Annotated in this window: 48 protein-coding genes and 3 tRNA genes (1 of these 51 running past the window's edge); 26 read left to right on the top strand and 25 right to left on the bottom strand. The window is 66.1% G+C overall.

Going from position 1 to position 57,671, the window contains the following annotated elements; genetic code table 11:
• Positions 1-597: 597 nt before the first annotated feature.
• From LOC60_RS00005 to LOC60_RS00015, 3 genes are all read right to left on the bottom strand, one after another.
• Complete coding sequence (locus tag LOC60_RS00005; RefSeq protein WP_230020603.1) at positions 598-1,380, bottom strand: MBL fold metallo-hydrolase; 783 nt, start codon at positions 1,378-1,380, stop codon at positions 598-600.
• A gap of 13 nt (positions 1,381-1,393) precedes the next feature.
• Positions 1,394-2,500, bottom strand: a complete 1,107-nt coding sequence (locus LOC60_RS00010; protein WP_230020604.1) for a branched-chain amino acid aminotransferase — start codon at positions 2,498-2,500, stop codon at positions 1,394-1,396.
• Between the two features lie 61 nt (positions 2,501-2,561).
• On the bottom strand, positions 2,562-3,626 hold the full coding sequence (locus tag LOC60_RS00015; RefSeq protein ID WP_230020605.1) for a 3-isopropylmalate dehydrogenase: 1,065 nt from the start codon (positions 3,624-3,626) through the stop codon (positions 2,562-2,564).
• A 63-nt stretch (positions 3,627-3,689) separates the two neighbouring features.
• On the opposite strand from LOC60_RS00015, the gene LOC60_RS00020 reads away from it, so the two are divergent.
• From LOC60_RS00020 to LOC60_RS00045, 6 genes are all read left to right on the top strand, one after another.
• Complete coding sequence (locus LOC60_RS00020; RefSeq protein WP_331460751.1) at positions 3,690-4,973, top strand: sensor histidine kinase; 1,284 nt, start codon at positions 3,690-3,692, stop codon at positions 4,971-4,973.
• Between the two features lie 5 nt (positions 4,974-4,978).
• Positions 4,979-5,701, top strand: a complete 723-nt coding sequence (locus LOC60_RS00025) for a response regulator transcription factor (RefSeq protein WP_230020606.1) — start codon at positions 4,979-4,981, stop codon at positions 5,699-5,701.
• Positions 5,702-5,705: 4 nt separating this feature from the next.
• The gene (locus LOC60_RS00030; protein WP_230020607.1) at positions 5,706-6,020 is read left to right on the top strand and encodes an MmcQ/YjbR family DNA-binding protein; all 315 of its coding nucleotides are present in this window, start codon (positions 5,706-5,708) and stop codon (positions 6,018-6,020) included.
• A 67-nt stretch (positions 6,021-6,087) separates the two neighbouring features.
• Positions 6,088-6,858, top strand: a complete 771-nt coding sequence (locus LOC60_RS00035; RefSeq protein WP_230020609.1) for an ABC transporter ATP-binding protein — start codon at positions 6,088-6,090, stop codon at positions 6,856-6,858.
• Positions 6,859-6,860: 2 nt separating this feature from the next.
• The gene (locus LOC60_RS00040) at positions 6,861-9,368 is read left to right on the top strand and encodes an ABC transporter permease (protein WP_230020610.1); all 2,508 of its coding nucleotides are present in this window, start codon (positions 6,861-6,863) and stop codon (positions 9,366-9,368) included.
• 111 nt (positions 9,369-9,479) lie between these two features.
• Complete coding sequence (locus LOC60_RS00045) at positions 9,480-9,992, top strand: hypothetical protein (RefSeq protein ID WP_230020611.1); 513 nt, start codon at positions 9,480-9,482, stop codon at positions 9,990-9,992.
• 61 nt (positions 9,993-10,053) lie between these two features.
• Here LOC60_RS00045 and metG read toward each other — a convergent pair whose 3' ends face one another.
• The 6 genes from metG to ilvD all read right to left on the bottom strand — a co-directional run bounded on the left by metG (position 10,054) and on the right by ilvD (position 19,044).
• On the bottom strand, positions 10,054-11,613 hold the full coding sequence (metG, locus tag LOC60_RS00050; RefSeq protein WP_230020613.1) for a methionine--tRNA ligase: 1,560 nt from the start codon (positions 11,611-11,613) through the stop codon (positions 10,054-10,056).
• A gap of 97 nt (positions 11,614-11,710) precedes the next feature.
• Complete coding sequence (serA, locus tag LOC60_RS00055) at positions 11,711-13,342, bottom strand: phosphoglycerate dehydrogenase (RefSeq protein ID WP_442860350.1); 1,632 nt, start codon at positions 13,340-13,342, stop codon at positions 11,711-11,713.
• Positions 13,343-13,438: 96 nt separating this feature from the next.
• The gene (ilvC, locus tag LOC60_RS00060) at positions 13,439-14,464 is read right to left on the bottom strand and encodes a ketol-acid reductoisomerase (protein ID WP_230020617.1); all 1,026 of its coding nucleotides are present in this window, start codon (positions 14,462-14,464) and stop codon (positions 13,439-13,441) included.
• 48 nt (positions 14,465-14,512) lie between these two features.
• A complete protein-coding gene (gene ilvN, locus LOC60_RS00065) occupies positions 14,513-15,025 on the bottom strand; it encodes an acetolactate synthase small subunit (protein WP_227918205.1) in 513 nt (170 codons plus the stop codon).
• 3 nt (positions 15,026-15,028) lie between these two features.
• The gene (locus tag LOC60_RS00070) at positions 15,029-16,936 is read right to left on the bottom strand and encodes an acetolactate synthase large subunit (protein ID WP_230020618.1); all 1,908 of its coding nucleotides are present in this window, start codon (positions 16,934-16,936) and stop codon (positions 15,029-15,031) included.
• Positions 16,937-17,340: 404 nt separating this feature from the next.
• Complete coding sequence (ilvD, locus tag LOC60_RS00075) at positions 17,341-19,044, bottom strand: dihydroxy-acid dehydratase (protein ID WP_230020620.1); 1,704 nt, start codon at positions 19,042-19,044, stop codon at positions 17,341-17,343.
• A 149-nt stretch (positions 19,045-19,193) separates the two neighbouring features.
• Between ilvD and LOC60_RS00080 the strand changes: the two genes are divergently transcribed.
• Positions 19,194-19,697, top strand: a complete 504-nt coding sequence (locus tag LOC60_RS00080; protein ID WP_230020621.1) for a hypothetical protein — start codon at positions 19,194-19,196, stop codon at positions 19,695-19,697.
• A 15-nt stretch (positions 19,698-19,712) separates the two neighbouring features.
• On the opposite strand, the gene LOC60_RS00085 is transcribed toward LOC60_RS00080, so the two are convergent.
• On the bottom strand, positions 19,713-20,678 hold the full coding sequence (locus LOC60_RS00085) for a 2-hydroxyacid dehydrogenase (protein ID WP_230020622.1): 966 nt from the start codon (positions 20,676-20,678) through the stop codon (positions 19,713-19,715).
• Between the two features lie 124 nt (positions 20,679-20,802).
• Here LOC60_RS00085 and LOC60_RS00090 point away from each other — a divergent pair, with 124 nt between their 5' ends.
• From LOC60_RS00090 to LOC60_RS00100, 3 genes are all read left to right on the top strand, one after another.
• The gene (locus tag LOC60_RS00090) at positions 20,803-21,126 is read left to right on the top strand and encodes a hypothetical protein (protein ID WP_230020623.1); all 324 of its coding nucleotides are present in this window, start codon (positions 20,803-20,805) and stop codon (positions 21,124-21,126) included.
• A 116-nt stretch (positions 21,127-21,242) separates the two neighbouring features.
• Positions 21,243-21,318: transfer RNA gene (locus tag LOC60_RS00095), tRNA-Lys, on the top strand.
• Positions 21,319-21,501: 183 nt separating this feature from the next.
• Positions 21,502-21,577: transfer RNA gene (locus LOC60_RS00100), tRNA-Lys, on the top strand.
• A gap of 75 nt (positions 21,578-21,652) precedes the next feature.
• Here LOC60_RS00100 and LOC60_RS00105 read toward each other — a convergent pair.
• From LOC60_RS00105 to LOC60_RS00115, 3 genes are all read right to left on the bottom strand, one after another.
• Positions 21,653-22,447: a GNAT family N-acetyltransferase gene (locus LOC60_RS00105; RefSeq protein ID WP_230020624.1), complete on the bottom strand. Its 795-nt coding sequence runs from the start codon at positions 22,445-22,447 to the stop codon at positions 21,653-21,655.
• 35 nt (positions 22,448-22,482) lie between these two features.
• Positions 22,483-23,700: an RtcB family protein gene (locus LOC60_RS00110; RefSeq protein WP_230020625.1), complete on the bottom strand. Its 1,218-nt coding sequence runs from the start codon at positions 23,698-23,700 to the stop codon at positions 22,483-22,485.
• A 61-nt stretch (positions 23,701-23,761) separates the two neighbouring features.
• A complete protein-coding gene (locus LOC60_RS00115) occupies positions 23,762-24,268 on the bottom strand; it encodes a MarR family winged helix-turn-helix transcriptional regulator (protein WP_442860351.1) in 507 nt (168 codons plus the stop codon).
• Positions 24,269-24,426: 158 nt separating this feature from the next.
• Between LOC60_RS00115 and bcp the strand changes: the two genes are divergently transcribed.
• The 5 genes from bcp (at position 24,427) to LOC60_RS00140 (ending at position 29,017) form a co-directional block, all read left to right on the top strand.
• Complete coding sequence (gene bcp, locus LOC60_RS00120) at positions 24,427-24,894, top strand: thioredoxin-dependent thiol peroxidase (RefSeq protein WP_230020628.1); 468 nt, start codon at positions 24,427-24,429, stop codon at positions 24,892-24,894.
• Positions 24,895-24,954: 60 nt separating this feature from the next.
• A tRNA-Leu gene (locus LOC60_RS00125) sits at positions 24,955-25,036 on the top strand.
• A gap of 237 nt (positions 25,037-25,273) precedes the next feature.
• Positions 25,274-26,968: an ABC transporter substrate-binding protein gene (locus LOC60_RS00130; RefSeq protein WP_230020629.1), complete on the top strand. Its 1,695-nt coding sequence runs from the start codon at positions 25,274-25,276 to the stop codon at positions 26,966-26,968.
• Positions 26,969-27,071: 103 nt separating this feature from the next.
• Positions 27,072-28,076 (top strand): ABC transporter permease, encoded by a 1,005-nt coding sequence (locus LOC60_RS00135; protein WP_230020630.1) that lies wholly within the window; start codon positions 27,072-27,074, stop codon positions 28,074-28,076.
• Positions 28,073-29,017 (top strand): ABC transporter permease, encoded by a 945-nt coding sequence (locus LOC60_RS00140; RefSeq protein ID WP_442860352.1) that lies wholly within the window; start codon positions 28,073-28,075, stop codon positions 29,015-29,017. Before LOC60_RS00135 ends, LOC60_RS00140 begins: the two co-directional genes overlap by 4 nt.
• A 73-nt stretch (positions 29,018-29,090) precedes the next feature.
• Here LOC60_RS00140 and LOC60_RS00145 read toward each other — a convergent pair whose 3' ends face one another.
• Both LOC60_RS00145 and LOC60_RS00150 read right to left on the bottom strand, forming a co-directional pair.
• Entirely contained in the window at positions 29,091-29,645 is a 555-nt protein-coding gene (locus LOC60_RS00145) for a tetratricopeptide repeat protein (protein ID WP_230020631.1), read from the bottom strand.
• Between the two features lie 2 nt (positions 29,646-29,647).
• A complete protein-coding gene (locus tag LOC60_RS00150; protein WP_230020633.1) occupies positions 29,648-31,369 on the bottom strand; it encodes an ABC transporter ATP-binding protein in 1,722 nt (573 codons plus the stop codon).
• 125 nt (positions 31,370-31,494) lie between these two features.
• On the opposite strand from LOC60_RS00150, the gene LOC60_RS00155 reads away from it, so the two are divergent.
• The 3 genes from LOC60_RS00155 (at position 31,495) to LOC60_RS00165 (ending at position 38,099) form a co-directional block, all read left to right on the top strand.
• Positions 31,495-33,222, top strand: a complete 1,728-nt coding sequence (locus tag LOC60_RS00155; RefSeq protein WP_331460752.1) for an ABC transporter substrate-binding protein — start codon at positions 31,495-31,497, stop codon at positions 33,220-33,222.
• Positions 33,223-33,354: 132 nt separating this feature from the next.
• Complete coding sequence (locus LOC60_RS00160) at positions 33,355-34,845, top strand: malate:quinone oxidoreductase (protein ID WP_230020635.1); 1,491 nt, start codon at positions 33,355-33,357, stop codon at positions 34,843-34,845.
• 119 nt (positions 34,846-34,964) lie between these two features.
• A complete protein-coding gene (locus tag LOC60_RS00165) occupies positions 34,965-38,099 on the top strand; it encodes an efflux RND transporter permease subunit (RefSeq protein WP_230020636.1) in 3,135 nt (1,044 codons plus the stop codon).
• Between the two features lie 55 nt (positions 38,100-38,154).
• Here LOC60_RS00165 and LOC60_RS00170 read toward each other — a convergent pair whose 3' ends face one another.
• Both LOC60_RS00170 and LOC60_RS00175 read right to left on the bottom strand, forming a co-directional pair.
• Positions 38,155-39,324, bottom strand: a complete 1,170-nt coding sequence (locus LOC60_RS00170) for an HNH endonuclease (protein WP_230020637.1) — start codon at positions 39,322-39,324, stop codon at positions 38,155-38,157.
• Positions 39,321-39,944, bottom strand: a complete 624-nt coding sequence (locus tag LOC60_RS00175; protein ID WP_230020639.1) for a hypothetical protein — start codon at positions 39,942-39,944, stop codon at positions 39,321-39,323. Before LOC60_RS00175 ends, LOC60_RS00170 begins: the two co-directional genes overlap by 4 nt.
• Before the next feature lie 309 nt (positions 39,945-40,253).
• Between LOC60_RS00175 and LOC60_RS00180 the strand changes: the two genes are divergently transcribed.
• Together LOC60_RS00180 and LOC60_RS00185 are read left to right on the top strand one after the other, a co-directional pair.
• Entirely contained in the window at positions 40,254-41,372 is a 1,119-nt protein-coding gene (locus LOC60_RS00180; protein ID WP_230020640.1) for a CE1758 family FMN-dependent luciferase-like monooxygenase, read from the top strand.
• 9 nt (positions 41,373-41,381) lie between these two features.
• Entirely contained in the window at positions 41,382-41,837 is a 456-nt protein-coding gene (locus LOC60_RS00185) for a MarR family winged helix-turn-helix transcriptional regulator (RefSeq protein ID WP_230020641.1), read from the top strand.
• 7 nt (positions 41,838-41,844) lie between these two features.
• Here LOC60_RS00185 and LOC60_RS00190 read toward each other — a convergent pair whose 3' ends face one another.
• From LOC60_RS00190 to LOC60_RS00200, 3 genes are read right to left on the bottom strand one after another with little or no spacing between them, the layout of a single operon-like run.
• Complete coding sequence (locus LOC60_RS00190) at positions 41,845-43,326, bottom strand: MFS transporter (RefSeq protein ID WP_230020643.1); 1,482 nt, start codon at positions 43,324-43,326, stop codon at positions 41,845-41,847.
• On the bottom strand, positions 43,326-44,696 hold the full coding sequence (locus LOC60_RS00195; RefSeq protein ID WP_230020646.1) for a M20/M25/M40 family metallo-hydrolase: 1,371 nt from the start codon (positions 44,694-44,696) through the stop codon (positions 43,326-43,328). The genes LOC60_RS00190 and LOC60_RS00195 overlap by 1 nt, the downstream gene beginning before the upstream one ends.
• 28 nt (positions 44,697-44,724) lie before the next feature.
• Entirely contained in the window at positions 44,725-45,201 is a 477-nt protein-coding gene (locus LOC60_RS00200; RefSeq protein ID WP_230020647.1) for an Lrp/AsnC family transcriptional regulator, read from the bottom strand.
• 281 nt (positions 45,202-45,482) lie between these two features.
• Between LOC60_RS00200 and LOC60_RS00205 the strand changes: the two genes are divergently transcribed.
• From LOC60_RS00205 to LOC60_RS00230, 6 genes are all read left to right on the top strand, one after another.
• On the top strand, positions 45,483-46,814 hold the full coding sequence (locus LOC60_RS00205; RefSeq protein WP_331460753.1) for an amino acid permease: 1,332 nt from the start codon (positions 45,483-45,485) through the stop codon (positions 46,812-46,814).
• 143 nt (positions 46,815-46,957) lie between these two features.
• Complete coding sequence (locus LOC60_RS00210; protein WP_230020649.1) at positions 46,958-47,977, top strand: thiamine pyrophosphate-dependent enzyme; 1,020 nt, start codon at positions 46,958-46,960, stop codon at positions 47,975-47,977.
• Between the two features lie 118 nt (positions 47,978-48,095).
• Positions 48,096-49,076, top strand: a complete 981-nt coding sequence (locus tag LOC60_RS00215; RefSeq protein ID WP_230020690.1) for an alpha-ketoacid dehydrogenase subunit beta — start codon at positions 48,096-48,098, stop codon at positions 49,074-49,076.
• A complete protein-coding gene (locus tag LOC60_RS00220) occupies positions 49,069-49,398 on the top strand; it encodes a biotin/lipoyl-containing protein (RefSeq protein ID WP_230020651.1) in 330 nt (109 codons plus the stop codon). The genes LOC60_RS00215 and LOC60_RS00220 overlap by 8 nt, the downstream gene beginning before the upstream one ends.
• Before the next feature lie 3 nt (positions 49,399-49,401).
• Positions 49,402-50,211, top strand: a complete 810-nt coding sequence (locus tag LOC60_RS00225) for an alpha/beta fold hydrolase (RefSeq protein ID WP_230020652.1) — start codon at positions 49,402-49,404, stop codon at positions 50,209-50,211.
• A 162-nt stretch (positions 50,212-50,373) separates the two neighbouring features.
• Complete coding sequence (locus LOC60_RS00230) at positions 50,374-51,345, top strand: serine/threonine-protein kinase (RefSeq protein ID WP_230020654.1); 972 nt, start codon at positions 50,374-50,376, stop codon at positions 51,343-51,345.
• A gap of 69 nt (positions 51,346-51,414) precedes the next feature.
• Here the strand turns inward: LOC60_RS00230 and LOC60_RS00235 are convergent, their stop codons facing one another.
• The 5 genes from LOC60_RS00235 to LOC60_RS00255 all read right to left on the bottom strand — a co-directional run.
• The gene (locus LOC60_RS00235) at positions 51,415-51,579 is read right to left on the bottom strand and encodes a hypothetical protein (RefSeq protein WP_230020655.1); all 165 of its coding nucleotides are present in this window, start codon (positions 51,577-51,579) and stop codon (positions 51,415-51,417) included.
• 79 nt (positions 51,580-51,658) lie between these two features.
• On the bottom strand, positions 51,659-52,993 hold the full coding sequence (locus LOC60_RS00240; RefSeq protein ID WP_230020657.1) for an MFS transporter: 1,335 nt from the start codon (positions 52,991-52,993) through the stop codon (positions 51,659-51,661).
• 124 nt (positions 52,994-53,117) lie between these two features.
• Positions 53,118-56,171 carry an AAA family ATPase gene (locus LOC60_RS00245; RefSeq protein ID WP_442860353.1) on the bottom strand — a complete coding sequence of 1,018 codons (3,054 nt, stop codon included), beginning with the start codon at positions 56,169-56,171 and terminating at the stop codon, positions 53,118-53,120.
• Complete coding sequence (locus LOC60_RS00250) at positions 56,168-57,331, bottom strand: exonuclease SbcCD subunit D (protein WP_230020659.1); 1,164 nt, start codon at positions 57,329-57,331, stop codon at positions 56,168-56,170. The genes LOC60_RS00245 and LOC60_RS00250 overlap by 4 nt, the downstream gene beginning before the upstream one ends.
• 92 nt (positions 57,332-57,423) lie before the next feature.
• Positions 57,424-57,671, bottom strand: the 3' portion of a protein-coding gene (locus tag LOC60_RS00255; RefSeq protein ID WP_230020660.1) for an aquaporin. Its footprint extends 757 nt past the window's final position; the window shows 248 of its 1,005 coding nt (coding positions 758-1,005); its start codon lies off the right edge, out of view; the stop codon is at positions 57,424-57,426.

Here is a 57,671-nt window from a genome sequence, read left to right on the forward strand (position 1 = left end):
CTAAATTCGAAACCGGCTAAAAAAACCGTCCCATACCCACGGGGTGGGCGGTAACGGCCTGTTCAACCAATCAAAATAAATTGGTATCAATAAACTTGGCACACTATTGAGTTCTCAAACAACAGACGCAATCCGAAAATACTCGGGAAAACAATGTTTTCCCTTTCTTCTTCGCTGCAATATTTTATATCTTATTCCATTCCGGCGTTTTCCGCAATTCGTGGTTTTCCTTATCGGAACCCCGTGAAAAGCGTCTCCGCCGTTCCGGACCCAGCATCAAACAAGGAGTCTTTTCCACCGGCCCTGCAAAGGGCGCGCACTGGTTGGACTCTTGATTTTTGTTGGGGTTTGGCCGCCATGCTCGGGCGCTTTTCCAGCGTCCCGGCCGCGGCGACTCATGCAACTTTACACATCGCTTCCGGTCCTTGCAAACCGGATCGAAGTGATCCGCCGCACTGCCTCCGGAACCGGTTTTCGGTTCCCTCAGCCCTTGGCGGATACATCTATTCTAGGACTCCGTAACGGGCTCCGCGCAAGCTCGCAGCCGGTTTTCCGCGTCACATCCGTGGCCGGTGCGGCCGGGCAGGGAAACCTCCCTCAGCTTCCGTTCCGCAGATAAGCCAGCTGCGCGGCCACCGACAGTTCCGCGGCCCGGCGGACATTCGCCGGCACATCGGCGTAGACCAGGTCGGCTATAGCCGGTGCCCCGGCATCCGGTCCGGCCTCGTGCAGTGCGGCCCGGATCTGTTCGAGCCGCTCTTCCCGGTGGTCGCGGTAGGTCAGGACCAGGGAACTGAGGTCAGGCTGCACCGGTCCGTGTCCGGGAAGGACCGTAGCCGGACCGAGGTCGGACAGCATGTCCAGCGTGTCCAGGTAATCGCCGAGGGTGCCGTCCGGGAAATCCAGCACAGTAGTCCCCCGGCCCAGGATGGTGTCCCCCGTCAGGACGGAACCATTGGCGCCGTCGCCGGGTAACCAGAAACAGACCGAATCCGAAGTATGGCCCGGTGCTGCCAGCACCCGGATGTCCACACCGGCTGCGGAAATCTCCTCATTCGCCGTCAGCGGTTTTCCGGCCACGCAGAAAGCGGGATCGAACGCCCGCACGGGAGCGCCGGTCAGCTCGGCGAACCGCCTGCTGGCCTCAGTGTGGTCGGGGTGGCGGTGGGTAATAAGCACCAGCTCGACGGTTCCGGCGTTCGCCAGAACCTGCAGGTGCCCTTCATCCTCGGGACCCGGGTCCACCACCACCGTGCTTCCGGATCCGGAGGCAGCCACAACGTAGCTGTTGGTTCCGTCCAGCGACATCGGACCCGGGTTCGGCGCGAGCCGTACGCGGGTCAGGTCGCTGCTGCGGACCAATCCGGATTCCGGAAGCATGTGCATGTCCTGCCTAGGCCAGGCGGGTCAGCCAGCCGTGGGTATCCTCCACGGTGCCGGTCTGGATGCCGAGCAGCTGCTCGCGGATGGACATGGTCACTTCGCCGGGCTTGGCGTCGGTGGAGCCGATGATTTCATCCTCGGACTTCAGCTGGCCGATCGGCGTGATGACGGCGGCCGTACCGCATGCGAACACCTCGGTGATGTCGCCGGAGGCAATGCCCTCGCGCCATTCGTCCAGGGTGATCTTGCGTTCCTGGACGTCCATGCCGCGGTCACGGCCCAGCTGCAGCACCGAGGAGCGGGTGATGCCGTGCAGGATGGTGCCGGACAGGGCGGGGGTGACCAGGCGGCCGTCCTTGAAGACGAAGAAGACGTTCATTCCGCCGAGTTCTTCAACGGCGTTGTCATTGAATTCGTCCAGGAACAGCACCTGCTTGCAGCCGTTCGCCTCGCCTTCCATCTGGGCAATGAGCGACGCCGCGTAGTTGCCGCCGCACTTGGCTTCGCCGGTGCCGCCGCGGCCTGCACGGGCGTACTTGGTGGAGAGCCAGATGGACACGGGCTTCAGTTCCCCGCCGAAGTAGTTTCCGGCCGGGGACGCAATGACGCGGTAGGAGACTTCCCGGGCGGGACGCACGCCGAGGAAAGGCTCGGTGGCGATCATAAACGGACGCAGGTACAGCGCGGCTCCTTCGCCGTCCGGGATCCAGTCCTTGTCCAGGGCCACCAGCCGGCGGATGGACTCCATGAAGAGTTCCTCCGGGAGCTCGGGCAGGGCAAGCCGGCGGGCGGAAAGGTTCAGGCGGGCCGAGTTGGCCTCGGGCCGGAAACTGACCACCGATCCATCTGCGTGACGGTAGACCTTCAGGCCCTCGAAAATCTCCTGGCCGTAGTGCAGTACGCCGGCGGCCGGATCAATGGAGATGGGCCCGTAGGGCTCGATGCGGGCATTCTGCCACTCCTGCTCCCCGGACTCCCCCGCCTTCCAGTCAATGACTGCGGTGTGGTCGGTGAAGTAGTCGCCGAAACCGGGGTTGGCCAGGATGGCTGCACGCTCGGCGGCGGGCTTGGGACTGGTGGAAAGCTCCTGGGAAAATTCCAGTGCGCTGACGGTCATGATTCCTCCACTTTGAACGGCAAAAACCCGTTCTATGACTACTTATTGGCTACCAATGAGCTTATGACACCGCGGCCGCAATGGCATTGCCCACCTCCGCGGTGGAACGCCGGTTTCCGCCCCGCCCGGCAAGGTCCTTTTCCACAGCCCGCTCCACCCTGGCTGCTTCATTGTCGAAGCCCAGGTGCTGCAGCAGCAGCGCCGCCGACAGGATGGCTGCGGTGGGATCGGCCTTCTGCTGCCCGGCAATATCGGGAGCGGACCCGTGTACCGGCTCGAACATGGACGGGAAGGTGCGGTCCATGTTGATGTTCCCGGAAGCGGCCAGGCCGATGCCGCCGGTGATTGCCGCCGCGAGGTCCGTGATGATGTCCCCGAAGAGGTTGTCGGTGACGATCACGTCGAAGCGTGACGGATCGCTCACCATAAAAATGGTGGCGGCATCGACATGCAGGTAGTCATGGCTAACATCGGGGAACTCCTGCGCCACCTTCTCCACTGTTCGCTTCCAGAGCCGGCCGGCGTTAACCAGGACATTGTGCTTATGGACCAGGGTCACGTGGCGGCGCGGCCGGGCGGCGGCACGGCCGAACGCGTCGCGCACCACCCGTTCCACGCCGTAGGCAGTGTTCAGGGATACCTCGGTGGCAATCTCCTGCGGAGTGCCTTCCCGCAGCACTCCCCCGTTGCCGGCGTAGGGACCCTCCGTTCCCTCCCGGACCACGACGAAGTCCACGTTGCCCGGTGCAGCAAGCGGGCTGTCAACGCCCGGATAAAGACGGGACGGCCGCAGGTTCACGAAGTGATCCAGGCTGAAGCGCAGCTTCAGCAGCAGTTCGCGTTCGATCAGGCCGGAAGGGACCAGTGTGTCCCCCGGCGCGGCCCCTACCGCACCGAAGAGGATGGCGTCGTGTCCCTTGAGTGCTTCCAAAGTTTTTTCCGGAAGCGTCTCTCCGGTTTCCAGCCAGTGCTCGGCTCCCAGCGGATACTCGGTCAGGTCAAACCGGACGGGGCTGCCGCCGGTGACTGCCAGCAGCACCTTTACTGCTTCGGCAGTGACCTCGGGGCCGATCCCGTCTCCGGGGATGACGGCCAGGGAAATGGTTCGGGGTGTTTCTTCGCTCATGCTGCCCATCCTAGGAAGTCCGCCCGGATACCGGGCAACCCGTCCCGCATCGTGGACGCAATCGTGGACGCAGCGGCCCCCTCGGGGTTCAGCCCGCAGTATGACGCGCAGCCGCCCGCCGGCCCCCTACAGTTGGTGTCCATGCTCGTGCATCGAAGACTCTATGCCTGGATACAGGCGAACCCCGGGAAAGTGGACTTCTGGCTTGCCGTGGCTGCCACACTCCTCTTCGTCGTTCCCTTCCTGATCCGCAGCGGTGGGTATCCGGCTGAGTTTTTCCTCTCCACGGCAATTTGCATGGCCTTGGCCTGGCGTCGACGCCGTCCCGTGGCCGGTGCCGCCGTCCAGGCCGCGGCCTGCGTCCTCCAGCTGTTCCTTGTACCGGTCACTGCCCTGCCTGCGGATCTCTTTGTGCTTGGCACCGTGTACTCCCTGGCCGCCTTTGCCCCGCGCTGGGCCAGCGTGGGCGGTCTCATCCTCGCTTCGATCGGCGGGGTCCTCTTCATGGCGCAGTACTCGGTTATACCGTTCATGGATTCCGGATATCCGCTGAAGACCGCCTTGGAAAATGACGCGCCTGTATGGGTCGCCCTGGAAGCTGTGCTGCTGATGGCGTGGATGTTCGGCGACCTGACCCGCACCCGGCGCCTCGCCCTGCAGGCGCTGCAGGACCGGGCACGCAGGCTGGAGGTCGAACGCCAGCAGGAACGCGAACTCGCCGCCGCCGATGAACGCAGCCACATTGCCCGGGAAATGCATGACATCGTGGCGCACTCACTCTCCGTAATCATCACCCAGGCCGACGGCGCCCGGTATGCGAGCGCCCAGGACCCGGAAATCGCACCGAAGACCCTGGGCGTCATTGCAGAAACCGGCCGCAGTTCCCTGCGGGAGATGCGCCGCCTGCTTGGCGTACTGCGCGGCGACGAAGCCGCCTCCACCCGTCCCCTGCCGTCCCTGGCCGACATCGATGAACTGTTGGGGACGGTCAAGCGCAGCGGACTGGAAACCGCCCTCAGCATCACGGGAACGCCCCGCCGCCCCCTGCCGCCCGGCGCGGAGCTGAGCGCCTACCGCGTGATCCAGGAATCCCTCACGAACGTCCTCAAACACGCAGGACCGAAGGCGGGCGCGCAGATAGCCCTGCACTGGACTCCCGCCGGACTGAAAATGGGCGTCCTCGACGACGGGCTGGGCGCGGCATCGGCCCTGCACGACGACGGCGCCGGGCAGGGCATCAAGGGCATGGCCGAGCGGCTGTCCCTCTACGATGGAACGTTGAAGGCCGCCCCTGCGGCCGGCGGAGGATTCCGCGTTGAAGCATTCATTCCCTACACGGAGGCCTAGCACCAGTGCCGGATTCCCCCTGGACTGCAGCGTCCGACCCGTCCGCCCAGCCCGCAGCCCCCATCCGGGTACTCCTCGTTGATGACCAGCAGCTGGTGCGCGGCGGTTTCCGGATGCTGATCGATTCCCAGCCGGACCTCAAGGTTGTTGCCGAAGCCGGTAACGGACGCGAGGCGCTGGCCGCGCTGGCAGCCGTGTCCGCCGACGTCGTACTGATGGACGTGCGTATGCCCGGGATGGACGGCATCGAAGCCACCTCCCGGATTCTGGACTCGGACAACGGCGGCGGACCGAAGGTGGTGGTCCTGACCACCTTCGACCTGGACGAATACGCGCTCACCGCCATCCACGCAGGGGCCAGCGGTTTCCTGCTCAAGGACGCACCGCCCGAGGAACTCCTGGAAGCCATCCGGACCGTGTACCGCGGGGACGCCGTGATTGCACCGTCCACCACGCGCCGCCTGCTGGACCACGTCGCTCCCCTGCTGCGCACGGCCGGCGCCCCGGGCAGCCGGCATGCCGCCGCCGTCGCCTCCCTGACCCCGCGTGAACACGAGGTGTTCACCCTGATTGCGCAGGGCCTGTCCAATCCGGAAATCGCAGCGAAGCTGTACCTGTCCGAAGCCACCGTGAAAACCCACGTGGGGCACATCCTGGCCAAGCTGGAGGCCAGGGACCGGGTCCAGGCCGTGGTCATTGCCTACGAGACGGGGATTGTCGCACCCTAGGGGCATGGTCACCGTCGACGACGTTCGCTCCATCTGCCTTTCCCTTCCCGGCGTGACGGAGCGCCTGAGCTGGAAGCAGCCGGCCTGGTTCGCCCGTACCCTGATGGCGAGGATGTGGGACGAGGACACCCTGACGGTGAAAACCACGGAACGTGAGGCGCTGGCCGCGCTGCAGCCGGACCTGTTCTATTGGACGCCGCACCACGACCGGTCCCCCTTGCTCCTCCTGGCCCGGATGGAACTTCTGCCTCCGGATGAGTTGACCGAACTGCTCCAGGAGTCCTACCGGCTGGCCGGGCGGCTTCCACCCACGGTATGAGACACGGAGGAAAAGGACCCCCTGCCCTCCGATGTAACCGCATCCACCCCGGCAATACTGTGGCGGTATGACCTCACTTGCACAGCATTCCCCTGCGGCCGGCGCCGGAAAACCGCATCTCGCCGCCGCCGCCCAGCTCCTGAACAAGACCTACGGCACCGGCGACACCCGCGTCCACGCCCTGAAGGACGTGGACGTAAGCTTCGAATCCGGTACCTTCACCGCCATCATGGGTCCCTCCGGCTCCGGGAAGTCCACCCTGATGCATTGCCTGGCGGGCCTGGACACTGCGGACTCGGGCCGCATCTGGGTCGGCGGCACCGAAATCACCGGGCTGAAGGACGCAGAGCTCACCCGCCTGCGCCGCGACAACGTGGGATTCGTTTTCCAGTCCTTCAACCTGGTGCCCACGCTGACCGCGGAGCAGAACATTACGCTGCCGGTGTCCCTGGCAAACGGCACCGTGGACCGCGAATGGCTCGACTTCATCACGGAGACCCTGGGGCTCCGTGACCGGCTCCGGCACCGCCCCCATGAGCTCTCCGGCGGACAGCAGCAGCGCGTGGCAGTGGCCCGTGCCCTGCTGACCCGCCCGCATGTGCTCTTCGGCGATGAGCCCACCGGCAACCTGGACTCCAAGTCCGGTGCCGAAGTGCTCTCACTCCTCCGTCGTTCCACGAAGGATTTCGGCCAGAGCATCATCATGGTGACGCACGACCCCGTGGCTGCTTCCTATGCGGACCGTGTGGTCCTGATGAACGACGGCGAGCTGGTCGGGGAACTGGCGCAGCCGACCCCCGAATCCGTGCTTGCCGCCCTCACCCAGCTGGGGGCATAAGCATGCTGCAGGTAGCCCTGGCGCAGGTGCGCCTGAATGCCCGCCGGTTCATTGCCGTTTCCCTGGCGGTGCTGATTGCCGTCGGCTTCCTCACCGCCACCCTCATCATCAATTCCTCGTCCAAGGCCTCACTGACGCAGAGCGTCGGCGAGGCCTACCGGAACGCCGACCTGCTCGTCACCCCCGATATGTACAGCGCGGATCCGGCCGTATTGGATGAAGACACCGCGGCCCGCATCCGGGATACTCCCGGCGTGGACGGCGTCTACGCCGCCCAGCAGGCCTTCGTCACCTTCGGCGAGGACGGGGACAGCAATTTTGCCCAGCTAAGCAACACCTCCGACTACGCGGACCTCTTCCCCGTGGACGTGCTGCAGGGCACGCTGCCGGCCGCCGACAACGAGGTGGCCGTGGACAACGACACCGCCGAGCGCCAGGGGTTGTCCGAGGGCTCGGTACTCCCCGTCACCGCCTTTATCGATGACCCGACAGGTGAGCAGCAAACGGCCGAGCTCACAGTCACGGCAGTGGTGTCCGCATCGAAGGATCCTCAGGCCATGGGAACTGCGCAGCTGTATTCGACCTCTGCCACGGTGGCGGGGTTCGCCGGACCGGAGGCGGGTTTCAGGAGTATCCAGGTGGCACTGGCAGACGGGGCCGCGCTGGAGGACGTCCGCGCAGCACTGCAGCAGGACGTGAGCGGCATGGAAGGTGCCTCTGTCCGGACTGCGCAGGAGCAGACGGACGAAATGGTTGCTTCCTACACCGGCGGGAACGATATCCTCACCACCATCCTGCTGGCCTTCGCTGCCGTGGCACTGCTGGTCTGCGCCCTGGTGGTCTCCAATACCTTCTCGGTGCTGGTGGCCCAGCGTACCCGCGAACTCGCGCTTCTCCGGTGCATCGGCGCCGCCCGTTCACAGATCCGACGCTCCGTCATCGTGGAGGCACTGATCGTGGGCATCGTGGCCTCAGTTGCCGGTGTCCTGGCGGCCATTGCACTCGTTGGCGGGATTGTCGCCTACCTGAAGAACATCCCGGAAAGCGGCTTTGCAACACTGGCGGTCTCCCCGCTGTCCGTCGTCGCCGGACTGGGTGTCGGCGTCGCGCTGACGGTGCTGGCCTCGCTCGTTCCGGCCCGAGCGGCGACGGCCGTCGCACCCCTGGCAGCCCTGCGTCCGGCCGACGACGTCCGCGCGGGAACGCGACGCGGCCGGGTCCGCCTGGGCATCGGTTCGGTCCTGCTGGCCGGCGGCGCCGTGTTGCTGGCCGTCGGAGCGGTGAAAGGCAACCTCCTTGTTGCCCTGCCGGGCGGCATGCTCAGCTTCGTAGGCGTGCTGATGTGCGCCACCCTCTTTGTTCCGTCCCTGGTACGTACTGTCGGCAGGATCGCTGCGCCGCTGGGTGTGCCGGGCAAACTGGCGGCGCTGAATGCCGTCCGGAACCCGCAGCGCACCTCCTCCACCTCCGCTGCCCTGCTGATCGGCGTCACCCTGGTCACCATGATGATGACCGGCGCTGCAACCGTCCGGACTTCCCTGGACGATGTACTGGCCGCCGGGTATCCGGTGGATGTGAGCATCGTCGGTGCCGGCGACGGGTTGCCGTTCACCTCGGCCGATGCCGACGCGGCCCGCGCCGTTGAAGGCGTGAGGGAAGCTGTGCTGGTACCTCCGGCCGGCATGACCGAGACGGACACCAGGCTCTTCGGTGTCTATGCCCTGACTCCTGCCGACGCCGCGAAGGTGGTACGGGACTCCGGCCTGGCTCTGGAGGACGGCATCATCCTGATGCCGTCGGGAACCACAGCCGGGACGGTTACGGTCCAGGGTGCGTCCCGGAGCGTCGAGTTGAAGGTAGTGGTTTCAGAAAGCAGCCAGTTGCAGCCGCTGATCAGTGCCGGGACTGCCGAAACCCTCGGCGGCCTGCCCGCCGCAACCGCGGACACCTTCACTCCGCAGGCGGAGATCTGGCTGTCCGTTGTGGACGGCCTGAACACCAACGAGCTGATGGACCTGCGCACCGACGTCGCCGCGGCGGTGGAGGTGGAGGACTACGCCGTCTCGGGCGCGGCCATCGAGCGGGGTGCTTTCGAACAGGTCATCAACGTCCTCCTGATGGTGGTCACCGGGCTGCTGGGAGTGGCGGTGGTCATTGCCCTGGTGGGTGTGGCCAACACCCTCTCCCTTTCCGTACTGGAACGCACGCGGGAATCCTCGCTGCTGCGCGCCTTGGGCCTGACCCGCGGACAGCTGCGCGGCATGCTCGCACTGGAAGCCGTGCTGATCGCAGGCGTGGCTGCCCTGATGGGCATTGTGCTGGGCGCACTCTACGGCTGGCTGGGAGCGGAATCTGCGCTGGGTTCATTCACCACCGTGGCGCCGTCGCTGCCCTGGCTGCAGCTGCTTGCGGTCCTGGCCGTGGCGCTCCTGGCCGGACTCGCCGCCTCGGTGCTTCCGGCCCGCCGTGCGGCCCGGCTCTCCCCCGTAGCCGGGCTGGCAGCGGATTAGCTCCTCGCGGTCCGGGCGCCGATCTGCAAGGATACTGAACAGGATGAATTACTAAGCAGGCTGATTTCAGCCGGCACCACGAGATGCATCCGAACGACGTGAGGAGAGCACATGCAGCAGTCCCAGACGGAACACGAATCACTGGCCGCCTACCTGGACGACCATCTGGTCGGAGCAGAGACGGGTGTCCGCCTTTTCACCGCCGCGCAGCGCACCTGGGAGGGATCCCCCTATGAGGAGACCTTCGCGCGGCTCGTGGAAGAGATTTCCGATGAACGCGACGAGTTGGAATCCCTGATCCATGCGCTGGGCTACACGCGCAGCAAGGTGAAGGCGGCTGCTGCCATGGTGGGGGCCGCAGCAGGCAAGCTGGGTCCGCTGAATCCGCTCAGCACCGGCGGCGGTGCCACGGGACAGCTGGAGCTGGAATCCCTGCAGTCGCTGGTGCGGATGAAGGAATCCCTGTGGCGGACCCTGCTGGTGCTGTCCGCCACGGATCACCGGTTCAACACGGCCCGCCTGCAGGAACTCACGGAAACCGCCCGCCGCCAGCAGGAAGACGTGGCCGGCGTGATGGAACGGACAGCCGCGCAGCGGTTCCTCGGCTCCGCCGAATCCGTCTGACCTCCGCAGCATCCAAAAACACCCCCGGCAGCCTGCCGGGGGTGTTTTTTGCTGCCGGGGCCTATTCGGCCGGTTCTTCGTACTTCGGGAAGATCGGTGTCGGGGCCGGCAGTTCGGTGCCCGGCACCAGCGGGGTGGCGATCGCACTGAACTGCCGGGCGGCGCCGTCGGGCTGGCCCAGGACGGTGAGCAGCTTGGCCGCGCTCTGCGGCATGACCGGCTGGATCAGGATCGCCACGGTGCGCAGCACCTCCAGCGTCACGTAGAGCACGGTGTTCATGCGCTCGACGTCGGTCTTCCGCAGCACCCACGGCGCCTGGTCGGCGAAGTAGGCGTTGGTGTCGCCAAGGACCTTCCACGTCGCTTCCAGGGCGCCGTGGAAATCCTGGACGTCGTACGCCTCGCGGGAAACCTGCAGCAGGTTCCCGGCCGCTTCCAGCAGCGCGGTGTCCTCGGGGGTGAACTCGCCGGGCTGGGGTACCGCCGCGCCGCAGTTCTTGGCCACCATGGACAGCGAACGCTGGGCCAGGTTGCCCAGGTTATTGGCGAGGTCGGAGTTCATCCGGCCGACGACGGCGTCGTGGTTGTAGGAGCCGTCCGCACCGAAGGGCACTTCGCGCAGTAGGAAGAACCGGACCGAGTCCAGGCCGTACTGCTCGGCCCACTGCTTCGGTGCCACCACGTTGCCCAGGGACTTGGACATCTTGACGCCCTTGTTGTGCAGGAAGCCGTGGATCATGATGCGCTTGGGCAGCTCCAGCTTCGCGGACATCAGGAATGCCGGCCAGAAGATGGCGTGGAAGCGGGAGATGTCCTTGCCGATCACGTGCACATCGGCGGGCCAGTACTTCTTGAAGGCTTCACTTTCGGTATCCGGGAAGCCGACGCCGGTGAGGTAGTTGGTCAGCGCGTCCACCCAGACGTACATCACGTGGTCCGGGTTGCCCGGCACCGGGACACCCCAGTCGAAGGTGGTGCGGGAGATGGAGAGGTCGTCCAGGCCACCCTTGACGAAGCTGATGACTTCGTTGAAGCGCGAGCGCGGCGCGGCGAACTCCGGCTGGGACTCGTACAGGTCCAGCAGCCGGTCCTGGTAGGCGGAGAGCCGGAAGAAGTAGCTCTCCTCCTCGGTCCAGGTCACCTCGGTGTCCGTCTCCTTGGAGTAGCGGACGCCGTCCTCGCGGACTTCGGTTTCGTCTTCGTTGTAGTAGGCCTCGTCGCGGACGGAGTACCAGCCGGAGTACTTGGAGAGGTAGATGTCTCCGTTGTCCTCCATCCGCTTCCAGATGGCCTGGGCCGCCGCGTAATGGTCGGCGTCGGTGGTCCGGATGAAGCGGTCATAGGAGGTGCCCATGTCCGCTTCCATCTGCTTAAAGGCGGCGGAGTTGCGGTCCGCGAGTTCCTTGGCGGTAACGCCTTCCTTATCCGCGGACTGCTGCATCTTCAGGCCGTGTTCGTCAGTACCCGTCATAAAGAACACGTCGTAGCCGTCCAGCCGCTTGAAGCGGGCCATGGCGTCGGTGGCGATGTGCTCGTAGGCGTGCCCGATGTGCGGTTCGCCGTTGGGGTAGGAGATGGCCGTAGTGATGTAGAACGGGGTCTTGGAATCGGAAGAAGTCACATAAGAAAATTACCCTGTTTTACCCGCCGGTGTCGCACTGCGGCGGCGCCGGCCCCGCTGATGCGGAACCGGCGCCGGATCGGACGGAGTGTTCCTGCTAGTCCTGCAGGTCGACTTCCCGTGCCACAGTGGCGCCGATCTCGAGCTTCAGTGCCTCGAGCACGTCCTGCGGCACGGAGGAGTCCACGGTCAGCAGCGACAGGGCCTGGCCGCCCTCGGAGTTCCGGGCCACCTGCATGCCGGCAATGTTGATGTCCTTTTCGCCCAGGACCCGGCCCAGGGCGCCGATGACGCCGGGACGGTCCTGGTAAATCAGCACAATGAGATGCTCGCTAATGGGGATTTCCAGGTCGTACCCGTTCACGCCCACCAGCTTCTGGATCTGCTTCGGGCCGGTGAGGGTGCCGGAGACCTCCAGCCGGGTGCCGTCGGACAGGGCGCCGCGGATGGTGAGCAGGTTGCGGTAGTCATCCACGTCCGGGGTGGTCAGCAGCCGGACCTCGATGCCGCGCTGTTCGGCCAGGACCGGAGCATTCACGTAGGAGACCTGCTCGGACACGATGTCGGTGAAGATGCCCTTCAATGCCGCCAGTTCCAGGGCCTTCACATCCAGGGCGGCAATTTCCCCCGCCACCTCGATGTCGATGGCGGTCACGGAGTCGGAGGCCAGCGCGGTGAAGATCCGGCCCAGCTTTTCGATCAGCGGGATGCCCGGGCGGACATCTTCGGCGATGACGCCGCCGGCCACGTTCACGGCGTCCGGCACCAGTTCCCCGGCGAGGGCGAGGCGGACGGACTTCGCCACCGAGATGCCGGCCTTTTCCTGGGCCTCGGCAGTGGAGGCGCCCAGGTGCGGGGTGACCACCACGTTGTCCAGCGCGAAGAACGGCAGGTCGGTGCTGGGTTCCTTCACGAACACGTCGACGCCGGCGCCGGCAATCTTTCCTGCCTGCAGCGCCTCGAACAGGGCTGCTTCATCCACGAGGCCGCCGCGGGCCACGTTCACCACGTAGGCGGTGTCCTTCATCTTCTCGAATGCCTCGGCGCCGAGCATCCCCACCGTTTCGGGGGTCTTCGGCATATGGATGGTGACGAAGTCGGACTCCGCCAGCAGCTCATCCAGGGACACCAGCTTCACGTTCAGCTGCGCGGCCCGGGCGGAGGTGACGTACGGGTCATAGGCGAGGATCTCGGTGCCGAAGCCCTGCATCCGGGCCGCCACCAGCGCACCGATGCGGCCCAGGCCGATGATGCCGATCTTCTTTTCGTACAGTTCGGTGCCGCTGTACCTGGAGCGCTTCCATTCGCCGTCCTTCAGGGCGGCGCTGGCCTGCGGGATGTTCCGGGCCAGGGACAGGATGTGCCCCACCGTCAGTTCCGCCGCGGAGATGATGTTCGACGTCGGCGCGTTGACCACCATCACGCCGGCCTGAGTGGCGGCCTTGATGTCCACGTTGTCCAGGCCCACGCCCGCCCGGGCAATAACCTTGAGGTTCTTGGCGGCGGCGATCGCCTCCGCGTCCACCTGCGTGGCGGACCGCACGAGGATGGCGTCGACGTCGGCAATCGCGGAGAGAAGCTGGGAGCGGTCGGCGCCGTCGGTGGTCCGGATGTCGAAATCGGGGCCCAGGGCCTCGACGGTGGCGGGCGAGAGTTCCTCCGCAAGGAGTACGACTGGTTTGGTGGCAGACACCGATGACCTCTTTACACTTGGAAGATTTCTTTGCATTGGGAGAATGTGTTGGGGTTTTCACGCAGGAGGCCGGACCCGTGGGGCCCGGCCTCCTTGCCGATCAGGCTTGCTTTTCGAGCTTAGCGCGCAGGACTAGCGGGCTACCGAGCCCTCGGTGTAATCGTCGTCGTTCTTGATCCAGGAGAAGAGCCTGCGCAGTTCGCGGCCGGTGGCCTCGATGGGGTGGTCCTCGCCCTTTTTGCGCAGTGCCTTGAACTCGGGGGCGCCGGCGTCCTGGTCATCGATGAAGCGCTTGGCGAAGGCACCGTTCTGGATGTCGGCCAGGACGGCCTTCATGTTCTCCTTCACGTGCTCGTCAATGACGCGCGGGCCGGAGACGTAGTCGCCGTATTCCGCGGTGTCCGAGACGCTCCAGCGCTGCTTGGCGATGCCGCCTTCGACCATCAGGTCCACAATCAGCTTCAGTTCGTGCAGCACCTCGAAGTACGCGACCTCCGGCTGGTAGCCGGCCTCGGTCAGGGTTTCGAAGCCGTACTGGATCAGCTGCGACGCGCCGCCGCAGAGCACTGCCTGCTCGCCGAAGAGGTCCGTTTCGGTCTCTTCGGTGAAGGTGGTTTCGATAACGCCGGCGCGGGTGCCGCCAATGGCCTTGGCGTAGGACAGTGCCAGTTCCTTGGCGGTTCCGGAGGGGTTCTGCTCGACGGCGATCAGGTCCGGCACGCCGCGGCCGGCTTCGAACTCGCGGCGCACAATGTGGCCCGGGCCCTTGGGTGCCACGAGCGCGACGTCGACGTCGGCCGGCGGCTGGATGTAGCCGTAGCGGATGTTGAAGCCGTGGCCGAAGAACAGGGCGTCGCCGGCCTGCAGGTTCGGGGCGATTTCCTCCGCGTAGACGAAGCGCTGGACCTGGTCCGGGGTAAGCACCATGATCAGGTCCGCTTCGGCGACGGCGTCGGCCACGTTGAGCACGCGCAGGCCCTCGGCCTCGGCCTTTGCGCGGGAGGCGGAACCTTCCTTCAGGCCAACGCGGACGTCCACGCCGGAATCACGCAGGCTGAGGGCGTGGGCGTGGCCCTGGCTTCCGTAGCCGATGACGGCGACGGTACGGCCCTGGATGATCGACAGATCTGCGTCGTCGTCGTAATACATGTCAGTCACTTTGGTTATCTCCTACTGGTTTTGAAGGCTAAGGATCGGTGGTGGAACTCAGGCGCTGCGCAGGGCGCGGTCGCTCATGGATTTTGAGCCGCGGGCAACGGCCAGGGTTCCGGATTGGACTATTTCGCGGATGCCGAAGGGCTCAAGCACCGAGAGCAGTGCGTTGAGCTTGTCGGCGGTGCCGGTTGCCTCGACGATGAGCGAGTCGGTGGAGACATCCACTATCGAGGCGCGGAACAGCTCGGCTGCCTGGGTTACCTGCAGCCGGGTTGCGGCATCCGCACGAACCTTGACCAGGATGTGGTCGCGCTGCACGGAGGAATCGGGAACCAGCTCGACAATCTTGATGACGTTGATGAGCTTGTTCAGCTGTTTGGTGACCTGCTCGAGCAGGTCACCCTCGGCGTCGACCACCACGGTGATCCGGGACATGCCCGGAACCTCCGAGGGACCCACGGCCAGGGAATTGATGTTGAATGCCCGGCGCGCAAACAGCGAGGCAACCCGGGTCAGCACGCCGGGAACGTCTTCTACCAGCACGGAAAGGGTGTGGCGGGCCATGTCCTAGTCCTCCTCTTCCCAGGTGGGGGTCATGTTGCGGGCAATCTGGATGAGGTCATTGCTCACTCCGGTGGGAACCATCGGCCACACCATGGAGTCGCGGCTGACCACGAAGTCGATGACCACGGGGCGGTCATTGATCTCCAGCGCCTGCGCGATGGTCGCGTCAATATCCTCGTCGCGTTCGCAGCGCAGGCCCACGCAGCCGTACGCCTCGGCCAGCTTGACGAAGTCCGGGATCCGCACGGTGTCGTGCCCGGTGTTCAGGTCCGTGTTGGAGTAGCGGGACTCGTAGAAGAGTGTCTGCCACTGCCGGACCATGCCCAGCGAGGAGTTGTTGATGATGGCGACCTTGATCGGGATGTTGTTGATCAGGCAGGTGGCCAGTTCCTGGTTGGTCATCTGGAAACAGCCGTCTCCGTCAATCGCCCAGACCACCCGGTCCGGTGCGCCTACCTTGGCGCCCATGGCTGCCGGCACGGAATAGCCCATGGTGCCCAGGCCGCCGGAGTTCAGCCACGCCCGGGGGCGTTCGTACTTGATGAACTGGGCGGACCACATCTGGTGCTGGCCCACGCCCGCCACATAGACGCCTTCGGGGCCGGTCATCGCGCCGATGCGCTCGATGACCTTCTGCGGGGCAATCAGTCCGTCTTCGGGTGTGGCGTAACCGATCGGGTAGGTTTCGCGCAGCCGCTCCAGCACGGCCCACCAGGCCGAGATGTCCGGTTTCGCGGTTTCGAACTGTCCGCGCACGGCGTCGGCCAGTTCGGGGATGATTTCCTTCACCGAGCCGACAATCGGCACATCCGCCGGCCGGTTCTTGGAGATCTCCGCAGGGTCGATGTCCGCATGGATAACCTTGGCGCCGGGTGCGAAGGAGCTCAGCACACCGGTCACCCGGTCATCGAAGCGGGCGCCGAGGGTGATCAGCAGGTCCGACTGCTGCAGGGCGGTCACGGCCGAAACCGACCCGTGCATCCCGGGCATGCCGACGTGCAGTTCGTGCGAATCCGGGAACACGCCGCGGGCCATCAAGGTGGTGACCACCGGGGCACCCACCAGTTCGGCCAGTTCGAGCAGCTCCGCCGAGGCGTTGGCCTTGAGCACACCGCCGCCCACGTAGAACACGGGCCGCTGCGAGGCGGCAATCAGGCGGGCGGCCTCGCGCACCTGCTTGGAGTGTCCGCGGACCACGGTGCGGTAGCCCTGCAGATCGATCTTCGGCGGCCAGGAGAAGGTGGTTTTCGCCTGCTGCGCGTCCTTGGCAATGTCGACGAGGACCGGACCGGGACGGCCCGACGTCGCAATGTGGAAGGCCTCGGCGAGCACGCGGGGAATATCGGCCGCATCCGTCACCAGGTAGGAGTGCTTGGTGATGGGCATGGTGATGCCCACGATGTCGGCTTCCTGGAAGGCGTCGGAGCCGATGAACGCGCTGGAGACCTGGCCGGTGATGGCGACCATCGGGACCGAGTCCATATGGGCGTCGGCAATGGCGGTCACGAGGTTGGTGGCCCCGGGGCCGGACGTCACGATACAGACTCCGGCGCGTCCGGTCACCATGGCATAGCCCTCGGCGGCGTGGCCGGCGCCCTGCTCATGCCGGACCAGGATGTGCCGTATTTTCGTGGAATCCATAAGCGGGTCATAGGTGGGCAGGATGGCGCCGCCGGGCAGCCCGAAGACTTCGTCGACGCCGAGTTCCTCGAGCGAACGGACGATGGCCTGCGAGCCGGTCATCTCGGTGGGCGGAACAGTGTTGTTGGGCCCCTGGATGCGCTCATCCGCGGTTTCCGGATGCGCAGACACGGAACTGGCTACGTCTTTGGTCCTGGCTGCCGCAGCGCGTGCAGCGGCATTTGCCTTCGAGGCCATCAGCGAAGGGCTGATTGGCGATCCCTTACTCATCGGAACTTCCTTTGCGGATGCTAATCCATGGTCAATGCGGTCATGCGACGGCCGTCCCGGGTTGTGCCCGGTACGGCTTCCGTGTTCGGCGAAGCCAAAACTGACGATGCCAATAAAAAAACCCCTCGTGCCTGTTGGCTCCGTAGGGGTTCGCGCGTGACGTCTTAGACAAGTCGGGCTGTTACGCCACGCGCTTGATAAGGACGACGGGTACGATCTGCATACCGTTCAGTCTTGCGTTCCCCTACGGGGGTGTCAATCTTATGAGACGCCCGTCTCATTATGTGAGACCTACCATCCAGGGTTTGGATCCCATCCCCTCGTGGCGGCAGGGCTTAATAAGGTTGAAAAGCCTTAGGGGCCCCACGGGTATCCGCGCCAGCGGATGCCCGTGGGGAGGCTTTTCAACCGCAGTAAGCCCCCGTGGACGCGGAGTTGACCATCTTGGCGTACTTGGCCAGCACGCCCTTCGTGAATTTCCCCGGCAGCGGCTGCCAGCCGACCCTGCGCGCTTCCAGTTCCTCGGGCTCCACCAGCAGATCGAAGCTGCGGGCGGCAATGTCCACCCGGATCCGGTCGCCGTCCCGCACGAAGGCGATGGGGCCGCCGTCGACCGCTTCCGGTGCCACGTGGCCGATGCATAGTCCCGTGGTGCCGCCGGAGAAGCGGCCGTCGGTGAGCAGCAGGACGTCCTTGCCCAGGCCCGCACCCTTGATGGCACCGGTAATGGCGAGCATTTCCCGCATTCCCGGACCGCCCTTGGGGCCTTCATAACGGATGACGACGACGTCGCCTGCGGAGATTTCCCCGGCGTCCAGTGCGTCCAACGCACCCTGTTCGCGCTCGAAGACGCGGGCAGTGCCTTCGAAAATGTCGGCGTCGAACCCTGCACTCTTCACGACGGCGCCTTCCGGGGCCATGGTGCCCTTGAGGATGGTGATGCCGCCGGTCTTGTGGATGGGGTTGTCCATGGCCCGCAGGACCTTCCCGTCCGGATCCGGCGGGTTGATCGCGGCGAGGTTCTCCGCGACGGTCCTGCCGGTGACGGTGAGGCAGTCGCCGTGGATCAGGCCGGCGTCGAGCAGTGCCTTCATGATGACCGGCACGCCGCCGATCTTGTCTACGTCGAACATGACGTACCGGCCGAACGGCTTCAGGTCGCCCAGGTGCGGAATGGTGTCGCCGATCCGGTTGAAGTCCTCGAGGGTGAGGTCCACTTCGGCTTCGCGGGCGATGGCCAGCAGGTGCAGCACGGCGTTGGTGGACCCGCCGAAGGCCATGGTGACGGCGATGGCGTTTTCGAAGGCCTTCTTGGTCATGATGTCGCGGGCGGTAATGCCCTTGCGCAGCAGGTTGACCACTGCTTCCCCGGACTTGCGGGCAAACTCGTCGCGGCGCCGGTCCGCGGAGGGCGGAGCGGCCGAACCCGGCAGGGACATGCCCAGGGCCTCGCCGATGCACGCCATCGTATTGGCGGTATACATGCCGCCGCAGGCACCTTCTCCCGGGCAGATGGCCCGTTCAATGGAATCCAGGTCCTTCAGGCTCATCTTGCCTGCGGCACAGGCACCCACTGCCTCGAAGGCATCGATCAGGGTGACTTCCCGTTCGCTGCCGTCCTCCATCTTGGCGAAGCCGGGCATGATCGAGCCGGCGTAGAGAAAGACGCTGGCGAGGTCCAGGCGGGCCGCCGCCATCAGCATGCCGGGCAGGGACTTGTCGCAGCCGGCCAGCAGTACGGAACCGTCCAGGCGTTCGGCCATCATCACCGTCTCCACCGAGTCCGCAATGACTTCACGGGACACCAGGGAGAAGTGCATGCCTTCGTGGCCCATGGAAATACCGTCGGAGACGGAAATGGTGCCGAACTGCATGGGGAAGCCGCCGCCGGCGTGGATGCCTTCCTTGGCACCCGTCGCGAGGCGGTTCAGGGAAAGGTTGCAGGGAGTGATCTCGTTCCAGGAACTGGCGACGCCGATCTGCGGTTTGGCGAAGTCGTCGTCGCCCATACCGATGGCGCGGAACATACCGCGGGCAGGTGCCGCGTGTATGCCGTCCGTGACGACTCTGCTGCGGGGTTTGATGTCCGGTGTGTTGTCTCCGCTCATGGGTAGATCGTAGGACTTAAGCCGGCAGGGTTCGCCTCTGTGACGGAGATGGGCAGCTGTTGTTACGGCCTGTGAACGGCAGATGACGATCTCGGGCAGGGGCGGGAAGGACTTCCCGAATGGGGGGACCGTGTTCATAGACTGGGGTTATGACATCGGATACAGGATCCCCTGGCGCAGCCACTGAACCGAGCGCAGCCACTGAACCGAGCGCAGCTACTGAACCAGGCGCGGGAACAGGAACCCCTGACAGCGACCAGCTGAAGCGGGTGCTGCGACGCGTCTTCGAATCGCAGATCCCCAACTACGGCGACTACAACCTGGTCCTGGCCACACCGGGGCTCGACGGGGAAACCGGTTTCTATGTGCTGGGCTACCGCTGGCGTCCGGCCGAAGTCGTATTCGCTCCGTTCGACGTCGAGACCCTCGCCGGGCTGGAATCACCCACGTCGGTGAACACCACCAACCTCAGCCACACGGAGGAGCTGGATACAGACGCGTATGAAGTGGGTACCAGCACCGGGCGCGTTTTCCAGTTCGCCGTCGAAGCGCAGGCCTTCCTGCCCGCCACGGCGGGAGAGCTGCTGCTGGAGCAGGCAGCGGACTGGGAGGATTTCCGCTCCTTCGTGGACTCCTACCTGGAACTGGCCTAGGTTCCGGGGCCCCGCTTATGCCCAGGGGCCGGGGCGGACCAGGTTCAGCGGTTCTTTTCCTTCAGCCAGCCGCAGCACCTGACGGCGGAGCAGGGCCTTGATCCGGGGTTCGAACGCGGCGGTGTTGCCGCCCCAGTGCGGGGTAATGATTGCGCCGGGTGCCTGCCGCAGAGGATGATCGGCGGGCATCGGTTCCGGGTCGAAGACGTCGACAGCGGCGCGCAGCCGGCCGGACACCACTTCCTTGGTCAGGGCCTCGCTGTCCACCACCGCGCCGCGTGCAACATTGACCACCAGCGCTCCATCCGGCAGGGCGGCGAGTATGCGGGCATCGATCAAATGGCGGGTCTGTGCGTCCAGCGGCGTGATAACCACCAGGATCTCGGCCCGGGCCGCCAGTTCGGCCAGTTCGTGCGTTCCGTGCACGGCACCATCGTCGTCCGTCCGGGCAGAACTGCCCACCCGGGTGAGCTCGACGTCGAACGGGCGCAGCCGTGCGGCAATCTCGCGGCCGATTCCCCCCACACCCACGAGGAGCACGCGGCGGTCTGCCAGCCCCGGATACCGGATCGATTCCCACCGGCCCTCGTGCTGGGCGCTCAAGGCATCGTCGAGGCCCCGCTGCGCCGCAAGGATCAGGGTGAGGGCCATTTCAGCGGTGGCGGCAGCATGGACCCCGGCGGCGCTGGCAATAGCTGTCTGCTCCCCCACCAGTTCGGGCAGTCCGTCATAGCCGGTGGACTGCGCCTGCAGGAGCAAAAGGCTCGGCACCCGGTCCAGCGCGTCGCCGTAGTCGGCTCCGTTGGCGTAGGGAAGCACCACCGCATCGATCTCTGCGTACGCAACACCTTCGGGCTCGCCAACCAGGTCCCAGAGGGCCGCATGCATTCCTTCGGGCAGCGGCTGCAGGGCTTCAAGGAGCTCGGGGGTGGGCACGGTGAGGGTGCGTACCGGAACCTTCGGGAATTCAATGTCGGCCATGCCAGCCAGCGTAACGGGTGTCACTGCGCGAGCGGGACAGTGCCCGGGGTCCGCAGCTATGGACAGCGGCAGGTGCCCGCCGTAACGTGAAAAACGTGCCTTCCGCCGACCGAAGGATGCCGCCGTGACCCGCAAATCCGTTCTTCTCACAGCCCTCGGGGTTGGGTCCGTGGCCACGGTCTGGGCAGTCCGGATGATGGAGCGGATGCTGGCCCACGGTGCCGTACGGACGGCGGCGGGGATCGACACTGCCGGTGTGCCGGATCCGGACCTCCCGGTTACTCCGGTTCCCCGCGATGCCGTCACGACCGTGACCACCGGGGACCCGGCGTCGAACCTGCCCGCCCGGACCTGGGTGGTGGACAGCAGCGGCGACTGGGACGGGAGTCCGGGTGAATTAGTGATCCTCCCTCGCCCCGGCGCTGCCCCGGAACGGAACGCGACGTGAGACCGGACACAAAACCCCGCCGGATTTCATTCTCCGGCGGAACTGCTGGTAGTGTTTCATGTCGTTGCTGATGCCAACTGCGGAAGAAATGCCGCCGGTTTCATCACCTCGAATACGCACCTCTAGCTCAATTGGCAGAGCAATTGACTCTTAATCAATGGGTTCCGGGTTCAAGTCCCGGGGGGTGCACCACTGAAAACCCCGTTCGATCAGGCTCTTCGCCTGGCCGGGCGGGGTTTTTTGCTGCCCGTAGCCGGGATGCTGATCCGTACTGCCGGAGGATTTCGTGCACCCCGCGCCCACGTGGTAATGTTTCATGTCGTTGCGGAGAACAAACCGCGCCTCACGGCGTAGGTCTTCCTTCCAGCAAAGTGCGCACCTCTAGCTCAATTGGCAGAGCAATTGACTCTTAATCAATGGGTTCCGGGTTCAAGTCCCGGGGGGTGCACCACTGAAAACCCCGTTCGACCAGGCCTTGCGCCGGGTTGGACGGGGTTTTTCTTTTGCCGGCGTCCGGCTCCTGGAGCTACGCTTCCGCACGCCAGAGATACGGCGTTGTGGTAGAGACCTTTCGGAAGCCGGAGCGCTCCAGGATGGGGCGGGAGAATTCCGTCGAGTCACTGTGGATCAGCGTCCTGCCCCCGGCCAGCGCTGAACGTGCGCGGGCTGCGGTGACGGCGCGGTAGATGCCCCGGCCGCGCCATGACGGAAGGGTCGCTCCGCCCCAGATGCCGGCGAACTCCGTGCCCGGGACCGGCTCGAGGCGGCCGGTGCTGATGATCGTTCCACCGCTTTCGGCCACCCAGAGTTCCATGCCGTCGCCGCGGGACAGCCGGTGTAGAAGGGAATCCGCCGTCGCCGGGGACACCGGGTCGCCGAACACCTCATCCGCCATTGCACTCATGGCGCGGACATCCTCTTCCTCCGTCACCCGGCGAAGGGTGACCCCGTCCGGCAGCGGGACATCAACCGCGAGGTCTGCAGCACGCCCGATCATGATGGATTCGGGTTCCTCCGGTTCGAATCCGTTACGCAGCAGGGCTTCGCGGAGACCCGGCGCCCGGTCATGGCCGCGGGTCTTCCACTCCACCTGCCTGGTCTCCGGGCTGCTCCTGTAGTGGGCCAGGGCGGCAGCCACCCAGCCCTCGATTGTTGCGGCGTCCGCCCCGTCCAGGTCCGCGTAGGTGATGAAGCCCCTGCCGCCCTCGAACGTCGCCAGGCGCAGCGGTCCCAGCCGTTCGACGGATGCCGCGCCCGGAGTTTCCGCGTCGGTGCGCAGCTGTCGGTCGTAGGCGGCAAGGAGTTCCGTCGATGTGGTCATGGGTCCACACCCTACCGCCGGTGACGGGCCTGCCCTTAGTTCCCCTTGACGTTCACGATCTGCCGGAGCACGTGCTTCACGGTCACCAGGTCCTTCGCGTCCGCCATCACGGCGTCGATGTCCTTATAGGCTGCCGGGATCTCGTCAATAAAGGCCGGGGTATCCCGGAACTCGATCCCCTTCATGGCCCTCCGCAGCTGCTCCTGGCTGAATGTCTTTCGCGCCTTCGTCCTGGAATACTCGCGGCCGGCTCCGTGCGGTGCGGAATTCATCGACGGCGCGTAGCCCTTGCCTTCCACCACGTACGACGCCGTGCCCATGGACCCGGGGATCAGCCCCGGGCGTCCCGGCGAGGCATCAATGGCGCCCTTGCGGGAGAGCCAGACGTCCCTGCCGTAGTGGTGCTCCACCTCGGTGTAGTTGTGGTGGCAGTTGATCCGTTCCCGTTCCTGCACAGCCTCCCCCGTCCACGCACTGAAACAGGCAACCACCCGGTCCATCATCTCCTCGCGGTTGAGCAGGGCGAATTTCTGGGCCCACATCAATTCCGCAATGTACCGGTCGAACTCCTCGGTCCCCTCTTCCAAATAAGCCAGGTCCCGGTCCGGCAGCTCGACGGAGCGCTTGCCGCAGTAATTCTGTGCGGCCCAGATGTGCTGCTGCGCAATCTTGTTGCCGACGCCGCGCGAGCCCGAATGCAGGAACAGCCAGACAGCATCCTCCTCGTCCAGGGAGACTTCGATGAAGTGGTTTCCCGAGCCGAGCGTGCCCAGCTGAAGCCGCCAGCCCTTGAGGTAGGACGCCGGGTCAAAGCCGGCGGCAGCGGCGTCGTCGGCCAGTTCTTCGACCCGCCGACGCGCGGAGTCCGTGAGGCTGCGGTTGTTGTTGCCGGCCGAAAGCGGAACGGCACGCTCAATAGATTCGCGGAGGACGCGGCGGTTCAACCCGTCGATGTCCGGGGCGGAATGCCGGGTGCGGACGGCGATCATCCCGCAGCCGATATCGACGCCGACCGCCGCGGGAATGATGGCCCCCTGGGTGGGAATCACGGATCCGACAGCGGCCCCTTTACCCAGGTGTGCGTCCGGCATGGAAGCCAGGTGCGGATAGATGAACGGCATCCGGGACGTCCTGGTGTTCTGCTCCAGGGTTACGTCGTCAATCACGCTGGCGAAGTTGATGTACTTGTCGTTGACCTTCTGCTCCACAGCCGCCCTTTCGTCAGTGCGCTTACCTTCGAGGCTAGCGGGCATAACGCAAAGGAGGCACATCCGGTGGATGTGCCTCCTTTAGGGTTTGCCTGACGCGCTGCGGTCAGCGGCTGTCGGCTGTTGCTTCCGCAGTCTCCGGCAGAATCACCAGGCCGCTTTCGGCGGGTATCGGCAGGCCGGGTACGTCGACGGCTACCTGCCACCGCGGGCTCCCCAGCTCGCTGATGACCTTTCGCAGCTGGCTGCGCAGTGCTTCGGACAGCAGGTCACCGCCGTCAAGCAGCGTGCGCTCGATGTTCTGTGCCTCGCGAAGTGCCTCGGTGCCCTGGGCCGTAATGGTCACCATGTGGCTGCGCTTGTCGAGGTCATTGCGGACGCGGCTCACGTGGCCGTGGGTTTCCAGGCGGGCCAGGGTCTTGCCCATGGTCTGGGCCTGGACGCGCACCAGCTGCGCAAGGCGGGCCTGTGTCATTGGTCCCTGTGCATCAAGAACACCCAACGCTATGACGCCTGCATGGGTCAGCCCAATGCTGACCAGCCGCTCGTTCCAGGCGTGCTCTACAAGGCGGGCTGCTGTTGACAGCAGGCGACCGGTGGGCCAACGCTCCATATCCGGCATAAAATAAAACTCTTCCTCTCGGGGACGGATCCGCACGTAACAGTCAATTTGCTGATTACGTCCCGATCCACAGTCTAGGATAGCCACCGCACGTTGGAATGTCGCCTTTTGACGCGCCAACGGCGAAATCGACATCAAGGAGAGACCTAATGCCCCGTCTGAGCCCGGACGAGACCGCACCGGAATTCGCGCTTCCCGCCGCCGATGGGACAACCGTGTCGCTGGCGGACCAGCGCGGCAGCAGCACCATTGTCTACTTTTATCCGGCCGCGGCAACGCCCGGCTGCACCAAGGAGGCCTGCGATTTCAGGGATAACCTGAACAGCCTCAAAGGCGCCGGTTACCACGTCCTGGGCATCTCCCCCGACCCGGTGGAGAAGCTGGAAAAGTTCGCAGCAACCGAAAACCTGAACTTTCCGCTGCTCTCCGACGCGGACCACGCCGTGGCCGAAGCCTACGGTGCCTGGGGTGAGAAGAAGAACTACGGCCGCACCTATGAAGGGCTCATCAGGTCGACAGTGGTGGTGAACCCCGAGGGCACGGTTGCCCTGGCCCAGTACAACGTCAAAGCCACCGGGCATGTCGCGAAGCTCCGGCGCGATCTGGGGCTCGACTAACCTCGGGTAGACTAAAACCGGTTTCCCGCACCCGGCATGTAACAGCCGGCGGGGAAATCGGCGCGAGTGGCGGAATTGGTAGACGCGCTGGATTTAGGTTCCAGTGTCTTCGGACGTGTGGGTTCAAGTCCCTCCTCGCGCACTGAATATCAAAGCCCCGGTCTTCGGACCGGGGCTTTTTCGTGCCCGGATAAACCGTCTCCGGCTCCGGCGTGACCGAATCGTGACCACGCCGACGGTGACGAATGTCACGTAACAGAAACACTTCCCCATTAGGCTCTGTCCATACGTGTGCGCCCAACGGGCGCATACGGGCTGGTTTTCCGGCCGCAGGCAACACTCGCTTAGCGTTCATCCGCCCTTGAGGAGTACCCAAAACATGTTCCCAGCAGACAGTGTCAGGAAAGGCCGGTCCGCGAAGAAGCGCGCGTCCGCCCTTACCGCCGGCCTTGCCCTGAGCGCGCTTGTGCTTTCGGGCTGTGCCCAAAGCAACCGCGAGGAAGGGGCCGACGGCGGCTCCAGCGACGTGAACGGCACCTTCGTCTTCGCCGCCTCGTCCGACCCCAAGTCCCTGGACCCCGCCTTCGCTTCCGACGGCGAATCCTTCCGTGTCAGCCGCCAGATCTTCGAAGGCCTTGTGGGGGTCAAGGCCGGCACCGCAGACCCGGCGCCGCTGCTGGCGAAGTCGTGGGAATCTTCCGACGACGGCATGACCTACACCTTCGCCCTTGAAGAGGGCGTCAAGTTCCATGACGGCACGGACTTCAATGCCGAAGCGGTCTGCGCCAACTTTGACCGCTGGTACAACTTCACCGGCATCCAGCAGGCCGAAAGCCAGGCCTATTACTACGGCATGCTGTTCAAGGGCTTCTCGGATACCCCCGATACCGCAACCTACAAGTCCTGCGAGGCATCCTCGGACTCCGAGGCAGTGATCACGCTGAACAAGCCGTTCGCCGGCTTCGTGGCAGCCCTCTCCCTGCCGGCATTCAGCATGCAGAGCCCGGCCGCCCTGGAGGAGTTCGGCGCCAACGAGTCCTCCGGAACGGCCGAGGCCCCCGAGCTGACCGAATACGCCAAGGGCCACCCCACGGGCACCGGCCCCTACAAGTTCGACGGCTGGGACGTGGGTAACCAGCTCACCCTGTCATTGAACGAGGACTACTGGGGCGGCGCCGACGCCCAGGTCACCGATATCATCTTCCGCGTCATCGATGATCCGCAGGCACGCCGCCAGTCCCTGGAGTCCGGCGACATCGACGGCTACGACCTCGTCGCCCCCGCCGACACGCAGGCACTGGCCGATGCCGGATTCAACGTAGTCCAGCGCGATCCCTTCACCATCCTGTACCTCGGCATTAACCAGAAGGTCCCCGAGCTGGCCGATCCCAAGGTCCGCCAGGCCATCGCGCACGCCATCGACAAGGAAGCACTGGTCAGCCAGACCTTGCCCGAGGGCACCAAGGTTGCCACCCAGTTCATCCCCGACGTCGTCAACGGCTACAACGAAGACGTCACCACGTACGAGTACGACCCCGAGAAGGCCAAGGCGCTGCTGGCGGAAGCCGGCTACCCGGACGGCTTCACCGTGGACTTCAACTACCCCACGGGCGTCTCCCGGCCGTACATGCCCACACCCGAGCAGGTCTTCACCAACCTGAGCGCCCAGCTGGCCGAAGTGGGCATCACGGTCAACGACCAGGCGAACAAGTGGTCCCCTGACTACCTCGACCGCGTCCAGGCAGGTTCGGACCACGGCCTGCACCTGCTGGGCTGGACGGGCGACTACAACGACACCGACAACTTCGTGGGCGTGTTCTTCGGCCAGGAAAAGCCGGAGTTCGGCTTCAACAACCCGGAGATCTTCAACGCCTTGGAAGAGGCACGCCAGGTTTCCACCCTCGAGGAGCAGACACCGCTCTACGAGCAGATCAATGAAGACATTGCCCAGTTTGTGCCGGCGATCCCGCTGGCCCACCCGGCGCCGTCGCTCGCGTTCTCCGAGCGCGTGGAATCCTACCCGGCCAGCCCGGTGAACGACGAGGTCTTCAGCGAGATCAAGCTCAGCAAGTAACACCCCGCCGGAGGCCGGGGACCCTGCGGGGTCCCCGGCCTCCTACGCGCCTCGTCTTTTCCTCTCCAGATCCTCCAGCTCCCGCGGCTGGGAAAGGACACTCGTGCTACGAGTCATCGGCAAACGCCTTCTTATGCTGATCCCCACCCTGATCGGCCTTTCCATCCTGCTTTTCCTGTGGGTGCGCAACCTACCGGGCGGTCCGGCAACCGCGCTGCTCGGAGACAAGGCCTCCCCGGAGGCCATTGCCAACATCAATAAGGCCTACGGATTCGACCGGCCCCTGATCGAGCAGTACTTCACCTATGTCGGCAAGCTGCTTCAGGGCGACTTCGGCACTTCCATTACTACGGGACGCCCCGTACTGGAGGAGTTCGCCACCCGTTTCCCCGCCACGCTGGAACTGGCTGTCGTCGCGCTCATCTTCGCCATCGGTATCGGCATCCCGCTGGGCTACCTTGCCGCCACCCATTACGGGCGTTTCTGGGACCACTCCTCCGTGGTCCTGTCCCTGATCGGCGTCACCGTCCCGGTCTTCTTCCTGGCCTTCATCCTCAAGTGGGTGCTGGCCATCCAGCTGGGATGGTTCCCCACCGACGGACGCCAGGATCCCCGTATCGACGCGACGCACGTCACGGACTTCTACGTCCTGGACGGACTGCTCACGCGGGAGTGGGACGCGTCCTGGGACGCCGTCCTGCACCTGGTGCTGCCCGCCATCGCGCTGGGCACCATTCCGCTGGCGATCATCGTGCGCATCACCCGCGCGTCGGTCCTGGAAGTCCAGGGAGCGGACTACGTGCGCACTGCCCGGGCCAAGGGCCTGATGGAGAAAACCATCCGCGGCCGGTTTGTGCTGCGCAACGCCATGCTGCCCGTGACCACCACCATCGGCCTGCAGACCGGCCTGCTGATCTCGGGAGCGGTGCTCACCGAGACGGTCTTTGCCTTCAGCGGTATCGGCAGGTTCCTGAGGGACGCCATTTTCGCCCTCGATTATCCGGTCCTGCAAGGATTCATTGTCTTCATCGCCGTGGCGTATTCACTGATCAACCTGCTGGTTGACGTGTCCTACGGCTTCATCGATCCAAGGGTGCGTGTCCAGTGAGTACTACTCTGCCCCCCGCGACCGGCGGGTCCGTCCTTCCCGAAGGAGCCCCCACCGCCAAGCCGGCCACCGGAAGCGGAATGTGGAAAGACGCTTTCCGCCGGCTGCGCCGCAACCCCTCGGCGATTGCCGGCGCCGTCATCGTTGGGCTGTTCATCCTGGTGGCCATCCTGGCCCCGCTGCTCGCCCCCTTCGGCGGCGACGACCTGCCCGGCCGCACCGACATCACCCCCACCAGCATTCCCGGGCCGGGAGATATTGACGGCTATCCCCTGGGCCTGGACCGGTTCGGCGGCGATGTCCTGTCCAAGCTGATCTGGGGCGCACGGGCGTCACTGATCATCGGCGTGGTGTCCACGGCGCTGGGTCTCGCGGGCGGTGTGCTGCTCGGTGTCATCGCCGGCGGCCTGGGCGGCTGGGTGGACAGCGTGATCATGCGCTTTGTCGACATCCTGCTCTCGGTGCCGAACCTGCTGCTCGCCGTCAGCGTCGCTGCCCTGCTCGGACAGAATGCCGCAGCAATCATGATTGCCATCGGCGTCTCCCAGGTGCCCATCTTTGCCCGGCTGCTGCGCTCCTCGATGATCTCCCAGCGCAGCGCGGACTACATCCTGTCTGCGCAGACACTGGGGTTGAGCCGGCGCACCATCACCATGAGCCACCTGCTGCCCAACAGCATGGGCCCGGTGATCGTCCAAGCGACCCTGACCCTGGCAACGGCGGTCATCGACGCCGCTGCGCTGTCCTTCCTGGGACTGGGCGGAGGCCTGCCGCAGACCGCCGAATGGGGCCGGATGCTCACCTACGCCCAGGCTGAACTCGGAGTGGCTCCGCAGCTGGCCTTCCTGCCCGGTATCTGCATCGCCGTGACGGCCCTTGGCTTCACCCTGCTGGGCGAGTCCCTGCGCGAAGCGCTGGATCCCAGGACCCGGCGAAAGTAGCCGCCCGGAACGCCGGCATAAACAAAGGAAGGGCTCTCCATCCGGAGGGCCCTTCCTTTGCATCCGAACCGGTTCAGGCGCCGTCGAGCGCGCCATCCCCGCTGCCGTCCCCGGCGTCGAGCGAAGCGAGGTAGCCGGCGTTGCCGAGCACGGCCGGGACATACCGCTCCAGGTCCTCCGAGGAGACATTCTGGGCGAGCAGGACCAAAACGGCGGCGAGCGCCGCGTTTACCTTGCCCGCAGCATGCAGGGTCAGGGCCTCGAAGACGCCCAGGGACACCGAATCGGGAAAGGCCTGCCGGGCGCGGGCAAAGACCGCCAGTGATTCGGCGGAACGGCCGAGGATGCGGAGGGTGCTGCCGTACTGGAGGTAGCAGCGCCGCAGCACGTCCCCTTCCAGGCCCAGTGCCAGTGCCTGCTCGTAGAATCCTGCGGCCGTTTCCTCTTCGCCTGCCGTGTCGTAGGCGCCCGCCACCTCGTACAGGACGCCGGCATTGTCCGGATGGCGGCGAAGGACCTCCAGCAGCGCTGCGATGGTCGGTGCCATGTCCTCCCGGTCCCGGGCGGCAAACACCTGCTGGAGTTCGGTCTCGAGGTCCGCTGCGGGACCCGCCTGCAGTCCGGCCATCGTTACGAAGCCAGCTCGCCGTCAATGTTGAGCTCGTTGCCGGGAATCGACGCCAGGAGTTTCCGCGTGTAGGGATGGCGGGGATTGGAGAAGACTTCCTCCGAGGTGGCCGCCTCCACGAGCTCGCCGTCCTTCATCACGCACACGTAGTCGGAGATCAGCCGGACAACCGCCAGGTCATGGGAAATGAAGAGGTAGCTGAGGCCGAACTCGCGCTGCAGGTCCCCCAGCAGCTGCAGGATCTGCGCCTGCACCAGGACGTCCAGTGCCGAAACCGGCTCATCGCAGACAATCAGCTCGGGCTTCAACGCCAGGGCACGCGCGATGGCCACGCGCTGGCGCTGCCCCCCGGAGAGCTCGGCCGGGTAGCGGTGCAGCATCTCCGGAGGCAGTGCCACCTGCTCCATCAGTTCCAGCACGCGCCGGCGGCGCTCCGCCTTGTCGCCGCGGCGGTACGTCTTGAGCGGCTCCTCCAGGATCCGTTCGATGGTGTACATGGGATCAAGGGAGGAATACGGGTCCTGGAAGATCGGCTGCACCCGCTGCCGGAATTCGCGCAGCTGGACCTTGTCCAGCGTGGCAACGTCCAGGCCGTCAAAGGTCATGGTTCCGCTGGTGGGTTCAATCAGCTTCAACAGCATCCGCGCCGTGGTGGTCTTGCCGGACCCGGACTCCCCCACAATGGCAACGGTGCGGCCGCGCGGTATGTCCAGGGTGACGTTCCTGGCGGCATAGAAATCCTCGGAACGTCCGCGGATCTTGAACACCTTGGTGAGGTCGCGGAATTCCACGATGTTATCCGGCGCGGTCTCCGTCCCGGCGGGTGCGGCTGCCAGTTCGCCGGCGGCCGGCGACGCGGCAGCGGTTCCGCTCTTCGGCCGGGCATGCCCGGCAAAGGCGCCGGGGCTCAGCCGGACAGCTGCCACGCTGGGGGCTGCACGGACCAGCGACTGGGTGTACGGGTGCTGAGGGTCTTCCAGGAGCTGGCGGGCGGGGCCGGTTTCCACTACCTCGCCGCGGTGCATAACCACCAGTTCGGAGGCACGTTCGGCAGCCAGTCCCAGGTCATGGGTAATCAACAGGACGGAGGAGCCCAGCTCCTCGGTCATGCGGTCGATCTGGTCCAGGATGGTCCGCTGGACCGTGACGTCCAGGGCACTGGTGGGTTCGTCTGCAATCAGCAGCCGGGGACGGCAGGCCAGGCCGATGGCAATCAGGGCACGCTGGCGCATGCCGCCGGAAAACTCATGCGGGTACTGCTTGGCCCGCTCGGCGGCGTTGGGCAGCCCTGCCGCAGTGAGGACCTCCACGACCTTCCGGTCCACGTCCTTGGACGTGGCCATGCCGTGCACCAGCAGGGTTTCGGCGACCTGGGTACCGATTTTGGTGACCGGATTGAGGTTGGACATCGGGTCCTGCGGCACCAGTCCGATGGAACGTCCGCGGATGGCCCGCATCTTGGATTCGGGAAGGCCCACGAGTTCCTGGCCGTCGAAGCGGATGCTGCCCGACGCGACGGTGCCGTTACCCGGCAGCAGCCCGATAACGGCCATCGCGGTAGTGGACTTTCCAGACCCGGACTCCCCAACGATGGCCAGCGTTTTTCCCGCCGGGAGGGAGAAACCGGCGTTGCGCACGGCGGGTACTTCTCCATCCATGGTCCGGAAGTTAACGGCGAGGTTGCTCACCTCGAGCAGGGGCGAATCAGTGCTCAAATCAGTCATTTCCCCATCCTGCCCCACTCTTGCCCCTTGTGACGCGTGTCTCACAGCTGTTTACCCGTTTTTAATCATTTAGAATGAAGAATCACTGAAAAATGAGGGATGGAGCGTCCCGGAGGAGTATCACCGTGACCGATTCCGGCACCGCCAAATCCGGCACCGCTAAATCCGGCACTGCCACACCCGGCAGCCCCGCCCTTTCCCGCCGGTCCGTCATCCGCGCAGGCGCGGTTGCTGCGGCCTTGATGCTCGCCGGCTGCACCGCAGAAGCGGATTCACCCGCTACTGCCTCCACTGCACCCACTCCGTCCGGACCCGCGGGGCCCAACGCGCGGTTCACCTTTGCGACGGCGGCACGCCCCGTCACGCTGGACCCTGCCCTGGCTGCGGACACCGAGTCCTACCGGGTCACCCGGCAGGTTCTGGAAGGCCTGGTCGGCGTCGATGCCCTGACCTCGGCCCCGACACCGTTGCTGGCAAAGCGCTGGACCAAGTCCGAGGACCGCAGGACGTACACCTTTGAGCTGCGGCGTGACGTCACCTTCCACGACGGCGAGCCCTTCAACGCGGAAGCCGTGCGCCGGAACTTCGAACGCTGGTACACCCTGCCGGAATCAGCGCGCAGCAATTCCCTCATGTACCGCTCCGTCTTCCGCGGGTTCTCGGACTCCCCGAAGACGGCGGTTTACCGGGAATGCGTCGTGGAGGACGAATACACGGTACGGGTGGAACTCACCGAGCCGCTGGACAGCTTCATCCCGGCCCTTGCTGCTCCGGCGTTCGCCATGTCCTCGCCGAAGGCACTGGCGGACGCCCACGCCGATGACCTCACCCAGGAACGCAACGGACGGAAGGTTTCCGGCTACGGCGTCTCCCCGGTAGGCACCGGCCCGTTCCGCTTCGTCAGCTGGAACGGGGACGCCGTGGAACTGGCGGCCTACCCGGAGTACTGGGGCGAGGCCGGACAGATCGGCACCGTTGTCTTCAGGACCATCTCCAGCCCGGAGGGCCGGCTGCGTGCCCTGAAGAAGGGCGAAGTGGACGGCTACGACCTGGTGACGGTGAACGACGTCGGAGACCTGGCCCGCAACGGGCTGCAGATCCAGCAGCGGGACCCGTATTCCATCCTCTATCTGGGCATCAACTCCAGCTTCCCCGGACTGGACAGCGTGCTGATGCGCCGGGCCGTAGCCCATGCCATCGACAAGCCCGCCGTCCTGGACGGACTGTTCCTGAACGGCACCAAGCCTGCCGGCCAGTTCCTCCCGGAAAAGCTCGGCCTGACGTCGGACAGCGTTACCGGCTACGGGTACGACGTCGAGAAGGCAGGCGAACTGCTTAAGGAAGCCGGCTATGACGGCCGCGAACTGCCCTTCTACTATCCCCGCCGCGTCACCCGCAGCTACCTGCCCACACCGGAGAAGGTGTACGCCAGGCTCAGCAGCCAGCTCACCGCCGCCGGGTTCAATATCCGCCCCGTCCCGGTGGACTGGTCCGAGGGGTACCTCGAAAAGGTGCAGGGCAAGGAAGACCGGGCCTTCCACCTGCTGGGACTGGCCGGAACCTACGAGGCCGGGGACAACTTTGTCGGCACCCTGTTTGGCGGTTACACCGACGAATTCTCCTATAACGACCCCGAAGTATTCAGCGGCATCGAAAAGGCACGCTCGCTCGGCGACGGGCAGGAACAAACCGACGCGTACCACGCCATTAGCGACCGGATTTCCGAACGCGTGCCGGCCGTACCCCTGGCCTTCCCGATTTCCGCCCTCGCGCTGTCCCCCCGGGTGGCCGCCTATCCCACCAGCCCCGTCCTTCACGAAGTCTTCAACCGGGTCACGCTGGCGGAGCGGTAAGTCCCTGCGGCAGGCGGCCGCGGCTTAGCCCTTCCCCCTCCCGCCGGGAGGCTAAGTACAGCGATAATTTTAGGAAGACATGTGGTCGGGGATACGCTTCTAGGGCTAGCGCCCACGCGACTGGAGAACAAGTTGACTGCTAATAGCCCGGCGGATAATTCCGCAACGAAAACTGATGTACTGCTGATCGGCGGCGGCATCATGAGCGCCACCCTTGGTGCGTTCCTGAAGCAACTCCAGCCAGATTGGGACATTTCCCTCTATGAGCGCCTTGACCGGGCGGGGCTGGAAAGCTCCGATCCCTGGAACAACGCGGGAACCGGCCATGCCGCGCTCTGCGAACTGAACTACAGCCCGGCCGCGGCCGACGGCTCCGTTGACCCGGCGAAGGCGGTGGGCATCAACGAGCAGTTCCAGGTTTCCCGGCAGTTCTGGTCGCATCTGGTCTCTGCAGGCCATATCTCCAACAACTTCATCAACCCGCTGCCGCACATGAGTTTCGTCTGGGGTGACGCGCATTCAGAGTACCTGCGCCGCCGCTACGAGTCGCTGAGCGCACAGCCCCTGTTCAAGACCATGGAGTTCTCCGAGGATCCGGCCAAGCTGGCTGAATGGGCACCGCTGATTATGGAGGGCCGCGAGCCGTCACAGCGCGTTGCTGCCTCCCGCGTCGCCGGCGGCACCGACGTTGACTTCGGTGCGCTGACCCGTGAACTGGTCAACTACCTGGGTGCCAACGGCGTAAACCTGCACTTCGGCCACGAGGTCGGCAACGTGTCCCGCTCTTCCACCGGCGGCTGGGATGTCAAGGTCAAGGACCGTGCCAGCGGTACCACCCGCACCGTTTCCGCCCGCTTCGTCTTTATCGGCGGCGGCGGCGGAGCCCTGCACCTGCTCCAGGCATCCGGCATCCCCGAGGGCAAGGGCTTTGGCGGCTTCCCCGTCTCCGGCCAGTTCCTTCGCTCCACGGACGATTCGATCATTTCCCGGCACAACGCCAAGGTGTACGGCCAGGCCTCGGTCGGTGCTCCGCCCATGTCCGTGCCCCATCTGGACACCCGCTTCGTGAACGGGAAGCGTTCGCTGCTGTTCGGACCGTACGGCGGCTTCTCCCCCAAGTTCCTGAAGACCGGTTCCTACCTGGACCTGCCCCTTTCGGTCCGTCCGTCCAACCTGGTGCCCATGCTGGGCGTGGCCAAGGACAACATGAGCCTGGTCAAGTACCTCGTCACCGAGGTAATGAAGACCCGCGAAGGCAAGACCCAGGCACTCCAGGAATTCATGCCCTCCGCGAAGACCGAGGGCTGGGACCTCATCACCGCAGGCCAGCGCGTGCAGGTGATCAAGAAGGATCCGAAGAAGGGCGGGGTGCTGCAGTTCGGCACCGAGCTCATCACCGCCGCCGATGGCTCCATCGGTGCCTTGCTGGGTGCCTCCCCCGGCGCGTCCACGGCGCCGCCCATCATGATCAACCTGCTCAAGCGCGCCTTCCCCCGCCAGTTCGACGGCTGGGAGCCGAAGATCAAGGAAATGATCCCGGGCTACGGCGTCAAGCTCAATGACAACGAGCACCTGGCGGCGGAGATCGAAGCCGACACCAATAAGGTCCTGGGACTTTCCTAGCACCCGGCAGTATCCGCGGCGTAGGCTGCCCCTCCGGGCAGACCTGCGCCGCGACATGCGTTCCGGCGCCGGCATAGCCGCGCCGCCCAACTCCAGTTCGCCCTTCCTAAGGCAGGATCATGGATCGTTTGGCCAGGCTGTCCCTCTCCAACCGGGCGCTCATTGCCCTGATTACGGTCTTCGTGGCTGTTTTCGGAGTGATTTCAATGAGCTCCCTGAAACAGGAACTGATCCCGTCGCTGGAGTTTCCGCAGATCAGCGTCATCACCGCCCTGCCCGGTGCCTCCCCCGAAGTGGTGGATGCGCAGATCAGCGAACCGCTGGAAGGCGCCCTCACCGCAGTCGAAGGCCTTGAGTCCTCTTCGGCCACGTCACGTTCGGGCATTTCCACCATCAGCCTGACCTTCGCCTACGGCACCGATCTGGACCGGGCACGCGGGCAGGTGGACCGGGCCATCTCCAACTCCCGGCAGTTGCTTCCCGACGATGCGAATCCGCAGTCACTGGCCGGGAGCATCAGCGACTTCCCGATTGTGTACCTGGCGGTGTCCTCGGACGAGCCCCTGGCCGAACTCAACGCGGACCTGCAGCGACTGACGGTCCCCCGGCTGCAGAAGATCGAGGGAGTCCGCACTGCCGAGGTCACCGGCGGTGCAACCCGCCACGTAGCCATCCTGCCTGACAACGCCGCGCTGGCTTCCTCCGGGGTCACTGCCGCCGCGATTGTTGATGCCCTGGAGAACAGCGGCGCCCTGCTGCCGGCCGGAACTGTCCAGGAAGACGGCCGCACCCTGTCGATCCAGGTGGGCGCGCCGCTGGACAGCCTCGAAAAAATCTCTGCGCTGCCGGTCGAGTCCACGGAGTCGACGCCGGGCAGCACACCGGTCACCATCGGCGATGTGGCCTCCGTGGACATCACCGAGGATGAGGCCAGTTCGATCACGCGCACCAACGGTGAGGCCACCCTCGCCGTGTCCATCACCAAGACCCCTGCCGGGGACACGGTAGGCATCTCCCATGAGGTCATGGACCTGCTGCCCTCCCTCCAGGACGAACTTGGCGGCGGCGCCGTCTTCACGGTGATCTTCGATCAGGCCCCGTTCATTGAAAAATCCATCTCCGACCTCACCACCGAGGGCCTGCTCGGCCTCGGGTTCGCGGTGCTGGTGATCCTGGTCTTCCTGCTTTCCATCCGCTCCACCCTGGTCACCGCCGTCTCCATTCCGCTGTCCCTGCTGGTGACCTTCATCGGGCTGCTGGCCTTCGGCTACTCCCTGAACATCCTCACCCTCGGCGCATTGACCATTGCGATCGGCCGGGTGGTGGATGACTCCATTGTGGTGATCGAGAACATCAAGCGGCATCTGGGCTACGGCGAGGATAAACGCACCGCCATCCTCACCGCAGTCCGCGAGGTCGCCGGCGCCGTCACGGCGTCGACCCTCACCACCGTGGCGGTTTTCGCGCCCATCGCCTTTGTCGGCGGACTCGCAGGCGAGCTGTTCCGGCCCTTCGCTGTGACCACGACCCTGGCGCTGCTGGCCTCTCTGCTGGTCTCGTTGACGATTGTGCCGGTGCTGGCGTACTGGTTCCTGAGGTCCTCGCCGCAGGTTGCGGATCCGGCCGCCTTCCGCGCCGAGGCCGAGGAACGCGAGTCGCGGACGCTCCTGCAGCGCGGCTACCTGCCGATCCTGCGTACCACCCAGCGCCACCCCGTCTACACGGTGACCGCCGGACTGATCATCCTGGTGGCTACGGCCGCCATGACCCCTCTGCTGCCCACCAACCTCCTTGGCGACACGGGCCAGAACACGTTCAGCGTGCGCCAGGAGCTGCCTGCGGGCACTTCCCTGGATCGCACCTCCGAGGCTGCCGGGGAAGTCGAAAAGGTCCTGGACGACGTCGAGGGCATCAAGGACGTCCAGGTGACCATGGGCACCTCCACCTCCGGGCTGGCAGCGTTCACCAGCGGGGGCTCCTCGGTAGCCAACTTCACGGTCATCACTGAGGAAGGCGTGGACCAGGTGGCCCTGCGGGATACCGTGCGGTCCGCCCTTGAGGACGTAGACGATGCCGGCGAGGTCACCCTGGGCAGCACCGGCGGCGGCTTCGGCACCTCCAACACTGTGGACATTTCCCTGTCCGCCGGGGATCCCGCGGATCTGCAGCCGGCCAGCGACGCCATCGTTGAGGCGATGTCCGACCTGCCCGGCGTCGCCGAGGCGAGCAGCAACCTGTCCTCCTCCCAGCCGGTGGTGCAGGTCAGCATTGACCGGGGCAAAGCCGTTGCTGCGGGACTGAACGAGCAGCAGATTGCCGGTTTGGTGGCCTCCACCATCAGCCCGCTTCCGGCCGGAACCGTGCGGCTGGGCACCGATGACCTTCCGGTGCTCATTGGGGAAGGCACCCCCATCACTTCCCTGGAGCAGCTGAACGGCATCTCCGTGCCGGCCGGGTCCGGGACCGTACCGCTGAGCGCCCTGGCCACGGTGGAAGAGGTGGAGGTCCCGACGTCGGTTTCCTCCTCCGGCGGCGAACGCACCGCCGTCGTCTCCGTCTCGCCCGACGGCGACAATCTCGGTGCCACCATCACCGAAGTCCAGTCCCGGCTGGCGGACGTCGATCTGCCGGCCAGCGTGACCGCGGAACTCAGCGGTGCCGCCACCCAGCAGAACGAGTCCTTCACCCAGCTGGGGCTGGCCCTGCTGGCGGCCATCGCCATTGTCTACGTGATCATGGTGGCAACCTTCAAGTCCCTGCTGCAGCCGCTGATCCTGCTGGTTTCCATTCCGTTTGCCGCTACCGGTGCCGTCCTGCTGCTGCTGCTGACCGGGGTTCCGCTGGGCCTTCCCTCGCTGGTCGGTATGTTGATGCTGGTGGGCATTGTCGTGACCAACGCGATTGTCCTGATGGACCTGATCAACCAGTACCGGCAGCCGCGCGGCAATGAACCGGCCATGAATGTGGAGGACGCCATCTTCCGCGGCGCCCGCCAGCGGCTGCGCCCGATCCTCATGACCGCTCTGGCGACTGTTTTTGCGCTCACCCCGATGGCGCTGGGGATCACCGGCGAGGGCGGTTTCATTTCACGTCCTCTGGCCATTGTGGTGATCGGCGGCCTGATCTCCTCGACCGCACTGACGCTGATCCTGGTGCCGGTGCTCTACCGTCTGGTGGAGGGAACCCGGGAGAAGCGGCAGCAGCGGAAGGCACAGGCGACAGCGCAAGCGAGCGAGGCAGAGGTTCGCGCCTAGCCGGGCAGGTCGGCTGCCGGTACGCAGGGCTAGCCTCCTGGGTGAGGCGGCAGGCTCAGAAAGGTGGCACCGCATCCGGCTGCGGATCCGCAACCTGGCCAGCGGCCGCCTCCGTTTGTGGCGGTCCGAGTTCCAGGAACGGCTCCGTACGGTAGACGCGGCCGGTCGGCGAAGTCCACTCAATCACCCCTGGCGCGGGCTGACACGCTTTCCAGAAGCCCAGAGTCTTGAACCGGTGGTGCCGCCGGCAGAGGTGTTCCAGGTTTCCCTGAGCCGTGGGACCGCCGCGGGCCCAGTCGACGGTGTGGTCAATGTCCGAAACCGCGGCGTTGACCCTACATCCGCTGAACCGACAGGTTCCGTCCCGGGCGCGAAGCCAGCGGCGGAGCCCGGCCGGGACTTTTCTGCGCCGTCCCACCCCGAGGATTTCTCTGGTCTTTGGGTCCTGAGCCAGCCCGGTCCAGCCGACGGCGTTGCGGGCCAGCCTGCGGGCTTCTTCGGCGCTGATGGGGCCGTAGCCGTGCAGTTCTGCCGGCTGGTCGTCGGCTCCGAAGAGGGTTTCGGCGCTGATCAGCACCATGATTTCGGTCCGAGGGACGATTCCCTCGTCCGGTCCGGCTGGGTGATCGGGGCCGCCCTTCGATCCGCTGCCTAAGCCGGTTCCGTCCTCGCCCCGGTTGGCTGTGCCAGTGTCATTGCTGGTGTGGCCGGTGCCGGGCCGGACTCCGGTCGCGTCTCGGGTTCCGGCCTCGTCCGGGGTTCCGGGCGTCGTGAACAGTCCCCGGCTGCCGGCCATCAGCAGCTGCGCCAAAATATCTGCGCGGAGCTGAACAGCGGTCCGGGAATCCCCGGCCGCCTGTTCACCCCGCGCTGCAGTACTAAGCGTTGTGTAGATCTGCTGGGCTTCCGCTGCCCGCAGGTATGCCGACAGGCAGGACATGCCGTCCTCTTCGCGGTCCAGGGTGACCTTGCGCTGCTCGAACGCGGTCAGATGCCTCTTACTGACGGTCTCGGGAAACTTCTTTTCGCGCAGCCGTCGAGCCTTGCAGGCGAACTGGGCGCGGGTCTGGCCGTCCGCTGCTGCCAGTAGGTCAGCTTCGAACCCGGGCACTTCCGCGGCCGGCACGTTTTGGCACTGATCCAGGATCACCTGCGCGTGGGCGTAGCTCAGGCGTCCTTCTTCCAGGTTTTGCAGTGTTGCCGTCTGCGAAGTGCAGAGGCTCATCGCTTCACTGAGGAGCCGCTGACCGCTGACCTCGGAACATGCAGGATGGCCGCGCATTCAGACGCTGCAAGGCTAAAAGCCATCCCCGGTTCGATCCGCGCGGAAGGGGTATATCTGTCGTCCCGGAAGAGCTCCCCCATGCGGTTGACCAGGCGGGCCTGCAGCGCCTGCCCCCAGGAGATCAGGTGCGCGACCCGGCTGAGCGTTTCCCCTACTGCTTGGTCGTCGAACGATTCAAGGTTCTGCAGGGCGAGTGTCCCGGTAAAACCGTCCGGATAACTGAAGGCAGGATTCCCGGCTTCGAAATCGTTGGCTGGGGCAGCTCCGGCATCGGGAGCTGAACTGCCGGCTTCGGATTCGGGGGTGGTGGGAGCTCCGGGATGAGCGGCCTCGGCGTGCCCGGCAGGAACGGGACCCGTGTCAGGGGCGGAATGGTCCGCTGACTCGGTGCCGGGCTTGGCATGTGCAGCCGCGGAAGGCTCAGTGGCCAGATCCGCCCGATATACCGCCAAAGTAACGGGAGGGCAGGGCGCCTCCGCTTCACCAGCCTGCCCCGCCGGCTGCTGGTCCTCATGGTCTGGCTCTTCAGTTGTCCGTCCGGTATTCCCGAGCTGATCCATACCTCACGATTTCATCCGGCACTGACATTTCCCGCCCGAAAACAGGCCAAAAATGGTGCCCTCCAGAAACGAAAATTATCCGTCTTTTTACCCCGACTACCTACGTGTACGAGGCTGCGAGTTCTAACCCGGAATTCCCCTGTAAGCCCTTCTCTACGCTCCAGCGTCGTCCTCAACCTTCAACGCCTCCGCCTCCCCAGCCCTCCCCCGGGAGCCCCACCCGGGAATGAACCATCCCAAGTCACGGTTGAAGGATAAGTGCATGCATATGCATATACTTTAAGATCACCCCAATTTCCGGAGGCCAACATGCAGATCGGTGTCTTCAGCGTCAGCGACATCACCCAGGATCCCGTCACCGGGCGGATTCCCACCGAGGCAGAGCGGATCAAGGCGGCCGTCGCCATCGCCCGCAAGGTCGAAGAGATCGGCATGGATGTCTACGCCACCGGCGAGCACCACAATCCGCCCTTCTACGCGAGCTCCCCCACCACTCTGCTGGGCTACATTGCCGCGCAGACCGAGCGGATCATCCTCTCCACCACCACCACGCTGATCACGACCAATGACCCGGTCAAGATCGCCGAGGACTTCGCCATGCTCCAGCACCTCGCCGACGGCCGGGTGGACCTGGTCCTGGGCCGGGGAAACACCGCACCGGTCTACCCCTGGTTCGGCAAGGATCCGCAGGATTCGGTGGAACTGACCGTGGAGAACTACAACCTCCTGCGCCAGCTGTGGGACAAGGAAACTGTGAACTGGGAGGGCAAGTTCCGCACTCCCCTGCGCAACTTCACAGCCACACCCCGCCCGCTCGACGGCGTCGCACCCTTTGTCTGGCACGGTTCCATCCGCACGCCGCAGGTGGCCGAAATCGCCGCCTACTTCGGCGACGGTTTCTTCGCCAACAACATCTTCTGGCCGAAGGAGCACTACATGCAGCTGATCGGCCTGTACCGCGAGCGCTACGAGCACTACGGCCACGGCCGTGCCGACCAGGCGATTGTGGGACTTGGCGGACAGTTCTTTATGCGTAAGAACTCCCAGGACGCCGTGAACGAATTCCGCCCGTACTTCGACAACGCCCCGGTGTACGGCCACGGGCCGTCCATGGAGGACTTCACCGCACAGACCCCGCTCACCGTGGGCAGCCCGCAGGAGGTGCTGGAGAAGACCCTGAGCTTCCAGGAGTACTTCGGCGACTACCAGCGCCAGCTGTTCCTGATCGACCATGCAGGCCTGCCGCTGAAGACAGTGCTGGAACAGCTGGATCTCTTCGGGGAATACGTACTCCCGGAACTGCGGAGGGAATTTGATTCCCGCCGCCCGAAGGATGTTCCCGAAGGACCCACGCATGCTGCACGGGTGGCCGCCCGGAACGCTGCCGCAGACCAGGCAGCCGTCCCGCAGTCCCCCGCGGTTCAGTAGGCTGGGACGATGCACCCTACCAATGACGTCACGGCGAAACAGGCAGCCGAAGCATGGGAGTCCCTGTTCCGCGTCCAGGTGGGCGTCATGCGGCGCCTGCAGCGGGATCCGGAGTTTCGGGAACTGACCATGCGGGAGTACGACGTCCTGTTCAACCTGACGCGCTGCCCCGGAGGCTGGATACGGCTCAATGAGCTCAACGAGCACCTACTCATCAGCCAGCCCAGCCTGAGCCGGATGGTGGACCGGCTGCAGGCCCGGGGCCTGGTGCAGCGCCGGCCGGCAGAGCAGGACCAGCGCGGCGTCGAACTGGCGCTGACCGAGGAGGGCCGGGCGGTCCAGCGGCGCCTGGGCCGTATCCACGTGCGCGGGATCCATGAACTTCTCACTCCCGCATTGGACAGCGCCGAGCTGGACCGCCTGAAGGAATTGACGGACAAGGTCCTGGCCAGCCTGGCCGACTAGCGTACGGCTAGGCCGCAGCCTCCTCCGACGCCGCCGCCGCCGCCAATGGAGGATCGGCAAACGCCAGCCGGGGCACGAGCAGCAGGACGGCGGCCGCGATAAACGCCGTCACTGAACACACAGCCCAGACTGTCAGGTAGCCCTGCAGCGGTGCCACCGTCCCGGCGTCGGCCGCTCCGCCCGCGAGGGCGTCCGCAGCTGCTCCGGCCAGTGCAATTCCGAAGACCGCCGAGGCGAAGGACCCGCCGATGGTCTTGGTGGTATTGGTCAGTCCGGTCGCCATGCCGGTCCGGTTCAGCGGTGCCGCAGCAGCGGCAGCCGAGGGAAGCGCGGCCACCAGCGCTCCGGAACCGAGCCCGGCCACCACCATGTTCATCAGGGCCTGCGGCAGGGTGTCGTGGAAGGGCAGGAAAAGCCCGTAACCGACGCCGACGAGGAGCGAGGCCCCCACCAGGGTGTTCCTCGGGGTGGTCCGCCGTGCCGCCAGCGGGAACAGCAGGGCACCTACGAGCAGGGCAAGGACATAGGTGCCGATAATGATGGACACCTGCGAGGCAGCCAGCCCCAGGCCGTAGCCGTGCAGACCGGGATCGGTGCGGGCGAAGGTGGACATGGGTGCCTGTGCACCAAGCACTGAGATGCCGAACAGCCCGGCGGTCAGCTGGACGGGCCACATGGACGGGCTGCGCAGCATCCGGAAGTCCACCAGCGGATCCTTCTGCCCGAGCTCGTACCGGACAAAGGGGATGAACGAGGCGACGCCGGCGGCAAGCACGGCCCACACCCACCAGGTGCCCGGACCGTTGATCCGCAGGAAGGTCAGCCCGGAGGTAAGCAGCAGCAGCCCGGCCGCCAGCAGTACGAATCCGGTCCGGTCCACGGTGCCGCCGTCCAGTGCCGTGGATTCCGGCACCCCGAAGTGCACCGCGAAAATGCACAGGGTCACCGCGGCGGCGGGCAGGCACAGCGTGAACCAGAGCGGGAAGTGCTCCACCAGGACCCCGCCCAGCAGGGCACCGCCGATCACCCCCAGCTCCAGTGCACCCACCAGCAGTCCCGCCGCCTTGCGGGTAAGTACTGCCCGGTTGGGGGCATGGCGCACCCGGCTGAAGATCAGGGCAATCTCCATCGGCAGCCAGACCACGTAGAAGCCCTGGAGCGACCACGCCGCCAGGAACGTCCAGAAATCCGGCGCGAAGGCCACGCCCCAGGAAGCCGCGGCGGTCAGGACCGTGGAAACCAGCAGGATGCGTTTGTGCCCGTAGATGTCCCCGAGCTTGGCCAGGATCGGTACGGCGAGCGCGCTGAGCATCAGCTGGGCGGATTCAAACCAGTTGACGTCGCCGTCGTCGATCCCCAGGTGGCGGGCAATGTCGGTGAGCAGGGGCGTGTAGTAGCCCTGCAGGATGCCGCTGGTGATTTCGACCAGCACCAGGAACCCCACGAGGGGCCCGATCATGCGCAGCCCGGGCAGGGACGGCGCGGGCATCAGAGCGCCCCCATCAGGACCTTGTAGAACGCGATGCCCTCGCCGAACGTTTCGATGCCAAGCCTCTCGTTGTCGGCATGGATGCTGGCCCGGTCCGCGGCACTCATCCGGAAGGGGGCGAAGCGGTACACCGCGTCGCAGATGGACGTGAAGCGCCGCGCATCGGTTCCGCCAAGCATGATGTACGGCACCGGGACGGCATCCGGGAAGCACGTCCGGATGGTTTCCTCCAGCAGGGCGAACTGGGCGTTGTCCGTCGCGGAGACCGGCGAGGGCTCGTTGCCCTCCACCACGCGCAGGCCCACCTGGGGATCCCGGATGATCGAACGCAGCCGGGCCACCGTAGAGGCCACCGTCTCCCCGACGGCGACCCGGATGTTGGCATTGGCCGTGGCACGCGTGGCGAGGACGTTGGACCCCTTGCTCCCCCGCAGCTGGGTCACCGCGACGGTGGTGCGGGTCATCGCGTTGGGTTCGCCGCCGAGCAGGCCGAACACCCGGGTCAGCGCGCCGCGCAGATGTGCCGCGTTGCCCAGCACCAGGCGCGGCAGCAGCGGCGCCGATCCGGAAAGCCGCTGGACCATTTCCACGCTTACATCCGGCAGCGACGCAGGGAAAGGACGACGGTCCAGACGGACGACGGCGCGGGCCCGCCCCGCCGGCGCCCCCATCCGATTCGGTGTGGAGGCGTGGCCGCCGGGATCGTCCACCGCCAGTTCGACGTCGAGGATGCCCTTTTCGGAGACGCCGACGACGGCGAGCGGAACGGTAACGAAGGGGAAGGCACCCGAGGCGACCGCTCCCCCTTCATCCAGCACCAGCCAGGGACGGATGCCGCGTTCCGCGAGCAGGGCAGCGGCAGCAGCAGCCGTGTCGCCGGCCGTTTCCTCATTGTTGCCGAAGGAGAAGTAGATGTCCCCCGCGGGTGCGAACCCCTCCGCGAGCAGCTGCTCGGCCGCCTCGAGCACGGCGGCCAGTGCGCCCTTGTCATCAAGGGCGCCGCGGCCTTCGATGGAGGTTTCCGTGACCGTGCCGGCGAACGGCGGGTAGTCCCACCGGTCCGGATCCTCCACGGGGACCACGTCATAGTGGGCCATCAGCACCGCGGGCCCCCGTCCGGATGCTGTGCCGCCCGGCGTGCCGGGCCAGCGGTACAGCAATCCGAACCCGTTGACCCGCTCCAGCTGCAGGGCTGCGGAAACCCGCGGAAACAGTTCGGGCAGCGCAGCGATGAAGGCCTCGAACTGCTCCGTCTCCACTTCCTCCGGCACCCGCGAGGAGACGGTTCGGTAGGTCAGGAGCCGGGCAAGTTTCGGGGCGGCGGCGCGGCCCAGGGCAGCGGCGGATACGGCGGCGGGAGAGCTAAGCATGGGCCGAGTGTAGCGGGTGTGCCGCCCATCACATGCCGGCGTCCGCGGCGGCGTTCAGCAGCGGCAGCATCCGTCCCTGGAAGTGTGTGTTCAGCACAATCACCGAAGAGGTCCGCAGGACGGTGTTGGTGGCTACGATTGCGTCGATCACCCGCTGCAGGTCCGAATTGGACCGCGCGGCGACCCGGGCCAGCAGGTCGCTCTCACCGGAGACGGTATGCACCTCCTGGATTTCCGGAATCCGGGACAGCGCCGAGACCACTGCGTCATGGCCCGTATCCTGCCGGATGGTGAGCGAGCAATAGGCGACGACGTCGTACCCCAGGGCCTCGGCGTCGATCCGCGGACCCCACCCGGCAATCACTCCGGTCTCCTGCATCCGGTCCAGGCGCGCCTGGACGGTGGCCCGGGCAACGGCGAGCCGGCGCGAGGCCTCCAGCACCGACATCCGGGGGTTGTCGGTGAACAGTGTGACGATACGGGCATCCAGCGCATCCGTGGGCATGGGGTCCTTTCCGGGACGAGGCACAGGCAGTGCACAAATTGTATAGGCAGCAAGGCTGCAGGGCGGACGGGAGGACACACAGACCGGCCTTAAGATGGAATCCGGTGTACAGTTCCGCAGCGGCATCCCTGCCCGCAGGCGGCGGCACCGGCAGCCAATCCGTTCGTTCTAAGGCCTCCCCCGTTATGCCCAGTTCCGCCCGCCCGTCCAGCACTGATACTGCACTTCCGGCCGGGGAACCGTCCGGAGCGCGGAAGATGCAGCCGAGGCACCTTGTCCTGATGAGCCTCGGCAGTGCCATCGGCACCGGCCTTTTCGTCGGGTCCGGTGAAGGCATCGCAGCGGCCGGTCCCGCGGTGCTGATCTCCTTCCTGATTGCCGGAACCATGGTGATTCTCATCATGCGCATGATGGGCGAGATGGCGGCAGCCGACCCCAGCAGCGGCGCGTTCTCCGTGTACGCGGAAAAGGCCCTGGGGCGGACGGCGGGCACCACCGTCGGGTGGATGTGGTGGTTCCAGATTGTGATCGTGATAGCTGCGGAGGCCACGGCGGCTGCGGCCATCGTCGCCTCGCTGGTCCCCGGCGTCGAGCAGTGGATGCTGGCACTGGCGTTCATCATCGTGTTCACGGCCGTCAACCTGGCCGGGGCAGCCAGCCTGGGTGAATTCGAGTACTGGTTCGCCATCCTGAAGGTGGCGGCAATCATCATCTTCCTGGCGGTGGGCGTCGCCTTTGTGGCCGGACTGCTTCCCGGCGTCCCGTCACCGGGAACCTCCAACCTCTTCGGCAACGGCGGCTTTATGCCCAACGGGCTGACCGGCGTCGCCTCGGGACTGCTGCTGGTGGTCTTCGCCTTCGGCGGCACCGAGATCATCACCATCGCCGCGGCGGACACGGAAGAGCCGTCCAAGAACATTGCCGGGGCCATCAACTCGGTGATCTGGCGGATCCTCGTCTTCTACATCGGTTCGGTGCTGGTGATGGTCACGGTGCTGCCCTGGGACAGTGAAGCACTGAGCACCGGGCCTTTCGTGGCCGTCCTGCACGCAGCGAAGGTGCCCGGCGCGGACACCGTCATGGCGGTCGTGATCGTCATTGCCCTGCTGTCCGCGATGAACGCCAACCTGTACGGCGCCTCCCGGATGATCTATTCCCTGGGCGAGCGCGGCCGGGCACCGGCAGCCCTGGGCCGGCTCGGCTCCGGCGGGGTGCCGCGGCGGGCGGTGCTGGCCTCGGTGGTGTTCGGCTTCATTGCCGTGGTGCTGAACTACCTCTACCCCGAGACCGTGCTGATGATCCTGCTCAACACCGTCGGGTCCACCTGCCTGGTGGTCTGGGGCATCTCCATCGTTTCCCAGATCATCCTGCGTAAGCGCGCGGAGGCCGCCGGCGTCGAACTCACGTTCAAAATGTGGGCTTTCCCCTGGCTCTCCTACTTCGCGCTGGCGCTGCTGGCGGGCATCGTGGTCCTGGGCTTCTTCGACCCGGACGTCCGCGTCCAGCTGCTGGCGACGGCGGCCCTCAGCACCGTGCTGGTGCTGCTGGCCTGGTCCTTCGAGCGGCGCAGCGCCGCGAAGGCCCGCACGGCACCCGCGGACCCGTCGGAATAGGCCGGCCCGCTCCGGATAGACCGGAGAGGCCGGATAGGCAAACTGCCAAGGCCAGTTAGGGACTGAACGACACATTTGTACAGAATGTGTCATGTTTCGCGGGCTGTTTGCCCACTGTGGCGGAAGCCACTAGGTTTCGGACTATGGACAATAACCTGCAACCTGCGGCCCTGCCGGCGGAGGAACTCCGCCGGCTCTACCGTCTGGTGACCGCCGTCCGGCAGTTGGACCTCGCCGCGATCGCCTGGCAGCGCCAGGGCATCATTCCCGGCTACGCCCCGGAACTGGGCCAGGAAGCCGCCCAGGTGGGCAGCGCCTTCGCCATGGATCCCAAACATGACTTCGTGTTCCCCACGTACCGGGAAATGGGTGTGGCACTGACAATGGGCGTGGACATGACCGCCTACATGTCCACCCATAAGGCCAGCTGGCACGGCGGCCTCTACGATCCGGTGCAGACCCGGCTCGCCCCCATCCAGGCAGTGGTCGGCGGATCCGTGCTGCATGCCGTGGGCTGGGCGCACGGGCAGACCCTGGCCGGGAACCCCGGCGTGGCCCTGACCTACTTCGGCGACGGCGCCAGCTCCCAGGGCGATGTCCATGAAGCAATGAACTTCGCCGGGGTCCTGAAGGCACCGGTCATCTTCTTCGTCCAGAACAACGGCTGGGCCATTTCGCTGCCCACCGAGGCCCAGGTGGCCGGCGGCACCGTCGCCGCCCGTGCGGCCGGATACGGAATGAAGGAAATCACCGTCGACGGCAACGACGCCGCCGCCGTCGTCCTCGCCACGCGCGAGGCCGCCGCGCACGCCCGCGCCGGACACGGACCGGTGCTGATCGAGGCCATGACCTACCGCCGCGGCCCGCACTCCACCAGCGACGACCCCGGCAGGTACCGGACCCTGGCGGAGGAACGGCGCGACGAAGGGGCAGACCCTGTGCGGCTGCTCGCAGACCGGCTCGTGGCGGAAGGCATCGCGGACTCCGCGTTCCTGGACGCTGCACTGCAGGACGCCAATGCCAACGCGGACCGCGTCCGCGAGGGGGTCATGGCACTCGGCCCGCGCCCCGGATCCGAAATGTTCGACTTCGTTTTTGCCGAGCCCACCGAAGCGCTTAAAGCCCAGGCCCGTGCCTGGCGGGAGGAATCCGAACATGTCTGAGCAGCCAAGCGGCGCCGTCGCGTCCTCCGATCTGGAAGCCGCTGCCCGGAACACCGAGCAGACCGCCGCACAGGAACAGTCATCTCCGGCCCCGTCCCCGGAAGACGGTGCAGGCCGGATGGAAAACCTCTCGATGCAGGCGGCCCTGAACCGGGCCCTGGCCGAAACACTGGCGGAGGATCCGCGGGCAGTGGTCCTAGGTGAGGACGTCGGGCGGCTCGGCGGCGTCTTCCGCATCACGGACGGCCTGCAGGAGCGCTTCGGCGCCGACCGCGTTTTCGATACCCCGCTGGCGGAATCCGGCATCCTGGGCATGTCCGTAGGGCTGGCCATGGCCGGCTTCCATCCGATCCCCGAGGTGCAGTTTGACGGCTTCGCGTATCCGGCGGTGAACCAGATAGTCACCCAGCTGGCCCGGATGAATTACCGCAGCCGCGGCACCATGCCCATGCCGGTAACCCTGCGGGTACCCAGCTTCGGCGGCATCCGTGCCCCCGAACACCACGGCGAGTCGCTGGAAGCGCTCTTCGCCCATGTGCCGGGGCTGAAGGTGGTTTCCCCGTCCAGCCCGCACGAGGCCTACCATCTGCTGAAGCATGCCGTCGCCGTTCCGGACCCGGTGATCTTCATGGAACCGAAGTCCCGCTACTGGCAGAAGGGCGACGTGTTCCCGGACGATGCCGGCCCCCTGCAGGGTGCCAAGGTGGTCCGTCCGGGCAGGCACGTCACCCTGGTGGCGTGGGGCGCCATGGTGGCCCGCTGCCTGCAGGTGGCCGAGCTGGCCGCCGAGGACGGCATCGAGGTGGAGGTCCTGGACCTGCGCTGGCTCAAGCCGATCGACGCCGAGGGGCTGGCTGCCTCCGTCGCCCGGACCCGGCGCGCCGTCGTCGTCCACGAAGCACCGCTTACCTCCGGGCTGGGCGCCGAAGTGGCCGCACTGATTACGGAGCGCTGCTTCGACACCCTGCGTGCGCCGGTTGGGCGGGTCACGGGATTCGACGTACCGTATCCCTCAGGCGACCTTGAAGACGAATACATCCCGAACATCGACCGCATCCTGTTCGGGATCCAGCGAGTATTGGAGTACCGGCGTGGCTGAAATCCCCTTCCCCCTTCCTGACCTCGGCGAAGGCCTGATCGAAGCCACAGTGCTGGAATGGCTGGTGGCCGAGGGCGACCAGGTGGAACGCAACCAGCCGCTCGTGGAGGTGGAAACCACCAAATCAGCGGTGGAACTGCCCTCCCCGCAGGCCGGACGCGTGGCCCGCACCTACGGCGAGCCGGGTGAAACGATCAATGTGGGCGAACCGCTCATCGTCTTCGAGGTTCCGGACAACACCGCCGGCATCGTGGGCACCGTGCCGCAGGAGGCACCGGCCCGCCGCCGGGTCCGCCTCACTGCCGTGCCGGACGAGGACTAGGCTGTGGCCGATTACGGTTCCCTGGTGGAAGGCACCGACCCCCGCCTGTCAGTGGAGGTCATTAATCCCGCCGACGGGGCGGGGGGCACGACGGCGCTGCGTCCCGTACTCCTGCTGCACGGCTTTGCCTCGAGTTCGCAGCTGAACTGGCACGACTCGGGCTGGATTACCGCGCTGACCGCTGCAGGCCGCAGGGTCATCACCGTTGACCTGCCCGGCCACGGCGGCAGTGCAGCCCCGGCGGACCTTGACTCCTACCGTCCGAGCCGTATCCGCGCGGATCTGCTGCAGGTGCTCCAGGACTCCGGCGTCGTCCCGCTGGCCGACGGCGACCAGGCCAGCGGACTGGACGTTGTGGGGTACTCCCTTGGTTCCCGTCTCGCCTGGGAATTCGGCGCCACCCAGCCCGAGCTCGTGCACCGCATGGTGCTGGGCGGTCCCGGAAGCGGGGACCCGCTGGCGGACTTCGATCTCGACGCGGCCCGGGCGGCCGCGGCCGGCGGGGCACCGGTGGAGGATGCCCGTACGGCTGAGCTGCTGCGGATGGCCCAACTGGTCCCCGGGAATGACCTGGCCGCCCTGTTCCGGATGATCGAAGCCATCAAGGAGGAACCCTTCTCCCCCGAGGCGGCAGTTCCGTCCATGCCGCTGCTCCTGGTTGCCGGGGAACGCGATGACCTTGCGGCGACGGCACCCGAACTGGCTGCCCTCAGCGGACTGTCCGGGCTGGTGGTGCTTCCGGCCCGCACCCATACCAACGCGGTGACGTCGCGGGCGTTCAAAAACGCTGCACTGGAATTCCTGGCGGGCTGACCCTCCGGATAACAGCTTGGTCACAGCCGCGGGTTACTCCCGTCAGCAGGCGTGCCTGAACGCTAAGATGGAACGGGTAGTGGGCTAGCCTGGGATTAATCAGCCTACTGATTGTCTCGACTGGATTCCCGCTTCATCTTTGACCCTCAAGGGAGGACACCCGTGGATGTACTCCTGGGCCACCGATACCGCACCACCGAGCTCATAGGGTCCGGCGGTGCCGCTGCGGTGTACCGGGCGGTCGATGAAAACCTTGGACGGGAAGTAGCCGTCAAGCTCTTCAGCGCCGGGATCCGCGAGGATGACGAGACCCGCCGGCAGCAGACCGAGATGCAGCTGCTGGCAACGCTGAACCACCCCGGCCTGGTCACCCTGCTGGACGCCGGAGTCAACGTTGACGATGACGGCCGCAGCTCCAGCTACCTGGTGATGGAGCTGGTGGACGGACCGGACCTGCGCGGGAAGCTCAAGGACGGTCCGCTCTCCTCCTCCGCAACCGCAGCGCTGGGTGCTGATCTGGCCGACGCGTTGAATTACGTGCACAGCAACGGTGTAATCCACCGGGACGTCAAACCTGCGAATATCCTGCTGTTCCCGCAGGAGGACATGGATACCCGCCTGTACCCGCGCCTTACGGACTTCGGGATTGCCCGGATGGTCGAGGCCACCGTGGCGACAGCCAGCGGTGCCACCATCGGAACGGCAAACTACCTGAGCCCTGAACAGGCCCAGGGTGCTGCCGTGGATCCACGCACGGATGTCTACTCCCTGGGACTGGTGCTCCTGGAGTGCCTCACCGGTGAAAAGGCCTTCCCGGGCCCGATTGTGGAATCGGCCGTGGCACGGCTGCTCCGCGACCCCGAGATTCCCGAGCGGGTGGGGCCGGCCTGGACGGACATCCTGCGTGCCATGACGGCCCGGCTGGTGGACGCGCGCCCCGAGGTCCACGAAGTGGCTGTGGCGCTTCGTTCCCTGGCTTCCGAAGCCATGGTGCTGGACGGCCCGGGGACGGCTCCGTCGCCGGGCAGCGCCGCGTTCGGTGATCCGGACACCGGCGAATCCGCCACCGGCGGCGTCACCACCGGCAACATCTACATTCCGGCGCCGCCGCTGCATGCTCCCAGCCTGGGGTAGGCGCTCCTCCGAAAACAAAAAAAGGATCGGTCCCGCAGGACCGATCCTTTTTGTTAAGTGGAGAGAAGGCTACTTGCCGTCGTCGGCCGCTTCATCCTCTTCGGGTTCAAAGTTCGAGGCCTCTTCGGTGCTTGCGGCCGCAATACCGTCCTCGCTCTGGGGGATGGTGCCATCGGGTCCCTGACCAGTCTTCGACTGATCGCCCTGACCGGCATCCTTGTCACTGTTTCCCATGGTGATTCTCCTTTGTCATGCTCTGGCCTGCTTATTCGATACTAGGCCACCCGTGGCCCAGCCAACACCTGCAAGCCGTTCAGGCCGCCGAACGTTTGCGGGCGGCGCGGACAGCAACCAGGCTCAGCAGCAGCAGGGCCGCTGCTGAAGCGGTCGGAACGATGAAAGCGTGGCTGTAGCCGAAGGAATCCGCCAGCCCTCCCGCCACCGAGGAACCCAGCGCCTGGCCGGTGACGACGCCGCTGGCCAGCAGGGTCATTACGGTACCCATCAGTTCGCGCGGGGCCACGATGGCACCGATGCCGAAAATGCTGACCATGGTCGGCCCCACGGGGAGACCCAGGATCAGCAGGACAACCAGCATGGTGCCGATGCTCGAGGGCAGGAACAGGAGCAGGGTGAACGCCAGCATCGCCGCGGCGCACAGGACCCAGCGGCCTGCAGTGCCGAAGCGCTCAGGCCAGAAGGCCACGGACAGGGCCGCAACAGCCGAGCTCAGTGCCATGGCAGCGTAAATGAGGCCGGCGGAAGTGGCCATGCCGAAGCTGCCCGCAAACGCCGTAAGGCTGGTCTGGGTGGAGCCGAAGAACGAGCCCATAGCCACCATGCCGAGCACCGGAACCATGATGAGCAGCCACTGCGGACGGTCCCGCGGGGCGGGCTGGTCTCCCGCGGTGTGGGCCGGCGCTGCACCCTTGCGGGAGGTCTTCGGCCGGCGGGAGGTGGGAACAACGTGTTCCACGGTGTGGTGTACGGCAAAGGCGGTCACCATGCTCGCCGTGAGCACTGCTGCCAGCACAAGCGGCAGCCACGGGGCGACGGCGGCGGCCAGCAGGCCCACGAGGGCCGGGCCTAGCACGAAGGTCAGCTCATCCGCGGTTCCTTCATAGGCCAGCGCGGTGTCCATCTCGCGGCCCTGCGGCCGGCGGGACGTCATGGCCATCCAGCGGACACGTGCCATGGGACCGACCTGGGGGCAGGAAGCGCCCATAAACAGTGCAGCCGCAAGCATCCAGAACGGCGCATCGGCCGGGTCCAGGAGCGCCGCGGAAAGGAGGAACAAACCGATGGCCACGGGGTTTAGGACGGCGGTGCCCAGGAGGACGGGACGCTGTCCGATCCGGTCCGCCAGGTACCCCAGCAGCGGGGCACCCACCGCGGACCCGACGCCGACGCCGCCCGCGGCGAGGCCGCCGAGCGCGTAGGAATCCGAAACCTCGGTGATGAGGGTAAGCGCTCCGACGGTGAGCATGGCCAGCGGCAGCCGTGCCAGGAACGCGATGGGGAAGAATGATGTGCCGGCCAGGGCGAAGATGGCCTGGTAGCGGCCGCCGGGACCCGGGATTTTCGCCGGGTCGGCAGGAGTGGAGTCAGGGCTTGGTGCCTGAGGGCGGGTGGAGGTGTCTTGGGTCATGGTGCGGTATCCAGGTACGTCGAACCGCACACCGTCCCCCCTCCCGGTGTGCCCGACCCTTGTAACCCGTCGATTTTACCCATGCGGAGCCGTTGGACCTAACCGGAAGGTGCCGGTTAATGCATCACGGGCCCAAGAGCTCGCCTGCGCTGAAACGCACCGAGGAACCGTTGCGGCCCTTAATGATCTGGAGCTGCGCCGGGATCCGCTGTTTCATTTCCGCCACGTGGCTGACCAGCCCGACCACGCGGCCGCCGTCGCGCAGGCCTTCCAGCGCATCCATAACCTGTTCCAGGGACTGCTCGTCGAGGCTGCCGAACCCTTCGTCCACGAAGAGGGTTTCAATGTTCACGCCGCCGGCTTCCTGCTGGACAACGTCCGCCAGGCCCAGGGCCAGGGCCAGGGAAGCCATGAAGCTTTCACCGCCGGAGAGGGTGGACGTGTCCCGGTGCTGCCCGGTCCACTCGTCCGTGACGTGCAGGCCCAGTCCCGCCTTGCGGTTGCCGGATTTGGAATCGCTGTGCACCAGCGCATACCGGCCCCCGGTCATTGCGGCGAGCCGCTCGGTGGCGGCTGCCGCCACCTGCTCCAGCCGTGCGGCCAGGACGTAGGTGCTCAGGGTCATCTTGTATTCGTTTTCGCCTCCGCCCCGGGCGGTGTCGGCAACCGACTGCAGCAGGTCCCGGCGGGCGCGCAGGGGTGCGGTGCGTTCGAGTGCCTCCCGGAGCTCGACGGAGTATTCCGCGAGCCGGACGTCCGAGCCTTCCAGCAGGCGGACCAGCAGCGCGGCTTCTTCCTGGGCCTTCCGTACCTCGGCGGCCTGTTCCGCGGCCTCTGCCACGTCTTCCTCGTCCGGCACGGCGAGCGGCTCCCCCGCTGCATCTTCCGGAGCCGCCGCGGCTTGGGCCTCCCGGCGCACCAGCAGCCGGCGGCCCTGCTCTTCCCACTCCGAGACCGCCGCCGCGTAGGCCTCGGCGGTGCCGGCGTCCAGCAGGGCGGCGCTGACCTCGGCAGCCGCTGCAAAGGGAGTACCGGACAATGCTGAGTCCAGTTCCGCGCCTACCCGTTCCGACTCCTCGTCGGCCGCGGCTGCGGCACCGGCGGCTTCCCGTGCAGCGGCCGCAAGCTCCGCGAACTCCGTAAGTGACCGGACCCGTTCGCTGATGCTGCCGAAACCCGACATGGCAGCGGTGATGCGGTCCGAGAGTTCCGCTGCCTGCTCGCGTGCCGCTGCCGCCCGGGACTCCGCCTGGGCGGCGGAAATGAGCGCCTCGGAGCGCGTTGCCTCCGTAGCCGCCAGTTCCGCGCTGATCGCCCTCAGGCGGCGTTCCGCTTCTGCCAGCGCCCGGACGGCTCCACGGGCCTGCTCCAGGTCGGCGCGTGCGGCGTCGAGCTCTGCCTGCGCAGAAGCAGCGTCCCCCGCGCCCCCGCGGGCACGAAGCACCGCAGCCTCTTCGGCGGTGGTGCCGGCCAGGTGCCGGGCCTCGTCGTAGGCTGCCTCCGCCGTGGCCGAACGTGCTTTCGCTTCCTGCTCGGCCTCGCGGGTTACCGGCGCCTCGCCGTCCGGCAGCACTGCAGGACGAGGGTGTTCCAGTCCGCCGCAGACCGGGCACGGCGTCCCGTCGGCGAGTTCCTGTGCCAGCTCGGCAGCGGCCTGCTCCAGTCTTGCCTGCAGCAGGTCCTGCCACGCCTGCCGGAGGTCCTGATATTCCTGGCGGGCGTCTGCGGCAGCCTTGCCGGCAGCCTCCGCACGTTTGCTTGCCGCGGCGTAGCCGCTGATGGTTGACACCAGCTCTTCCGCGGAGGCCAGGGCGGCTTCGGCCCGGGATTCCCCTTCCGCCAGCCGTCCCAGCGCAGCTGCTTCGCCGGCCAGCTCTGTCTCTTCCGTCCGCAGGGAGGCCAGCGTGGTGACGGCTTCGGCGGCCTGCGCCCGGTAAGCTTGGGCGGCTTCGGTCTCCGTCCCGGCGCGGGCGAGCAGCGCCTCGGTGCGTTCCTCGTCTTCGAGGGCCGCACGTGCAGCTGCGAGGTCCGCGCCCACCAGCGCCTCCAGCCCGTCCGGCAGCACCGTCCCGGCGTCCGGGAGCACATTGTAGGCAGGGGCGAGCGCATGCCCGGCCAGGTCCTGCAAGGCCTCTTCCGCTTCGGCCCGGCGGTTTTCCGCACGCCGGGCGGCCGCTTCCGCGGCACGTACGCTGCCGGCCAGCACGGAAGCAGCGGCATGGGTTTGAAGTGCTGCCCGCTGCGGTTCAATCTCCGCTTCGGCCCGGGCGTGTTCGGCTTCCTCCCGGATCAGCTGCTGCAGGGCGAGTCCGCGGGCACGGCGGTGCTCGAATTCCTGCAGATGCTTCTCGGCGCCTTCGCGGGCCGTCTGCAGTTCGGCGAGTTCCTTGCGGGCCGCGGCTGTCCGGGAACCGAGCTCCGCCCGGAACTGTTCAAGCTCCTCTTCTCCCCGCTCGACGGCGCCGTCGCCCGCCTCGCTGCTCTCGGTCAGTTCATCGCGGTACCGTCGGATTTCGTCACCGGCGCGGCGCAGCACATGCTCGGACCGGGCCTGGGCGGCGTCAAAGCGGGCAGTGGCTTCAACCAGCTCGGCCTTGAGCCGGCGTTCCACGTCTTCGAACCGGGAGGTGCCGAACAGCTGCTGCAGCAGCTGTTCACGCGAGGCAGCATCGGCGCGGAGGAAGGCCGCGAAGTCGCCCTGCGGCAGCATCACCACCTTGGTGAACTGCTCCCGGTTCATCCCGAGCAGTTCGGCGATTTCCGCGGCGGCTTCGTCGTTGCGGGAGGACTTCTCCACCCACGCCCCGTCAACGAATTCCCGCAGCAGGGTCTTGGCCTGCTCGGTCACGGTGCTTTTCCCGCCGGCGCGCTTGGCGGGGCGTTCCCACTGCGGGCTCCGGGCCACGTCGAAGCGCCGGACACCTGAACTGAATTCGAGGACCACTTCGGGTGCGGTGTCCTGGGCGGCGTGGTCGCTGCGCAGCCGGCGTCCCTGCTGCCGGGCTCCCGGGACACTGCCGTAGAGGGCAAAGCAGATGGCGTCCAGCACGCTGGTCTTGCCGGCACCCGTGGGACCGTTCAACAGGAAGAGCCCGTGGGCACCCAGTTCATCAAAATCGATGACCTGCCGGTCCGCAAAGGGACCGAAGGCCTGCATTTCCAAGCGGTGGATTCTCACTGTGCAGCCTCGGCTTCGCGGACCTTGTTCAGGATTTCGATGAAGAGGTCCTTTTCCTCATCCGCTGCGCTGCGTGACCGGACATGCTCGAGGAATCCGCAGCAGATGTCGAGATCGTCGGTGGCCTTGGCCAGCCGCTGGCTGTAGGTCTGGGCCGGGCCCCGGGCACCGCCCTCCGGGTCGAAGGAAAGCACCAGGGTGTCGGGGAACCTGGTGCGGAGCCGTTCCATGGCCTTGGCGGGCCGCTGGCTGTCGGTCAGGGTGATTTGGCAGTAGGCATCCTGCGCGTCGGCGAGATCCGGGTCCACCAGGAGGTCCTCGAGCTTGCCGCGCAGCACCGCCAGCCGGCGCGGGGCCGGCCAGGTGACGGGCTCAATGGACGCGAGGCCGCCGGCGTCGAACTCCAACAGCCACCCGCCCTTGGCCTGCCGCGCCTCGGAGAAGGAATACGGGAGCGGTGAACCGCTGTAGCGGACTGTGGGGCTGAGCTGCTGACGGCCGTGAAGATGGCCCAGGGCGGTGTAGGAAAACTCCTTGAACAGGTCCAGGGGGACGGCGCCGAGGCCGCCCACTGCGAGGTCGCGTTCGCTGTCGCTGCTGATGCCGCCGCTGGCGAAGGTATGAGCCATAACCACGGACGCAACAGGTTCGCCAGCCTGTTCACGGGCAAGGATGTCCTCGCGGATCCGCTGCACGGCAGCGGCCGTCACGGAGAAGTGGTTCGGGGCCTCGACCCCGAGGTCCCCCGCGGCGAGCCGCGGTTCCAGGTACGGGATGCCGTAGACGGCCACCGGCCTGCCTTCCACGGGAAGGATCACCGGGCGGGCGATGTCCTCATAGCGCGTGCGCAGGTGCACGCCGGCGCGCTCGAACAGTGCGCTGCCGAAACCCAGCCGGGCGGCGGAATCATGGTTTCCGCTGGAAAGCACCACCGCCGCGCCTGCACCCGTGATGCGTTCCAGCGCCGAGTCCAGCAGGCGTACCGTGTCCACTGCCGGAAGCGCGCGGTCGTACACGTCCCCTGCGATCAGCACGGCATCCACCCGCTCCCGGCGCACCGTGTCCACGAGCCGGTCGATGAAGTCCGCCTGGGCGTCCAGCATTCCGACGCCGTGGAAGGATCGGCCGAGGTGCCAGTCTGAAGTGTGCAGTAAACGCATGTCTTAAAACCTACAGCCCGGCTCCGACACTTAACTCAACCGGGGGCAGCGGCGTGTGCCACTGCCCCCGGGGGTGTTAGTACTTCGTTGCGCTACGGGCGGCTGCCCGGCGTGCCGTCCTCCGGACGGGTTGTGCCGGTTCCGTCTGCGGGCTTGTCAAAGAAGCCTTTGGCTTCCTCGTCCACAACCGGCGTCGTGCTGCCGGCGGTGGAAGCCGGCTTGGCCGGCTTGCTGACGGCCGGCTTGGCGGTATCGGCGTCATCAGCGGCCGCCTCCAGGGCGGCGGCATCGTTGCGGTGCGCGTCAATGGTCATGTCGACGCTGCGGAAAATCAGGCCGG

The sequence above is a fragment of the Arthrobacter sp. zg-Y769 genome, from assembly GCF_020907405.1.
In the GTDB taxonomy this organism is placed as follows: Bacteria; Actinomycetota; Actinomycetes; order Actinomycetales; family Micrococcaceae; genus Arthrobacter_B.

What these genes read in the sequence shown, in the direction of transcription:
- LOC60_RS00005 (WP_230020603.1), bottom strand. Translation starts at nt 1,380, where the DNA reads ATGCTTCCGGAATCCGGATTGGTCCGCAGCAGCGACCTGACCCGCGTA.
- LOC60_RS00010 (WP_230020604.1), bottom strand. Translation starts at nt 2,500, where the DNA reads ATGACCGTCAGCGCACTGGAATTTTCCCAGGAGCTTTCCACCAGTCCC.
- LOC60_RS00015 (WP_230020605.1), bottom strand. Translation starts at nt 3,626, where the DNA reads ATGAGCGAAGAAACACCCCGAACCATTTCCCTGGCCGTCATCCCCGGA.
- LOC60_RS00030 (WP_230020607.1), top strand. Translation starts at nt 5,706, where the DNA reads ATGGTCACCGTCGACGACGTTCGCTCCATCTGCCTTTCCCTTCCCGGC.
- LOC60_RS00035 (WP_230020609.1), top strand. Translation starts at nt 6,088, where the DNA reads ATGACCTCACTTGCACAGCATTCCCCTGCGGCCGGCGCCGGAAAACCG.
- LOC60_RS00040 (WP_230020610.1), top strand. Translation starts at nt 6,861, where the DNA reads ATGCTGCAGGTAGCCCTGGCGCAGGTGCGCCTGAATGCCCGCCGGTTC.
- LOC60_RS00045 (WP_230020611.1), top strand. Translation starts at nt 9,480, where the DNA reads ATGCAGCAGTCCCAGACGGAACACGAATCACTGGCCGCCTACCTGGAC.
- serA (WP_442860350.1), bottom strand. Translation starts at nt 13,342, where the DNA reads ATGCAAAGAAATCTTCCAAGTGTAAAGAGGTCATCGGTGTCTGCCACC.
- ilvN (WP_227918205.1), bottom strand. Translation starts at nt 15,025, where the DNA reads ATGGCCCGCCACACCCTTTCCGTGCTGGTAGAAGACGTTCCCGGCGTG.
- LOC60_RS00070 (WP_230020618.1), bottom strand. Translation starts at nt 16,936, where the DNA reads ATGAGTAAGGGATCGCCAATCAGCCCTTCGCTGATGGCCTCGAAGGCA.
- ilvD (WP_230020620.1), bottom strand. Translation starts at nt 19,044, where the DNA reads ATGAGCGGAGACAACACACCGGACATCAAACCCCGCAGCAGAGTCGTC.
- LOC60_RS00080 (WP_230020621.1), top strand. Translation starts at nt 19,194, where the DNA reads ATGACATCGGATACAGGATCCCCTGGCGCAGCCACTGAACCGAGCGCA.
- LOC60_RS00085 (WP_230020622.1), bottom strand. Translation starts at nt 20,678, where the DNA reads ATGGCCGACATTGAATTCCCGAAGGTTCCGGTACGCACCCTCACCGTG.
- LOC60_RS00105 (WP_230020624.1), bottom strand. Translation starts at nt 22,447, where the DNA reads ATGACCACATCGACGGAACTCCTTGCCGCCTACGACCGACAGCTGCGC.
- LOC60_RS00110 (WP_230020625.1), bottom strand. Translation starts at nt 23,700, where the DNA reads ATGCCCGCTAGCCTCGAAGGTAAGCGCACTGACGAAAGGGCGGCTGTG.
- LOC60_RS00115 (WP_442860351.1), bottom strand. Translation starts at nt 24,268, where the DNA reads ATGGAGCGTTGGCCCACCGGTCGCCTGCTGTCAACAGCAGCCCGCCTT.
- bcp (WP_230020628.1), top strand. Translation starts at nt 24,427, where the DNA reads ATGCCCCGTCTGAGCCCGGACGAGACCGCACCGGAATTCGCGCTTCCC.
- LOC60_RS00130 (WP_230020629.1), top strand. Translation starts at nt 25,274, where the DNA reads ATGTTCCCAGCAGACAGTGTCAGGAAAGGCCGGTCCGCGAAGAAGCGC.
- LOC60_RS00145 (WP_230020631.1), bottom strand. Translation starts at nt 29,645, where the DNA reads ATGGCCGGACTGCAGGCGGGTCCCGCAGCGGACCTCGAGACCGAACTC.
- LOC60_RS00150 (WP_230020633.1), bottom strand. Translation starts at nt 31,369, where the DNA reads ATGACTGATTTGAGCACTGATTCGCCCCTGCTCGAGGTGAGCAACCTC.
- LOC60_RS00165 (WP_230020636.1), top strand. Translation starts at nt 34,965, where the DNA reads ATGGATCGTTTGGCCAGGCTGTCCCTCTCCAACCGGGCGCTCATTGCC.
- LOC60_RS00170 (WP_230020637.1), bottom strand. Translation starts at nt 39,324, where the DNA reads ATGAGCCTCTGCACTTCGCAGACGGCAACACTGCAAAACCTGGAAGAA.
- LOC60_RS00175 (WP_230020639.1), bottom strand. Translation starts at nt 39,944, where the DNA reads ATGGATCAGCTCGGGAATACCGGACGGACAACTGAAGAGCCAGACCAT.
- LOC60_RS00180 (WP_230020640.1), top strand. Translation starts at nt 40,254, where the DNA reads ATGCAGATCGGTGTCTTCAGCGTCAGCGACATCACCCAGGATCCCGTC.
- LOC60_RS00185 (WP_230020641.1), top strand. Translation starts at nt 41,382, where the DNA reads ATGCACCCTACCAATGACGTCACGGCGAAACAGGCAGCCGAAGCATGG.
- LOC60_RS00190 (WP_230020643.1), bottom strand. Translation starts at nt 43,326, where the DNA reads ATGCCCGCGCCGTCCCTGCCCGGGCTGCGCATGATCGGGCCCCTCGTG.
- LOC60_RS00195 (WP_230020646.1), bottom strand. Translation starts at nt 44,696, where the DNA reads ATGCTTAGCTCTCCCGCCGCCGTATCCGCCGCTGCCCTGGGCCGCGCC.
- LOC60_RS00200 (WP_230020647.1), bottom strand. Translation starts at nt 45,201, where the DNA reads ATGCCCACGGATGCGCTGGATGCCCGTATCGTCACACTGTTCACCGAC.
- LOC60_RS00205 (WP_331460753.1), top strand. Translation starts at nt 45,483, where the DNA reads ATGAGCCTCGGCAGTGCCATCGGCACCGGCCTTTTCGTCGGGTCCGGT.
- LOC60_RS00210 (WP_230020649.1), top strand. Translation starts at nt 46,958, where the DNA reads ATGGACAATAACCTGCAACCTGCGGCCCTGCCGGCGGAGGAACTCCGC.
- LOC60_RS00215 (WP_230020690.1), top strand. Translation starts at nt 48,096, where the DNA reads ATGGAAAACCTCTCGATGCAGGCGGCCCTGAACCGGGCCCTGGCCGAA.
- LOC60_RS00235 (WP_230020655.1), bottom strand. Translation starts at nt 51,579, where the DNA reads ATGGGAAACAGTGACAAGGATGCCGGTCAGGGCGATCAGTCGAAGACT.
- LOC60_RS00240 (WP_230020657.1), bottom strand. Translation starts at nt 52,993, where the DNA reads ATGACCCAAGACACCTCCACCCGCCCTCAGGCACCAAGCCCTGACTCC.
- LOC60_RS00250 (WP_230020659.1), bottom strand. Translation starts at nt 57,331, where the DNA reads ATGCGTTTACTGCACACTTCAGACTGGCACCTCGGCCGATCCTTCCAC.